This is a genomic window from Labrys okinawensis (assembly GCF_047345005.1).
GTDB lineage: Bacteria > Pseudomonadota > Alphaproteobacteria > Rhizobiales > Labraceae > Labrys > Labrys okinawensis.
Map to the genome: position 1 here is coordinate 3,457,680 of NZ_CP178864.1, position 55,930 is coordinate 3,513,609.

Below are 55,930 nucleotides of genomic sequence, written 5' to 3' on the forward strand. Positions count from 1 at the left end.
CTTCGAAGTCTACGGGCACAGTCTCGCCATTCCCGGCTACATGGTCTGGGCGGCGGTCTTCTACGCCATCACGGCGTCGCTGCTGTCATGGCATGTCGGCGGCCCGCTGATCAGCCTCAATGCCGATCGCTATGCCCGCGAGGCGGAGTTCCGTTTCTCCCTCGTGCGCGTGAGCGAGCATGTCGACGCGATCTCGCTGAACAATGGCGAGAAGGACGAGGAGCGCCAGCTCAACCTTGATCTCAAGGCCGTGCTGATGGCGATGCGGCGGCTGGTGACCGCCACGACCAAACTCGCCTGGGTGACATCGGGCTATGGCTGGTTCACCAATCTCGCCCCCTTTCTGGTTGCCGCGCCGATCTACTTCGCCGGCAATCTGACCTTTGGCGGCCTGATGCTCGCGGTGGGGGCCTTCAACCAGGTCCAGTCGCAGTTGCGCTGGTTCGTCGACAATTTCAGCCTGATTGCCGATTGGCGCGCCACGCTGCTGCGCGTCGCCAATTTCCGTCACGCCGTGACTGATGTCGACAAGCTGCAATCCAATGCCAGCCGCATCGAGTTCTCCGATTCCGAGGACGGCCAGATCAAGCTCGATGGGCTCGTGATCGAATCGCCCACCGGCCGGACAAGGCTGCAGGAGGAGAAGGTCGACATCAAGGGTGGCGACCGAGTATTGGTGGTCAGTGAGGCCGGCGCCAACAAGACATTGCTGTTTCGCACCATTGCCGGTCTCTGGCCCTTTGGCGAGGGCAACATCAGCATGCCCAAGGATGAGCAGATCACCTGCATGCCGCGCCGGCCCTATCTGCCACAGGGCACGCTGCGGCAGGTGCTGTCCTATCCCCAGCCCGTGGCGAAGTTCGAGCAGGAGGACTTCAAGAAGGCGCTCACGTCGATCGGCCTCGGTCATCTGACGGACGATCTCGACCGCAATGTTCGCTGGGACAAGGATCTGGGCGATGAGGAACAGCAGGCCCTCGCCTTCGCCCGGCTCGCTTTGCAGAAGCCGGCGTGGATCGTCATCGACGAGGCGCTGGAAGGGTTGGACGAGGAAACGCGCGAAAAAGCCTACGGCATCATCCAGCACGATCTGGCCAAGTCCGCGATCGTGCATATCGGCCGGGTTGGCGCCAAGGCGGAGGTGTTTCCGCGCACGGTGCATCTGATCAACGATCGTGGCGATCTCGAGCATGAAGATCCCGAACTCCCCGAAAAAAGTCGGCAATCCTTTTGGGGATTTGGGGATGACATTTGATTTCAATGTGAAACCGTGAAAACTTGAACTTAAATATCAGAAACTAAGGCGGCCGGGTTTTGACCCGCCAGGGCGGAAAGACGGGCGATGGCAAAAGACAAGAGCACCGGGAAAAAGACTCCCAAAGCCGAGAAGGCGAGCAAGAAGGCCGTCGCCGCGAGCGACAAGGCTGCTACCAAGGCAGGCGCGGCATCCGGGCCCTATACGGCCGCCGAACTCCTGGAGCTGTCGGACGAGGATCTGTTGGAGGCGGTGCAGCGCCAGACCTTTCGTTTCTTCTGGGAGGGGGCGGAGCCCGTAAGTGGCATGGCGCGCGACCGCACCACCCGCAACGCCGATACGCCCAATGACCTGGTGACGACGGGCGGCACGGGCTTCGGCGTCATGGCGATGATCGTGGCGATGGAGCGCGGCTGGATCACCCGCGCCGAGGGACTGGCGCGGCTCACCCAGATCATCGACATCATCGAGCCGACCACCTGCTTCCATGGCGCCTATTCGCATTTCATGCATGGCGAAACGGGCAGGGTCTGGCCCTTCAGCCGCAAGGATGATGGCGGCGATCTCGTTGAAACCGCTTTCCTGTTCCAGGGCCTGCTCTGCGCCCGTCAATATTTCGACGCCGACACGCCGGCCGAAAAGCGCCTGCGCGACCGCATCACCGGCCTGTGGGGCGAGATCGAATGGAACTGGTACACGCAGGGCCGCCATACGCTCTATTGGCACTGGAGCCCGAACAACGGCTTCGTGCTCGACCATGACATTCACGGCTGGAACGAGTGCCTCGTCGTCTATCTCATGGCGGTTTCAGCGCCACGCTATCCTATCGAGCCGGCTGCCTATCATCGCGGCTTCGTGCAGGCCCGCGACTATGGCCCACCGAGCACCTACTATGGCATCGAGCTGCCGATCGGCCCCGACCGCGGCGGCCCGCTGTTCTGGGCGCATTATTCCTTCCTGGGACTCGATCCGCGCGGGTTGAAGGACGCCTATGCCGACTATTGGCAGCACAATGTCGCGCACACCCTGATCAACCACCAGCATTGCGTCATCAACCCGCATGGCCACAAGGGCTACGGCCCGGATTGCTGGGGTCTGACGGCTAGCGACGATCCGGCCGGATACGACGCGCATATGCCGAGCAACGACAATGGCACGATCAGCCCAACGGCCGCCTTGTCGAGCTTCCCCTATGCGCCCAGGGAGGCGATGGCGGCGCTCAGGCATTTCCTGAAGAAGCATGGCGACAAGGTCTGGGGTCGCTTCGGTTTCGTCGATGCATTCAACGAGGAGAAGAATTGGTTTGCCGAGACCTTTCTCTCGATCGACCAGGGCCCGATCGTGGTGATGATCGAGAATCACCGCACTGGGCTGATCTGGGACCTGTTCATGAAAATCCCGGAGATTCAGGCAGGCCTGAGAAGGCTCGGCTTCGAAAGTCCGCATTTGGCTGGGAGCGCGGACGTTCTCGTCCGCTCTTGAAGCGCGAGCATTCAACAAGGCACTCCACAGTCGTCATTGCATCTCATTCTGTCCGGTGGTGGTTCAAGAGCGGACGAGGACGTCCGCGCTTGCAGGTCACCTCAGCCCGCCATCCACGATGATGCATTGCTTGGTAAGCATGAAGCTGTCATCGGCGGCGAGGAACAGGGCTGTGCGGGCGATGTCGTCCGGCACTAGCGAGCGCTTCATGCATTGCCGGTCGATGAACATCTCCATATCGGCCTCGCTTATCCATAGCCGCCGCTGGCGTTCCGTGATCACGGCGCCGGGGGAGATGGCGTTGACGCGGATGTTGGAGGGGCCGAATTCGCGGGCCAGCGAATGAGTGAGGCCGACCACGGCCGCCTTGGCGGTGGCGTAGGTCGTCATCGGCCCGGCGCCTCCCATCCAGGCGATCGAGGAGAAGTTGATGATCGAGCCTGCGCCCAGCGCGCGCATCTGCCGGCCGACCGCCTGGGCGGCGAAGAACTGATGCTTGATGTTGAGGTCCATGGTGCGGTCCCAATCGGCCTCGGTGACGGCATCGACTTCCTGGCGCGTGTCGTTGGCGGCGTTGTTGACCAACACCTGGATGGGCCCGAGCGTGTCGCGCACCTCGGTGATGGCGGCGTCCAGCGCCTTGATATCGAGGAGGTCGCAGGCGATGAAGAGAGGCATTTTGCCTTTAACTGCAAGGCGCTCGGCAAGAGCCTTCGACTCCTCTTCGAGGATGTCGACAAAGGCTACGCGCGCCCCCTGTTCGACAAAGGCTTCGACCATGCCGGCGCCGATACCCGAGCCGCCGCCGGTGATGAAAGTGACGCGGTCGTGCAGGCTGGGATATCGGGCGAAAGTCACGGCAATGATCCTTGCTGAAAATAGGATTGGGGGATGATGGGGGATCGCAAGCGTCTCGCCTGCATCTTCCTGGGAGCGCGGACGTCTCGTCCGCTCTTGGAAACGAGTCGCGTGTAATTGAGGAAGAGTGGGCGAGACGTCCGCGATCCCAGGTATCTAATTGATCAATCGCTCCGTCTGTGCGTCGAACACGCAGACCTTCGACATGTCGACGGACAGCGGAACGGTCTGGCCGACCTCCGGCGCATCGTCGGGTTCGAAGCGGGCGATGATCTCATTGCCGGCGAGGCGAAGGCTCACCATGGTCTCCGCCCCCATCGGCTCGACAATCTCCACCGGTGCCGACACCACGGCGCAGGCCCGCTTGCCCGGACCCCGCTCGGGGTGGTGCAGGGTGATGTGTTCGGGGCGCACACCCAGCAGAACGCTGCGTGTCGTCGCCTTGCGGTCGAGAGGTGCGGCGAGGTTCATGGTTACCGGCATGCCGCTGGTGCCGGCCAGGGTCAGGGACGAACCCTGCTCTCCGGTGACCTCGGCGCTCAGGAAATTCATCGGCGCGGCGCCCATGAAGCTGGCCACGAATTTGTTGTCGGGCCGGTCATAGATCGTCTGAGGCTCGGCGAATTGCTGCAGTTCGCCCTTATGCATCACCGCGATGCGCGAGGCTAGCGTCATCGCCTCGACCTGATCGTGCGTGACATAAATGGTTGTCTTACCAACACGCTGGTGCAGTTTCTTGATCTCGGAACGCATCTCGACCCGCAGCTTGGCGTCGAGGTTGGAGAGCGGTTCGTCGAACAGGAACAAGGCGGGATCGCGCACCAGCGCTCGTCCCATGGCGACGCGCTGGCGCTGGCCGCCGGAGAGCTGTGCGGGGCGGCGCTTCAACAAGGGCTCGATCTGCAGGAGTTGGGCTACCCGCGCCAAGGCCTGCATCTGCTCGGCCTTCGGCACCTTGCGGCTTTCCATGCCGAAGGTGATGTTCTCCTGAACGGTCATGGTGGGATAGAGCGCATAGGACTGGAACACCATGGCGATGTCCCTGTCCTTGGGTGGCACCTGGTTCACCACCCGGTCGCCGATGAGGATATCGCCGGAGGTGATGCTTTCGAGCCCGGCGATCATCGAGAGCAAGGTGGACTTGCCGCAGCCGGAGGGGCCGACCAGGGCGACAAACTCGCCGGGACGCGCCTCGATATTGATGCCACGGAGCACTTCCAGGGCGCCATAACTCTTGCGCAGATTTCGAATTGTGAGTGAAGTCATTCCGCCAACTCATTGCTCAAGGATAGTTATTTGATCGCACCCTGTGTGAGGCCGCGTACGAAATAACGCCCGCCGAAGAAATAGATCAGCAGGGGTGGCAGCGCGCCGATCAGCACTGCCGCGCTCATCACGTCATATTCACGCACATTGGTGCCGTTCATGGTCAGAGCCACCAGGGCCGAAGTGATCGGCTGCTCACGCCCGGAGGTGAAGACGACGCCATAAAGGAATTCGTTCCAGATGCCGGTGAACTGCCAGATCACCGTGACGATCAGGATGGGCGGGGAGAGCGGCAGGATGATCTTGCGGAAAATGCGCCAGAAGCCGGCGCCGTCGATGCGGGCAGCCTTGATCAGTTCGTCCGGCACGTTCACGTAATAATTCCGGCAGAACAGGGTGGTGAAGGAGAGACCCTGCACCGTGTGGACAAGGATGAGGCCGTAGGTCGAGTTGGTGAGGCCGATGGTGCCCAGGATATAGGCCCATGGCAGCAGGGCGATCTGGCCGGGCATGAACACGCCGAGCGTCATGCCGGCGAAGATCCATTCCGAACCGGGAAAGCGCCATTTCGACAGGATATAGCCGTTGATGGCACCTATCGCAGTGGAGATGATGGTGGCCGGAATGGCCATGCGCAGGGAATTGAAGAAATTACCCTTCACGCCTTCGCAAGTGCCGCCGACGCAATAGGTATTCCAGGCGTCGTACCACCCCTTGAGATTGAAGCTGCGGGGGAGGGCGATCAGGCCGTTCTGCGCGATCTCCGGCAGATCGCGGAAGGAATTGAGAATGATCACCACCAGCGGCAGCAGGTAATAGGCGGCGAACAGGACCAGGATGGCGTAGACGCCGATCTTGGCACGCGAACGCTTCCAACTGCCGGAGGTCGCAAGGGGGTCGTAGCTGAAGTCAGCCATGGCTTTCCTCCCGGCGTTTGCGCCAGGCCTGCCAGAGCGCATAGGGGATGAGGATCAACGCGATGGCCGCTACTATCATCATCGCGGCGGCGGCGCCCTCGGCGATCTGCCCGCGCTGGAACATCAGGTCGTAGACATAGATGGCCGGGAAAGTAGTGGAAACGCCCGGGCCGCCGCCCGTAAGGGCCAGCACGAGATCGAAGGTCTTGGTGGCAAATTGCAGAAGTACCACGATCACCGCGATGAAGATCGGCCGGATCGTGGGAATGACGATCTTGCGATAGATGCGGGCAACGCTGGCGCCGTCGATCTGTGCGGCCTTGATGAGGTCGTGGTCGACGGAGCGCAAACCGGCGAGGAACAGCGCCATGGCAAAGCCGGAGGACTGCCAGATGCCGGTGATGACGACGCCATAGATCGCCCAGTTGCGATTGGTCATCCAGCGGAACTGGAAGCTCGACCAGCCGAGATTGTGCATGAAGAATTCGAAGCCGGCGGTAGGATTGAAGAGCCAGCTCCATACCGTGCCGGTGACCACGAAGGAGACGGCGAGGGGGTAGAGGTAGATGGTGCGCCAGACGGATTCGAAGCGCACGCGCTGGTCGATCATGATCGCCAGGAGCAAACCGATCGCCATGGCGCCCGCCACGAACAGCACCCCGAAGACGAATAGATTGGTATAGGCGATGTTCCAGCGCGCATTCTTCCACAGCGAGACGTAGAGGCCGAAGCCTTCATATTGATACGTCGGCAGCTGTGTGGAGTTGGAAAGCGAGATATAGAAGGTCCAGGCTGTGAAGCCGAAGACATAGACGAAGCTGGTGAACACCCAAGGGGCCAGCACGATTTGCGGCACGTATTCACCGAGGCGGTCGCGCCAGGACCGGCGATACTCGCTTGTCGAGGCTGGTGACGCTGAAGGTGCAACTGCAGACATCGTTCGGCATGCCCTTTCTTCAAGTGGGCTGCATCTTTTGCCCTGCGACCCGACCCTTGCACTCCCTCCTCACAGGGGGAGGGAGTGCCGCCGCGTTGCCGTCCTTACATCTGCGCCTGCACGGCATCGGCCATGGCGTTGGCGGCGTCCGAGGAGGACATGTCCGGGGTGTTCACGAATTCGGTGATGGTCTCCATCATGGCGCCGCGGAATTTCTGCAGCACGGTCATGTTATGAGCCATGGAGCGCACCAGCGTGCCGGCCTCGATCGAGGCTTTCAGATCTTCCTGAGACTTCTGCTGGCAGGGATTGAAGCCATCGAGGGTGATGTCGAGCCGGGCGGGGATAGAGCCCTTGGCTTTGTTGAAGATGGTCTGGAAGTCCTTGGACATGATGAGATGGGCGAGGAGCTTCTGGCCGTCGATATAGTCCTGGTCCTTCTGAGTGAAGAACACCACGGAGTCCGAATTCAGGATGAAGCCGGGCTTGCCCCAGTCGGTCGGGGCCTGGGCGCAGACATAGTCCTGGCCCTGCTTGAAGCCGGCGGCGGTGAGGGTGCCAACCTCCCAGTCCCCCATGATGAAGAAGGCTGCCTGGCCATTGGCCATCATGTTGGAGGCGGCGTCGTAATCACGTCCGGAAATGCCCTTGTCCATATATTTGGACACCATCAGGCGGAACTGATCGAACGCCTTGATCATGCCAGGGCTACGCAGGGCGTCCACATTGCCTTCGACGAAGGCCTTGCGGAAAAGGTCGATGTCCTGGCCGTAAACCACATTCTCGAAGACGGTAGCGTCGCTCCAGTCCTGCGACAGGTGCGCGATGCAGATCAGACCGGCGGCCACCACCTTATCGCAATCAGCGTTGAACTCGGACCAGTTCTTGGGAAGGTCGGTGATGCCTGCCTTGGTCATCGCCTTGGTCGAGCCCCAGATCCAGTTGATGCGGTGGATGTTCATGGGCGCGGCGACCCAGGAGCCCTTCGGCTTCATCACCGGCAGCAATTCAGGCGCCACCACCTTGTCCCAACCCTCCTCCCCGGCGAGGGCGTCGAGATTGGCGGTCTTGCCGGTGTCGTTCCACTCGGCGATTTCAGGTCCCTTGAGCTGGACGGCGGGCGGCGCATTGCCTGCGACCACGTCGGCGCGCAACTTAGCGAGGGTATTGGCGGTATGGCCGGCGATAGAGGTCTGCTCCCAGGTGCCGCCGGCGGCCTTGAACAATTCCCCGAGCTTGGCGACCGCATCCGCGTCGGAGCCGGTCGACCATTGGTGCAACAGATTGGTTTTCGGTTCGGCGGAGGCCGCGCTGGCCATCAGGGCAGCGCACAGCAGACTTCCGACCGCGGCAACGAGGCTACGGCGACGCATTAGTTCCTCCCTGTTGATTTCCTCGCTCTTTGCGAGCATGTGTACACTCGACTACCATACAAGATACCAGTTTGCAATGTGACGGTTCCCACGTTGAGAAGTCATCCCGCACGCGCTGCAACACGCAGTGGTGCGGCGCAGATGCGGGACCGCAAGATGAGAGAGGCGTCCCACGGCGGGCGGTCCCGTGTCTGCATCGCACCACTGCGTGCTGCGATGCGCACGGGATGACCAGGCTCAGGCGATTGCCTGACGGTTGGCCTCGAGCGACTGGCGCGAGCCCGCGGCCAGCAGTTCGAGATCCGAGGTCGTAGTCAGGATGAGCACGCCGCGCTCGATCAGGGCGCGCTGGTCGGCAGGCTTGGTATTGATGCCGAGACTGACGGGCACGCCGGCTTTTTTGGCCTTGGCGATGATGATGTCGAGTGCACCCTTGTTGGTAGGGTGCTGGTGCTGTCGGAACAGGCCCGTGGTGCCGGAAAGGTCATTCGGCCCTATGGCCACCGCATCGATGCCCGGCACCGCGAGGAATTCGTCCAGCACGTCGAGCGTGGCGATGTCCTCTATCTGCGGCATTACGAACAGCGCCTCGTTTGCCGCCGCCACATAATCCTCGACGTTCCGATAGTAGTTGGAGGCGCGGCGAGGTCCGAAGCCGCGGGCGCCGACAGGCGGATAGCGGCAGGCCCGCACCAGATCGCGGCATTCCTCCACAGTGCGCACCATCGGCGCCATGATGCCCTCGACGCCCATATCGAGCACCTGCTTGATGCGGACATGGTCGTTCCAGGGCACACGCACCACGGGTACAGTGTCGGTTCCATTGAAGCCCATCAGTGTGTGCTGCAGGGTCACGAGGTCCCAGGGACCATGCTCCATGTCGATGAGCAGGAAGTCGAAGCCGGTGCGGGCGAGGATCTCGGCAGCCGCCGGATCGTTCAGGCTCAGCCAGGCGCCAAAGACGGGCTTGCCGTCCCTGAGCTTTGCCTTCATCGCCTTGGCGCGGGCGAGCGCTCCCCATCCGCCGTTGGTGGCTGCGCTGGTACTCTGCAAACCTTCTGCTTCAGACACTGACTTCTTCCTCGCGTTCGATCTTGGCCGGGTCGAGATCCATGTCGACGCCCGGCGCATGGGGCAGGTGGATGTCGCCCTTCACCGGCCAGAGCGGGTTCTTCAGGAAATGCATGTTGATGGCGTTCCACTTCACCAGGAATTCCTGATAGGGCGTGTGGATTGGCAATTGCGTCACGCTGAAATGGATGCCGATGGGCGTCGAATGGCCATGGGGGATCGTTATGAGGTCATGCACCGTGGCATAGGCCGCGATCTTCAGCGTCTCGCTGAGGCCGCCGCACCAGTAGATGTCCGGCTGGTAGATATCGAGCGCATCCTTCTCGATGAAGCGCTTGAAGCCCCAGCGGGTATATTCGTGCTCGGCGCCGGAGAGGGGGATGCTGGTCTTGGCCTTCAGCTTGACATGGCTGTCGATGCGATCGGGCATGAAGCATTCCTCCACCCAGCGCGGGCGGAATTCCTCGATGCGTATGCAGAAGTCGACGGCATAATCGAGGTTCAGGCTCTGCCAGCAGTCGATCATGATGTCGTAGTCTTCACCCAGCGCCTCGCGCAGCGTGCGCACCAGGGCGACGTTCTGCTTGAGACCCTCATGACCGGCCATCGGCCCATGGCGGATGAACCATTTCTGAGCCTTGTAGCCCTTCTCCTTATATTCCAGCGCTCTCTCCCTGACCTTGCCGAGGTCAAGCACGGCATAGCCGAGCATGGAGGCGTAGGCGGGAATGCTCTCGCGCGTCGGCCCACCCAGGATGCGCCAGAGCGGCTGGTTGAACGCCTTGCCCTTGAGGTCCCAGAGGGCGCAGTCGATCGCCGAGATCGCCACCATCGGAATGCCCTGGCGGCCATGGACCTGCAGGCGATGCATCTGGTCCCACAGGAGTTCGATCGCCAAGGGGTCCTTGCCCATGATGATCGATTTGAGCTGGGTAAGGATGAGATGCGAGCAATCCTGCCAGATCGGCCCGGCGGTACCGGTTACGCCTTCATGGGTGTGGATCTCCACAAAATCTTGCACCAGCTTCAGATGGTTATCGTCGACCTGCTCGCCGCCCTCGAAGGGGCCCTGGTCTCGATATTCGGGATAGATGTCGATGGGGCGGACAAGGCGTTCTTCCCAGAACCTGCCTTTGGTGGTCATGGTGCCGTAGACACGGCGAATCTTCACGGCGGTAATCTTCATTCTTGCCGAACTCCCTGCAAATTTATCGTTTGAAAACAAACGCGGGCCGGCAACACTCAGGGCCTGCGCCTATGCCTGCCCCTCCCTGGTGTCGTGCTTCAGCTCGCTCTCGCGGCGGAACATTTCGTAGGGGTTGTAGACATGCAGGCCGAGCCGCGAGACGGCATCGCTGTCGCGGCCGGCCTTGAGGGTTTCCACGATCTCGCGATGTCCGCGGCGCGAGTCCGCGATCTGCTGCGGCGTACGGGTGAGGCGGTAGCGGATGGTGCGCACGCGTCCTGAAATGCGGGCATAGGCCTCGATCAATTCCTTGTTCTCGCTGGCCTTGACCAGGCCCTCATGAAACGAATTGTCCAGCGCCTGATATTCGGCAAGGTCAGGAACCGGCGTCGCCTCGCTGCGGCTGACGACCTTATCCAGCTGCTCGACAAGCACCTCGCGGTTGCGCGAGATGGCGATGCGCATGGCTCCGGTTTCCAGCACTTCCCGCAGTTCACAGATGTCGCGCAGTTCCGCCTCGTTGTACTGGAACACGAAGGTGCCCCGCTGCGGACGAACCTCCACCAGATGCTCGGTTTCGAGGCGCAGGAAAGCCTCGCGCACCGGCGTGCGGCTGACGCCGAGTTGTTCGGCCAGCACGCTTTCGGAGAGCTGTTCGCCAGGGCCGAGGCGGCCGGAAACAATCAGTTCGCGGATTTCGTGGATCACCAGTTCCGCCAGGGAGCGTGGGCGGGCCAGGCGCTCGAGCGGAGCGGGAACGGCCGGGTTGGGTGTCATCATGGCGCGGGAGCCTCCTAGGTCACCGACGTGAGGGCACCCCGGCCGGAGAACCAGCTCACGAGGTTGTCGATGACGCAGGCGCCCATAGCCCGCATCGTTTCTTCTGTCGAGGAGGCGATATGCGGCGTGAGCACCACGTTATCGAGTGCCCGCAAGGCAGGCGGCACCATCGGTTCGTCATAGAAGACATCGAGACCGGCCGCACCCAAGCGCTTCTCCTGCAGGGCCTTGATCAGCTCCGGTTCGTCCACCAGCCAGCCACGGGCGATATTGATGAAGATGCCGCGCGGGCCGAGGGCGTCGAAGATCGTGCGGCCAATCATGGGCGGAGCGCCCTTGGGATTGCCGGCGGCGCACAGGAAGAAGATGTCGACGGTCGACGCGAGCGTCCCGGCATCGGTGACATGGGTATAGGGGACATCCTCGCGCTTGATGGGGTCAGCATAGAAAATCTGCGTCTTGAAGGCTTCCAGGCGCCGGGCGACTTCGATGCCGATGCGGCCAAGGCCGAGAATGCCCACCCGTGTGCCGGTGAGCTTGCGGCCGAGTGGCAGGCGCTCGTTCTCCCATTGCTGGCTGCGCACGAAGCGGTCGGCTAGGGGGATCTGGCGGCAGCAGGAGAGGGCGAGGCTAACGGCAAGATCGGCAACATCGTCGAATAGAACAGGCGTGGTGGTGAGCTTGATGCCTCGCTCGCGAATGGCCGGCAGGTCGCTGGTTTCAAGGCCGACCCCGTTGAGGGCACAGATCTCGAGTTTTGGCATCAGTTCGATATGGCGCCGAGTCAGCCCCGCCATGCCATGACCCACGGCGCCCCGGATCGAGCCGCCGATGCGCTCGAGGGCGGCGAAGGGGTTGGCCTCGGCATAGACGGAATGGATCTTGAAGCGGCTCTGCAGCTCCTCCAGCACGAAAGGCTGCTGCCCGCCGATCAAGGCCAGTTCGACATCGGGAAACGACGCTGCCGAAGTCATGGCGCCCTACCTCATTCCACCCTGGAGCCAGCCGATCATGCGGCTGTGTATCTCGTGTGTAACATATCAGTCGTAAGGGCAGCAAGATGGGAAATGTCGGATGAATGCTGGGAGCGCGGACGTCCTCATCCATAGGCGCCAACTTCGCGTGGGAGGGCACTGGCCTGGAGTGGCGGTCCCTGATCGCCATTTCTTGGAAACGGTGTGCTTGCCGGTGAAGAAGATGGCGATCAGAGATCGCCACTCCGCGTTCCCCGCTACTTTTTCCGCAAAGTCAGCGACTATGGACGAGGACGTCCGCGCTCCCGGTCATTCAGCCCGGAAGAACGCCACGCAGGTGGGTGTGCCCGTTTCCACCTCGATGCCAATCGGCGTCAACTCGCCGTTGTCGTGATTGATCGCGAACACCACGAGTTTGTCGTTGTTCTGGCCGGCGACAACCAGGAAATTGCCGGAGGGGTCGATAGCGAAATGCCGGGGGAATTTCCCAACCGAGGGCACGTTGTGCTCGAGAGTCAGGCCGCCTTCGCTGTCGATCGAGAAGATGGCGATGCTGTCATGGCCGCGATTGGCGACATAGAGATAGGAGCCGTCTCCGGAGATGGCGATTTCCGAGCAGAAGCTTTCCGTGCCCGCCGAGTCGGGCAATGTGGAGATGGTGGCGAGAGCAGTCAGCTTGGCCTGCTCGGCCTCGAAGGCGAAGGAGGAGACGCTCGATCCCATCTCATTGGCGACGAAGACGAAATGGCCGCGCGGATGGAAGACGAAATGGCGCGGGCCGGCTGCGGGAGGCAGGGAAGCTGCACCGGCCCGGCTGAGAGCGCCCGTCTGGCTGTCGAAGCGATAGATCACCAGGAGATCGAGCCCGAGGTCGGAAACGAGGACATAGCGATTGTCTGGCGTGGTCTTGACGCAATGGGGATGCGGGCGCTCCTGGCGCTCCGGATCCGGCCCAGTGCCGGAATGAGTGGCGTCACTGACGGTGGGCTTCAGGCCGCCATCCTCGCGAATCGGCAGGATGGCGATCGCCTTGTTGGGTAGTTCGGTCTCCGGCATCAGGCTGTAATTGGCCACCAGCAGGAAATTGCCGGTGCGGTCCCGGCTATTATGCGCGGTGATGCTACCGAGCGTGGCCTGCTTGTTGATATAGTGGAGGTTGCCGGTGGCCGGATCGATCGCATAGGCCGAGGCTGTGCCCTCGTTCCAGCCGACGACCTCGCTGGTGACGTGCAGCGCCTTGTGCTTGGCGTCGACACTCAGCCAGGTGGGGTTGTCGATACCCTCGATCAGACCGATTGGCGCGATGGCACCGCTAGTCTCGTCGAATGTGAAGACGGAAATGCCCTTGGCATTGTTGGTGGGGTAATAGGGTGTGGGACGCGTAGCGCCGCCGACATAGAGGTAAGTGCGCTGTCCGGACATCAATCCCCGCCTTTAGACTCGATCGCTTCATAGTGGGGCGACCATATTGGAGCGGGGAAGGCCGGGCAACAGCGACGCGGCGACAGCTTTGCAGAGGCATGACGTCGCGCCATATCTAAGCGTTTGAATTATTCATACAAATGCCGTTATCAATCGCTGGACGACAATCCAGAAAATCGAGACGGAGTGAGGAATGTCCCTATCCCTGCAAGGCAAGACGGCGCTGGTGACAGCAGCCGCCCAAGGTATCGGCCGGGCTTCGGCCCAGGCGCTGGCGGCTGCCGGCGCGCGCGTGATCGCCACCGACATCGCCGAGGACAAGCTCAAGGATCTCGCCTCGGACACCATCAGCGTCGAGCGCCTCGACGTGCTGTCGCCGGATGCGATCGCGGCCCTTGCCGAACGTCATGGCGCCAAGGTGGATATCCTGTTCAACTGCGCTGGCGTGGTGCACGCCGGCACTATCCTCGACTGTACGGAGAAGGACTGGAACTTCGCGTTCGACCTCAACGTGACGGCAATGTTCCGCATGATCCGGGCCTTCCTGCCGCATATGCTGGAGCGGGGCGACGGGACCATCATCAACATGTCCTCGGTCGCTTCCAGCGTGAAGGGTATTACCAACCGGTTCGCCTACCAGGCCTCCAAGGCAGCGGTGGTGGGCATTACCAAATCGGTGGCGGCCGACTATGTCGGCAAGGGTATCCGCTGCAACGCCATTGCACCCGCGACTGTGGAAAGCCCTTCACTGCGCGAGCGCCTCGAAGCCACCGGGGATTATGAAGCGGCCCGTGCCGCCTTTATCGCTCGTCAGCCGATCGGACGCATAGCCCGCCCCGAGGAAATCGCCGATCTCGTCGTCTATCTTGCAGGTGCGACCTACACGACCGGCCAGGTTCACGTAATTGACGGTGGGTGGACTGGCTGAGGCCAAATTCCCAGCCAAAATAGACGAAAAGACCCTCTTCGCTGCCGCGCGGAGGGCTTTTTTCCATGTTGCATTACCTGGCAATCCTGAGGGACGTACATTTTTGCAAGCGCCAACTTGGCTATTTCGCCTCTGTGTCCGGTAGAATATGACAATTTGATCTGCCATAGCTCCAAAATGTCATTAAAGTGTCATCCAAGAGATTCTCTCGCCCTAGGATGACGTCGCCTGGAGTAATGCCGTGGAAACAGGCAGTAAAACTGATTCGATTGTGCCAATTGTGGGAACAATACTGCCTCCGCCAGCGGCCAATCGAGAAATAGAGCTGAAGCTTCTGGTGCCCGAAGGAGGCCTGGATTCGCTATCCAACGTACCGATTATCTCACAGCATGCGCGAAATCGTGGTATTTTCCGTAAGTTCGAGAGTGCGTATTTCGATACGCCCGACCGCCAGCTCTATCGCAACAAGATCGCGCTCAGGGTGCGCCGGAGCGGTAAGACCTATATCCAGACCCTCAAGCGGCCTGTGGATGGCGGCAATCCGCTTGCGCGCCATGAGTGGGAGGTAAGCGTCCCCAGCCTGGTGCCCGATCTGGAAAGCCTGCCGCCCGAGGCGCGCGAGATTGGCCTCGAGGGCGTCACCAATGCCGTGCTCGAAACAGTCTTCGTCACCAAGTTCCGCCGCCGCATCCAGGCTCTCGACCTGCCAGCCGCTAATCTGGAGCTGGCATATGACAGTGGTGGCATCACCGCCGGCGAGCATCGCGAGCTCATCAACGAGATCGAGCTTGAGTTGAAGGCCGGCGACGCCGCGACGCTCTACGACGTTGCCCTCGCCTTGCTCGATTCAGCGCCACTGCGGGTCGGCACGCTTGCCAAGGCGGATCGCGGCTATCATCTGGCCTATGAGCCGCCGAGCGAGGGCGTGCGCGCTGCCAAGGCCGGTGTCGACGCGCAGGACAATGTCGACGAGATCGTGGCCAAGCTGCTTGGCGACTGCAGCCAGCACATGGTCGCCAACCAGGCGGTGGTGGAGGCTGGGCGGACTCCTGAGGGTGTGCACCAGATGCGCGTGGCTCTCAGGCGCATGCGCACGGCCATCTCGATCCTGCAGCGCCAGATCGGCTCGCCCGCGCTCGCCTTGGTGGCCAGCGAAGCCAAGTGGCTCGCCTCGACACTCGGCCCGGTGCGCAATTGGGATGTGCTCGACGTCGACACGATTACTGGCATCGAGACGCAATGCCCCGATAGCAAGGCGTTCGCTGCCCTGCGTGAGAGCATCAAGCCGCGGCGCAGCAGCAATTACGATCATCTGCGCGAAGTCTTTGCCAGTCCGCGCTATAACCGCTTCCTGCTCACCCTGGGCCGCACCGTCGAGCGTCGGGTCTGGCGCAACGATATCGCCAGCGGATCCCTCGGTATCCTCGCGGAGACGGCAGACAGCTTCGCGCGGCAGGCGCTCGACCGCCTGCATCGACGGGCCCTCAAAGGCGGCTCCCATTTCCGGCGTTTGCAGCCGGAAGCCCAGCACGAATTGCGGCTGAAGCTGAAGAAGCTGCGGTATGGCGTGGAATTCTTCCGCAGCGTCTTCAGCGCGAGGGAAGAGGCCCAGCGTTATCTCGTCCGCCTGGCGGACCTGCAGGAAAGTCTCGGCCTTGCCAATGACGCCGCGACCACGGGCGGGCTGCTGTTCGAACTGACGGAGAATTCCCAGAGCGCGGCGCTGCACAGGGGAGTGGGGCTGATCACCGGCTGGCAGGCCCGCGACAAGCAGGTGGCCTCGGCCAAGCTGCACAAGGTGTGGAAGCGTTTCCGCGAGGGCGCGCCATTCTGGCAGATGTAGGGCGCTGAGGCGATCCTGCGGGTTGTCAGGGCCGGAAATCTGCGGCACATCGGTCAACGAAACCCACCGCTAGCATTACCTGTTGGAACCGCCATGAGCCGCATCGCCTATGTCAATGGACTCTATACGCCGCTTCGCGATGCGAGCGTCCATGTCGAGGATCGCGGCTTCCAGTTCGCCGACGGCGTCTACGAGGTCTGCGAGATCTTTGGCGGCAAGATCATCGATGAGACGCGCCATCTCGCCCGGCTGAAACGCTCGCTTGCCGAACTCAGCATCCGCATGCCGGTGAAGGAGGGCGCGCTCAAGGTCATCCTGCGTGAGACGGTGCGGCGCAACCGTGTGCGTAACGGCCTAGTCTATTTCCAGGTCACACGTGGCTCGGCAAGGCGCGATTTCGTCTTTCCGGCCGCCGATACGCCACCCACGCTGGTGGTCATCGCCCGCCCGGTCGACCGCACCAAAGTTGAAGCGGGCGCGGCCGCCGGTATTTCGGTGATCACCGTGCCGGACAATCGCTGGGAGCGGGTCGACATCAAGACGACAGGCCTGCTGCCAAATTCACTGGCGCGCCAGAAAGCCAAGCTGCAGGGTGCCCGGGAGGCCTGGTTCTTCGACGAGGATGGCTACGTTACGGAAGGCGCGGCGAGCAATGCCTGGATCGTCACCAAGGAAAATACGCTGGTGACGCGGCCGGCCGAATCCGGGATCCTTCGCGGGATCACCCGCACCACGCTGATCGATCTCGCAAAGCGCGACAACTTCATCGTATCGGAGCGCCCCTTCACCGTGGCGGAGGCCAAGGCTGCAAGGGAGGCTTTCATCACGGCGGCGACGGCCGTGATCACGCCGGTGGTCAAGATCGACGACACCGTGCTTGGCGACGGCAAGCCCGGCACCCTCGCCATCAAGTTGCGCGCCCACTTCCACAGTGTGGCGGAACATTCAACCTAAGTTTTCCGGACCTACGTTTTTTGCCGTATTCACGCCGTTGTTATGTCGCTTAAACCGTAGATATGGCGGAATGCAGCGTGGGAACTGCAAACTTTTGCTTGCGCGACGCAGCATCCCCGTCGACTATGTAGGTTGATTGAATGAAGGCAAGCGCGTTGGCTTTTGCCGGCATTGCTTGTGAATATCCGCGGGCTAACCGCGGTCAAGGAGTTTCGGGGGTATTATGGCGGCGGAGCGAACCCAAAATCTACAGGACACCTTTCTCAACAATGTCCGCAAGAACAAGATCCCGCTCACGATCTTCCTGGTGAATGGCGTTAAGTTGCAAGGCGTTGTGACCTGGTTTGACAATTTTTGCGTGCTGTTGCGGCGCGATGGTCATTCACAGCTTGTCTACAAGCACGCGATTTCGACGATCATGCCGGGCCACCCCGTCCAGCTCTTCGAAGGCGGTGAGATCGAGGGAGCGGACAAGCTCTGATTCTTGTCGTAACAAGAGTGGCGGGAGCCATCCCGCCCGAAAGTAGACGTTTGACAGCAGAATTGTTCAAGGATCCGGCGCAACGCATCGATGCGCATGAGCTGGAAGTTGCCTCGGGCACGCGCAGTTATGTCGTCGCGCCGGTGCTGTCGCGCCGCGCGGAGAGCGATCTCGTGCGCTCGCCGGCAGCCAAGCTCGAAGAGGCCGTTGGCCTTGCTGCAGCCATCGACCTCAACGTGGTCGGTTCGGCCGTGGTTACGCTCGCGGAGATCAGGCCTTCGACCTATATCGGCAAAGGCAAGGTCGATGAGATCAAGGCGATCGTCGAGGACGAGCAGGTCACGCTCGTGCTGATGGACTGCGCGCTCTCGCCTGTCCAGCAGCGCAATCTCGAAAGAGCCTGGGGTGCGAAGGTTATCGACCGCACCGGTCTGATTCTCGAGATCTTCGGCCGCCGGGCGCGTACCAGGGAAGGCACGCTGCAGGTTGAACTGGCCCATCTCAATTACCAGAAGGGCCGGCTGGTCCGCTCCTGGACCCATCTAGAACGCCAGCGCGGTGGCGGTGGCTTCCTCGGCGGCCCCGGCGAAACGCAGATCGAGTCGGACAGGCGCCTCCTGCAGGACCGCATCGTCAAGCTCGAACGCGAGTTGGAGCAGGTGAAGCGCACGCGTGCCCTGCATCGCGTCAGCCGCCGCAAGGTGCCTTATCCGATCGTCGCTTTGGTCGGCTACACCAATGCCGGCAAGTCGACCCTCTTCAACCGTCTGACCCGGGCCGAGGTGCTGGCTGAGGATATGCTTTTCGCCACGCTCGATCCGACCCTGCGCGCCCTCAAGCTCCCGCATGGCACCAAGGCGATCCTCTCCGACACGGTGGGTTTCATCTCCGAACTGCCCACCATGCTGGTCGCCGCCTTCCGCGCCACGCTGGAAGAGGTGCTGGAGGCCGACGTCATCCTGCATGTGCGGGACATCTCGCATGACGATACCGAAGCGCAGGCTTCCGACGTACGCAGCATCCTCGAAAGCCTCGGCGTCGAGGCGAGTGCCGAGCGGGCGATCATCGAGGTCTGGAACAAGGTCGACCTGCTCGACCCTCCGGCGCGCGAGGCCCTCCTCAATGCAACGCGACGCAATGGGGATAACCGGCCGGTCGTCGTCTCCGCCGTGAGCGGGGAGGGCATCGACACGCTGTTGAAGCGTGTCGAGGCAGCGGTGGCGGCTGGGCGCCTGACCCTCACCATCGACGTGCCTCCCTCGGATGGCGCCGGGCTCGCCTGGCTCTACAGCAATGCCGACGTGATGGCGCGCGAGACCGACGAGGAGGGCGTGACGCGGGTCACGGTGCGCGTTGCCCCGGAACGAGCCGACCAGGTGCGTCGCCGCTTCGGACTGACGGTGGTCGACATGGTCGAGCCTGACGACATCCGCAGGCTGGGCTGAGTACCCGCAGGCGGTTAGAACCAACCGGGCGAGGGGGAACTCGGCGTCGTCACTACGCCGATGACGGCGCCCGTTGCCGCGCCGATTGCACCGCCTACGACGGCACCGGCTGCCGGCTGGCGGGAGACGAGGCTCCCGACGATGGCGCCGCTGGTGCCGCCGATGATAGCCCCGTTCAGCGCCCGGCCTCCCGGACTGCTGCTGCAGGAAGCGGTACCGAGGCCCAGGCTACCGGCCATGACCAAAGCAAGTGTTCTATTCATTTCTGAGCATCCTACGCTACGCAACTTGAATGGCTCATTTACTTAAAATTAACTTTCGGTATTGAATGAGTCTTAAGAAAGGCTGCCTCTTTCATGCTTTTGCCGCAGAGGTTAATGGTCGCGTAAAGACTGGAAAATTACGCCTTTCTGGCGCGCAAATACGTTTCAAAGATCTAGGCTGTCCGGTAATTTAGCTTTGAATCTCCATGGCGGCGGCTTTTTTGTGCCATTTCATTTATGGTTAATTTGATGACGGGGCCTCTATTCATGCCAAAGAAACTTCAGTCAGGGCCGAAAGGCCGTTCCAGCAACACTCTCGGGCCGGCCATATGGCCCGCAGGTGGGTTCAGCCGGTAGATCAACTCCCAGGGGCCCCGATAGTCCTCCTTGAAAGGCGTTGGATCGGGAGGCGCACCGAGGACGACCACAAGCGCCAGGCGATCCTTTTCCTTCGGCTTCAACGCGTTGAGAATGTTGTAGATGGTGTAGCCACCTGCCGAGAAGCCGTAGAGCGCGAAAACGTCATCATCGGCCCGGATTTCCTTCATCGCCATTCGCATCTGCTGGCTGTTGACAGCCGACCAGCCGGCAACGTCGATGACTTTCGGCTCGTAGCCTCTCAAACGTGCGAAATCCAGGGCCGCGGCCTCGTCCAGTGCGCCTCGCGGCCATTCCCGGGGTTTTTCGCCAGGCAGCGCGTATGTGCCGGCCTTTCCACGCAAGATCACCATTTTCACGGTGTCTGCCTCCGCTGAGCAATTGGGTGTGGTCTTTCACCTCGCATTATAGCGGAAACAGCTTTGATCACGGATCATCTGTGATGGGGATGGCGGTCCGTTCCATCCACCCAATTCATGTCTTTGCTTCAGGACCCGGCTGGCGCTGCGAGGTCAGGTTCCTCGGACCACGCCCGGGCAGCAACGATGTCAAAGACCTTCTCGCTTTGCTTCGTTCCACAGCGCATCCATCGCCTCAAGCGTCGAACCGGCGGGCGTCGTGCCCTGTTCGGCAAGGCGCTCCTCGATGAAATGGAAGCGACGCTCGAACTTGGCATTCGCTCCCCGCAGGGCTCCTTCGGCATCGGCATGGGCATGGCGGGCGACATTGGCTACTGCGAAGAGCAGGTCGCCGATCTCGGCGTTGATCGCGTCTGCACCGGCGCCGGCATCAAGGGCCGCTTCGATCTCGTCCGCCTCCTCTCGCACCTTGGCGAGCACGGTGCGGATATCGTTCCAGTCGAAACCGACCTTGCCGGCCTTTTCCTGCAGCTTGATGGCACGGGTGAGGGCGGGCATGGCGGTCGGAACGCCGTCGAGGGCGCTCGCCTGCCGCGGCTCTGGCCGGCGCCTGGCGCGCTCGGCCTTCTCCTGCGCCTTGATCTCGGCCCAGAGCTTCTTCACCTCAGCAGGCGGCAGGTCGCGCGCCTCGCCGAACACATGCGGGTGGCGGCGGATCAGCTTGGTCGTGATCGCCTGCACCACATCGCCAAAATCGAACAGGCCCTGCTCGCTCGCCATCTGGGCGTGAAACACCACCTGCAGGAGAAGATCGCCCAGTTCGTCGTTGAGATCGGCCATGTCGCCCCGCTGGATGGCGTCGGCGACTTCGTAAGCCTCCTCGATGGTGTAGGGGGCGATACTCACGAAATCCTGCTCCAGATCCCAGGGGCAGCCCGTGACAGGGGTGCGCAGCGCCGCCATGATATCGATGAGGCGCTGCAGGTCGCGGCTAGACGTGACGGAGGCGAGGGGATTGGCTGAGTTGTCCATGACGGTCTCCTTGCCGCCTCATAGCGCAAAAGCACGGCGATTCCTCTCTTCCTTAGCGCCGGCTCTGGCCTCTCGTGGAGGCCTTAATCGTCCAGGCTTGGGGGCAGTTGCGAATTTGCCTTGATTGCGCGGGCGGGATTGTCTATCCGAAGCGCAACGGAGACGTGGCCGAGAGGCTGAAGGCACTCGTTTGCTAAATGAGCATACCCCACAAGGGTATCCAGGGTTCGAATCCCTGCGTCTCCGCCATTCGGCTCTCTCAAATGATTGAGTTGATAAGGCAATTTGCCTTTGGCCTTTGAGGCGTCCTGACATTTGGCTCAATAGTTGGAACGATTTGCCACGAACGCCGGCGAAGGCTGGCGAACTAAACGGCTGCTTCGTCGCGCCAGTCGCAAGTCAGTACTCCGTCACGCCGAGGATTCGGTGATGTCCAAAACCGGGGAGGAGCCAGACTGGTAAGTATGGCGACTGGCCCTATCAGTCGAGCGACGCAATGTTCGATGGGGTCCACGAGCCAAACACAGTTGCCATAAAGTCGGGAGCTTATCGATGCGTCGGTTGCGGCGAACCTGAATCTTTCTCAGAGGCAAGAATATCCCGCCTCGCACGAGTGAGGGATGAGGTCTGCGCGCGAGGCCAAATCCGGGTGAGAACCTGTACGACATAAGTGACAGTTGGTGGCATCGCAGCTGCAAGGTATCGCTAACGTTGGGCGTGTCACAGTGCCAGGCTGCAACCTATTTGGCGTGCACAGGAAAGTCATCCCTGTCGAATACGGCCTGGATGGCCGTCAGATTTATTAGCGAAGTCCCCCGAGCGGCTATAATCTGTACTTGCAGTTGCCGGTGCGAGCCTGCCCAATCAACGATGACAGTACGTACAGCCTGCCACAATGGCATTTCTTCGATTGTTTTTCCCCACCGCATGTTACCCCAGCGCTCGGGACCGCGCTCATCCCCGCCGGGAGCGATAAGCTGCGCCATCTCATCATAGTCTATAGTCATTTGAGACTGCCAAGCGTGGAGTTGCGCTGCCACTGAGTCTCTCTTGTTGAACAAACTCCAGCAGTACCGGCTTGAGGAAGGCGTAATACCAGCACCACATCTCGCGCGTTTGGCTGCATGGTTTCCAGCCCAGTACGACGGAGGCCTACATGGGCTTGCGGTCTGAAAGCTGGTTTGAAGTCGCTCCCAGACCGCGCGCAAATTCACTCCTTCTCAACCGCGTAGAAGTCCGTCGGATCCCTTTCCAGCCACTTACACAATGCCAAAAAGGCTTCTTCCGGGCACTTGCCTCCCGCGAAAAGATGGTGCAGCGCGGTTGGGGAAATATCCGTGGCCTGTTGAAGGTCACGCATGGTCAGGTCCTCGTCGTTGAGCTTGCGATGAACGCTTACGACAAACGACAGCCAGTTTATGAGAGGCTGATCTTTTAGCATGGTTGCGCCGATCGAGCTTCTGCGAAGTAATTGTTCGCAGAGTCGGTAACTGACAGACCTTCCTAAGGTTTCAACAAAGATGAGCAATTTATTTGGCCATGCGTTTGGCATGGGCATGAAAAGGCCTCGCGACCGGAAGTAGCGAGTCGCTGCCGATTCTAATCCGGCCATTTGCCTTTACACCTTGATTGGGCGCTTCGTGAGGTTCAAACCGATGGAGGCAGACTATCGTGCCACAAGGGTGACTATTTCGAGGTAGTCGATGGGCATGCCACCGCCAAACTAGGAATATCGACGTATGCGGACCTAACTACCATCGCAACGCAGACAACCTTTTTTGAGGGTGGTGAGGTATGATTAACTATCCGCCGCGATATGCTTATGAAGAACTGTTTTGTTAAGCATGCTGAAAATAAAAGTACCGACACTCAGGGTGGTAGGAGTGCTCGGATCACATGTCAGTCGAAAGCTCAGAAGGCTTCGGTTCTTCAAAAGCTGTCTCCGTCCAGGAACAGGCGGGGAGGTGGACTGTCGTCGTCGCCGAGAAATGGGGCACTTCCTGCGTCCACACTTTCGACAGCATGGACTTTGCCGTCGGCTACGCGCGCGCTCAACTCGTGAGATTATGGCTCGAAGAATTGGATGGGCGTGAGCCATCGATGGCACCGTTGGACCTCAACCATTAGCTCGCGGAACCGCGATTTCAATTGTGCCCAGGATTTTGGCGAACATCATCTTCGTTGCTGACAACGGCGAGGGGCCTCGGGCGAGGTTGAGGAAAAGGATCTGATTGGAAAGCTCCAGAGGTTCGAAACCTTGGAGCATGCAGGTCTGCTCGAAGAACTACCGTTGGGACATATACTGGAGTATATAAACGCGATACGTGTTCACGCTTGAGCGAGGCCAAAAGGGCTCCTACCGTCGCACTGCTTCATCGCCATTGAAGCAAGGAGGCCTGGCACCTCAAGCCCCCCAGCCCAGCCGGGCCTCCCCCATCATCTCCGGATCGTTTCGATCCGGACCTGAGCCCGCCAACGCATATCGGTCGCGTGGCCTGGCGTATTCAGATCGGTTCACCAAGAATCGAAAAATGCTTTTGATACCAGCAAGTTAATTTAGATATTCGCTCACGCCAAGCGCATCTTGTTTTAGCAGAATCCGTAGTTTGCGGTGATCACCCCTGGATTCCTCGGCAGCCGAGAAGTCAATCGCCGGTCTCCTCCGATCGGTTGCCGCCGGCTAGCGCTATCACGTCGTCCACCCTGTCAGGACCGGTCATTCCCAAAGGCGCGCAAGAAAAGTTGAGTCGATTTCCCTCTGGAATGAACTTACTTGTTGGCTTCAGTGGAGCATCGAGTTTTCCATGGCGCCCCTCGTCCGGGCCTCCAGGAGTGCGGTCAATGCATCCAGAATTTGCTGAAACGACGGATGGCAGGAAAATATTCTACTGGAACCTTGACGGAGCCGTTGGTCTCAACGGAAAGAATAACTTCGACGACGTGCTCTTTGTTCAGTGGTGCATGTACAAAGCATCGAAATGGCCTGGGATAGATCATCTGACGCAGATCGAAAATTTCGATACAAAAGGCGTGAGTTTCAGAGATGCTTTCGCAAAAGTAAACATCAACGGTCGTTGCAGTGGTTTAAAGGACGATCCTCTATTGGATCAGATAAACCTCTTGCAAGCTCTTACACAGGGACCGATGGATGGACGTGTAACTCCGATCCACGGCTCAGCAAGATATACCGGACTTTTTGGAATACGATATGTCTACTTGGTCATATGGCTCAATAATATTTTAAAGCAAGTCCATCCCAAAGAGTACCCGCGGCTTGATCTGATGCCTGAATTTGCCTTTCAGCTTGGTCCTCAAGTCAAGCCGGTATTTTGGGAGGACTAAAAAACGCGCTTCCCGCCTTGTCGCCGGGATCACGCAGCCCGGGCGGGTCATCCGGGCCCAATGAAGGCTCATGAACGCTAGTTTGACAGACTGCATCTCCGCCAGGAAGGATGCCAGCGCCTGTCACGCGTTCGACAGCACGAACTCGATGACGGCGGAGCGCAGGCCGCGCCTTGGGCGGGCCTCTTCAAGTTCGCAAAGCAGGCATTCCACGCTGCGACGCTGCTTCCTGGCGATCTGTGCCAGCGCCGCCCAGAAGCCAGCCTCCAGCTTGAGGTCAGTCTCGCGCCCATTGAGCCAAACTCGATGATTCTGGAGCCTGCTCGGCATATCGAATGTCTCCACGATTTGTCCCGACACGCGGGAGTTGTGGGCCCCTTTGGCGCATGTCGGCAACGAACGGATGACAACGTCTGTCCCGGGCCCCGCTGTTGGCTGGGAAAATTCGAAGCAAGGAAGATGCCAATTTGGGAGGAACGAAATTTCAACCTGAACCGGGCAGGGGGCATGCGCGTTGTGCGGGCAGGTCCGGGGAGAGAGGCTGATGCATGGGCATCAACCACAGCGAAGGTCGTTCACCATGAAACTGGTCGAGATATTCGGGAAGGCCGCAGACAGGGTCTCGAAGGCAGCGGGACATCCGGCAACGTTCATGGCCTGCTGTGCGGTCGTCATCATCTGGGCGGCGTCCGGGCCGTTCTTCGGCTTCTCAGACACCTGGCAGCTCATCATCAATACCAGCACCACCATCGTAACCTTCCTGATGGTGTTCCTGATTCAGAATACCCAGAACCGCGATACGGCAGCCCTGCAGGCCAAGCTTGACGAGCTGCTGCTCACCAGCGCGGCACAGGACAGCTTCATCGGCATCGAGCATCTCAGCGAGGAAGAGGTCCAGAGATTCAGGGATCAGTGTGCAGCAGCGGCCGCCGAGAAGGTTATAAAGGCCAGCCAGAGCCTCGCGGAGAACCCTGATAATGGAGGGGGAAGCGGCAATCGGCGCGCCAAGGCTGCTTCGCACCGGCCTTCTGCCAAGATCGCCGGCTCACGCAAAAAGAGCCCCGTCGTTGCCGACAAGGCTCCCGTATAGTCTGGCTGCCACCCGCAAACCGGCCTGCCGCTGTGGCAAAGCGGTCTCGGCGGACCACTTTAAAAAATCCGTCCAATCCTTCCCAGCTCAGCGCGGGAACGGATTATCCGGCTGCACGACATAGGCAGGAGTGTGGTCCGCCTGGCCGTAGTAGCTGGCGCAGGCAGCGAGGCCCGACAGGATGAAGACGGCGGTGAGGATCTTGAGGATTGTCATTGTCGCTTCCAATTCTTCGGACGGCAGGGATGCAGATCTAACACCGAACCACCATCGAGGGCACGTGTTTCCATCGCATAATGCTGCCAAAGCGTAAATGCTTGTTGCAGCAATTCTCCCTTGTGAGGCGGCTTCGTCGCAAGCCTGTTGCCAGAAAGCGTCATCGTGGTGGCAATTAACGCCTCTGTCACGGATGGAACTGCCAATGCGCACGGCCGAAGTATAGAAACGTAAAGGTAGGTCGGATGTATTGGCATGCATCGCCAGCAGGGAGTGTTTGCAGTGTGTCTTGTGCGTTTGAGCACCTCCTTCCCCCTTTTATCCAGGCCTAGTGTTGTTGTTCCGGCTCCCGGCTGGTTCTGATCGTTTTGCAGTTTTTCATGAAGTCGCGCGTGCGCGCCCCATTGTTTTGCGATAACAATGCGGCCGCGCGAAACGGCTCTCACCCACCGAAGGAAAATCCATGCACGCTTTTCGCATGAAACGTCGCAATCTTGCCTCTCTGGCTGCTCTGAAAGGCACGTTGCTGGCAGCGACGCTGTTCGCCGTTCCCGCCTTCGCCCAGAGCGTCTCGGCGGATGGAGCCAAGCAGCTCCAGGCTTCCCTGACCAAGACCTTCGGCCCGGCCCTGTTCGACAAGGGCATCGTGAGTATCACGCCTCAGGGTTCGGCCTATGCCGTGAAGCTCGATCTCACGCCGACCTTTGCCCATATGAAGAAGAGCGGCGTCACGATCAGCATGGATCCGGTCACCTATTTGGCGACACCCAATGCCGATGGCACCTATGCCGTGACCAGCGAGTCCCCGTTCAACTACAGCTTCGCCAAGACGGAGGGCGAAGATCAGTCCAGTGTGAAGTTCTCTGCTGCCTGCAAGAGTTCCGGCACCTTCGATCCCAAGCTCTCCGTCTTCTCGAGCTACGAGACGGCCTGCCCCTCGGCTTCGGCGACCGTCAGCTCGCCACAGAGCGACGCCACAGTTTCCGTCGGTGCCATCACCTCCAAGATAACGGGCGTGGCCGGCAATGCGGGTAGCGTGACCATCTCCACCGCCGGCACGATGTCCGATTTCGTCGAAACCATCGTGGGCAAGGACAAGCCGCTCACCATCAAGGTCACGGCCAAGGCAGCGACCAGCGAGAGCACCGCCGAGAATTTCCAGGTCGGCACCGTGCTCGACATCATCGGCATTGCCGCCAAGGCCGGCGACAAGTCTGACATCGCCGCCCAGCAGGGCGACATCAAGCAGAAGCTGACGGCGGCGCTGCCTTTGTGGAACAATCTGTCCGGCAAGGTTACGCTGAACGGGGTCAATATCGACACCCCGATCGGTCCCATCGCTCTCGATTCGATCGAGGAGAATGTTGGCCTGACCGGTGCCGTGAAGCAGGCCTCCTACGGCCTTGGCATCAAATATGACGGGCTGAAGCTGCCTGATACGCCGGTCATCCCTGCCTGGGCCGGGCCTCTCGTTCCCGCTCAGGGTAATATCGACCTCAAGTTCGAGGGCGTCGACCTCGATGCCTTGGCGCGCCTTGCCATCCAGAACTTCGACGTTACCAAGGATCCGCCGATCCCGGACGAGGCGTCGGCCCAGGCTCTTCAGATCGTGATGGGCGGCCAGCCGCATGTGACGCTGTCGCCCTCGACCTTCTCGGCGCCGGCCGGTGCGCTGAGCGCCGAAGGTTCGATGAACGTGTTCCCGGACAAGAAGGGCAGCGTAACCATCTCGACCGCCGACCTCGACAAGCTTTCGGACGCGCTGGGCAAGGCCCAGGTGCCGAACATGCCGATGCTGGTTGCCTTCGCCAAGGGGCTTGCCAAGACCGCCGACGGCAAGGCCGTCTGGGCCATCGACTTCGATGGCGACACCAAGGCGGTCAGCGTCAATGGCCAGGTTCTCAATCCAGGCACGGCCCCCGGTGGTGACGACAACGGCAACGGGGACAATGGCGCCGGAGACGACAACAATAACAACAACGCCCAGTAAACATTGCTGGCGTCGCGCGAGAGGCGGGAGCGATCCCGCCTTTCCTATGTGCGGACCCAAGCGTTGATGAACGAAAAAGCCCCGGCGGATCCGCGATCCGCCGGGGCTTTTAATCGATTGGCGGTGGCGCCGGAGTTATTCGGCGTCGTTTTTCGTCTCGGCGGTCGGCGCTTCAGTCGTGGCGGGCTGCTGCTCGGCCGCACGCGCATTGTGGAGGGGGCGGATCGTCTGGAATGAAGCGCGCTCCTGCGCTGCCGGGCGTGCGGTGAGGCTGACGACGTCCCGGCGGATCGAGGCGATCAGCTCACGGATCGAGCCACTGTCGCCATCGGGGCGATATTCCTCACCAAGCACGTCAAGCTTGGCGCAGAGCTCCACGGCATTCTTGGCCGGCGCGCGGGAGATCGAATTGGCGATCGAACGCAGTTCGCTGATCAGTTCGTCGCGAAGGCTCTTCTGGTCATCGGCATCGATGATCGGGGAAGCGAGCATGCCGCGCAAAGCTGCGCGCCGCAAACCCAAAGCCGCCACCGTGTTGGCGCCATCGGTCGCTTCGCGCTGTTGTCCAAGTCCTGCCATATTGCTGCCCTCGTAAAAAGCTCTTCGTTTTGAGCGGTGCGCTCCCCTGCACGTCCAATGTGGCGAAAGCGCGATGGAGAGCCATATTCCTTCGCGGTGGAGCCCGCCTTGTTGGGCGGCTCAACCCCCAAAGGCAAGGCCTTATTGCCCCAAAATAGCACCTTCCCACATGATTCGTGCGTTCTCCACGATCTAAGGGCGTCCCTTGTGGATGGTTAGGCAGATGTTAAGGCCGGCGCTTGCTTTGTGCGAACAAATGTGGAACAAATGCCAGGGCTCTTGACGCTTTCTCCCCGCCATTTCTCTGGGGATAGCCGAGGGAGGAGGCGAACATGCCAGCGTTTCCTCTGCCGGGTCGTGATAGAGCAGAGCGAAGGATGCGTCCCTGTGGGGGACCGGTTGGCCTGCGCGCGGAAATGCGTTGCATGCTGTTGAGCGAAGGAAGGAAGCCTCGATGTCAGGCTCGGTGAACAAGGTTATTCTGGTTGGCAATCTCGGGCGCGACCCGGAAATCCGGCGGCTCAATTCCGGTGAGCCGGTGGTCAATCTGCGCATCGCCACGGCGGAGACTTGGCGCGACAAGGCCACGGGCGAGCGCAAGGAGCGCACCGAGTGGCATAATGTGGTGATCTTCAACGAAGGCCTTGCCCGTATTGCCGAGCAATATCTGAAGAAGGGCTCGAAGGTCTATATCGAGGGCCAGTTGCAGACCCGCAAATACAACGACGCTTCGGGCGCCGAGAAATATTCCACCGAGATCGTGCTGCAGCGCTATCGCGGCGAGATGACGCTTCTGGATGGACGAGGCGGCGGTGAAGGTGGCAGCGGCAGTTCCGGCGGCTACCAGGGCAATGATTTCGGCTCATCGAGCCCAATGGAGCGTCGCCCGGCGCCGGCCAGCGCGAGCAAATACACCTCCGCCGACATGGATGACGATATTCCGTTCTGACGTCCGTTTCCGCACATCGACCGGGTAGAACAAAGGGGCGGCCTCTTGGTCGCCCCTTTTGCTGTTCGCTCTGCGAGGGAGGGGGAGGCGGCCCCGGGGTTGACATAGATATGATCAGACCTATCCCACCACGACTGCCCGCACCCCGTCCACCATGAACTGCACCGCCAGCGCCGCCAGCACGATGCCGAGCAGGCGGGTGAGCACGACATTGCCGGTGACGCCGAGCAGCTTGTTGATGACGTCGGCAAGCTTGAAGGAAATGAAGCAGCACAGGGTCACGAAGCCGAGCACCAGGAAGAGCACGGCAAACTTCAACAGGTCGCCATGGGCCTGCGCCGACAGCAGCATCACGCCGGTGATGGCGCCGGGGCCGGCGATCAGCGGGATGGCGAGCGGGAACGCGGCGACGTTCGAGATGAAATCCTTGGTGATCGCGGTTTCGGCCGTCTCGCTCTTGCGGACTTGCGAGCGATCGAACACCATTTCGAAGGCGATCGCGAAGAGCAGGAGCCCGCCGGCGATGCGGAAGGCCGGCGTGGTGATGCCGAGCAGCCTGAGGAAGGGCTCACCCGCCACCGCGAAGAAGGCGAGCACGCCGAAGCCGATCACACTCGCGCGCAATCCCACCGAATGGCGCTGCGCCTTGGTCATGCCGCGCGTCACGCCCAGGAAGATCGGGCCTAGGCCCGGCGGGTCGACGACAACCAGCATGGTGGCGATGGCGGCAGAGAAGTAATCGAAAATCGTCATGGACCGTCTTTTGCCATTCCCTTTTGCCAGTGCCGCTCATTGACGCTTCGGGCCAGCCTGAATATGGCTGTGCCTTCCGCTTGTGGCCGGCGAAAGTCAATCGGTTCACGCATTGCCTCGAAGGCCTTGCCACAGGCAGCAGAAAATATCGGATCGAACATGTCAAATCTCTTCCCGGCCGAGCTCGTCGCGGCCGCCAATGTCTCCGCTGCCTGGCCGTTCGAGGAGGCGAGGAAGCTCGTCACTCGTCTGCAGAAGCGGGCGGGGGACAAAAAGGAGATCCTGTTCGAGACAGGCTATGGTCCCTCAGGCCTGCCGCATATCGGCACTTTCGGCGAGGTCGCCCGCACCTCTATGGTGCGTCATGCATTCGAGGTGCTGACCGAAGGCAAGGTGCCGACGCGCCTCGTCGCCTTTTCCGACGATATGGACGGGCTGCGCAAGGTGCCCGGCAATGTGCCGAACCAGGCGCTCCTGCAGGCCAATCTCGGCAAGCCCCTCACCAAGGTGCCAGATCCGTTCGGGGAGTATGAGAGCTTCGCGCATCACAACAATGCGATGCTGCGCCGCTTCCTCGACAGTTTCGGCTTCACGTACGAGTTTCTGTCCTCGACCACCTGCTACACCTCGGGCATGTTCGACGCGGCGCTGCTGCACATGCTGCGCAATATCGACAAGGTGATGGCGGTGATGCTGCCGAGCCTGCGTGAGGAGCGCGCCTCGACCTATTCGCCCTTCCTGCCTGTTCATCCGAAGACGGGCGTCGTGATGCAGGTGCCGGTCGAAGAGTCGCGGCCGGAGGCCGGAACCATCGTCTGGCGTGATCCCGATACGGGGGAGCGTTTCGAGACCCCCGTGACGGGCGGCCACTGCAAGCTGCAATGGAAGCCGGACTGGGCGATGCGCTGGTATGCGCTCGACGTCGATTACGAGATGGCCGGCAAGGATCTCATCGATTCCGTGAAGCTCTCCTCAGAGATTGTCCGCGCTCTCGGTGGCACGCCACCGGATGGCTTCAACTACGAGCTCTTCCTGGACGAACAGGGGCAGAAGATCTCGAAGACAAAGGGCAATGGACTGTCGATCGACGAGTGGCTGACCTATGCCTCTCCCGACAGCCTTGCTCTTTATATGTATCAGAAGCCCCGGGAGGCGAAGCGGCTCTACTTCGACGTCATTCCGCGTGCCGTGGACGAGTATCTGCAGTTCCTGGGCGGCTATGAACGGCAGGATTGGAAGAACCGCCTCGGCAACCCGGTCTGGCATATTCATGCGGGCCACCCGCCGGCACCGGAGACGGTGGGAGAGTCGAACCAGGGCACCTCGGTGACCTTCGCTCTCCTGCTCAATCTCGTGGCTGTGGCGAATGCCGAGTCGAAGGATGTGCTCTGGGCGTTCCTGCAGCGATATGCTCCGGGTGTCAGTCCGGCGACCCATCCCCGGCTCGACGCTCTGGTCGGGTATGCCATCCGCTATTTCCAGGACTTCGTGAAGCCTGCCAAGGCCTATGCCGAGCCGACGGCCGATGAGAAGGTCGCTTTGGGACGCTTGTCCGAAGCGCTCGGAAATTTGCCTGATGATGCCGATGCCGCAACCATACAGGAAACGGTCTACGACGTCGGCCGGGCCCTGCCGCCCTATCAGGACCTCAAGGCGAAGGGTGCGACGCCTGAACGGCCGGGAGTCTCGCTGGAGTGGTTCAATACGCTCTATCGCATCCTTCTCGGCGAGCAGCGCGGCCCGCGGTTCGGATCCTTTGCTGCCATCTACGGCATCCCCGAGACCCGGCAGCTCATCGCCAAGGCCCTTTCGGGCGAGTTGGTACGTGAGCATCAGGCTTTCCTTGAAAGCCGCAAGAAGTCGTCATAAGAGGGGGACTGGCGTATTTGCCAGTCCCCAACCATATGCGCGGGGTAGCCAGCGGCTTCTGCTTCGTGTAGGAACGCGCGCGAATTATATCCGGATCAGACAATGCAAACCGTTCTCATCACGATCCACCTGTTGGTGGTTATCGCCCTTGTCATCGTAGTGCTGTTGCAGCGCTCGGAGGGCGGCGGCCTCGGCATTGGCGGTGGAACGGGCGGCTTCATGACCGGACGCGGCCAGGCGAATCTGCTCACCCGCGCCACAGCCGGCCTGGCGACTGCCTTCTTCGTCACCAGCCTCCTGCTGACGATCCTCGCCAACCACCAGGGCAATACGGGCTCGCTGCTCGATCGCTTCAGCCCGACGGCTCCGGCAACGCAGTCCCAGCCGGGCGCTCCGGCCGCGCCGCAGCAGCCGGCGGCTCCGCCGGCCACCAATGGCGGCGGCTCGGTGTTCGACCAGCTCCAGGGCGGTTCTTCGCCTTCCCAGCCGGCACCGTCCAACCCGTAAAGCCTCAGACCGGGCGCATCCGCGCCGCGTTTCGAGTTGATAGCAAAATAATCCCGCGGGCAGCGATTGCCCGCTCGTCGAATCGTTTTGTTTTTGTCTAAGTGGGGGTCCATGACGCGGTACATTTTCATCACCGGCGGCGTGGTCTCCTCGCTTGGCAAAGGTTTGGCTTCAGCCGCCCTCGGCGCGCTCCTGCAGGCGCGCGGCTACAAGGTTCGTTTGCGCAAGCTCGATCCTTATCTCAATGTCGATCCTGGCACGATGAGCCCGTATGAGCATGGCGAGGTCTTCGTCACCGACGACGGTGCGGAGACCGATCTCGATCTCGGCCATTACGAGCGTTTCACGGGCCGTCCGGCATCGAGGGACGACAATATCACCACCGGCCGGATCTATCTCGACATCATCACCAAGGAGCGGCGGGGCGACTATCTCGGCGCGACGATCCAGGTCATCCCTCATGTCACCAATGCCATCAAGGACTTCGTCCTGAAGGGCAATGACGGCATCGATTTCGTGCTGGTCGAGATCGGCGGCACGGTGGGCGACATCGAAGGCCTGCCGTTCTTCGAGGCGATCCGCCAGATCAAGAACGACCTGCCGCGTGGCGCGTGCATCTATACACATTTGACCCTGTTGCCCTTTATCCCCTCGGCAGGCGAGCTCAAGACGAAACCGACGCAACATTCGGTGGCAGAACTGCGTTCCATCGGTATCCAACCCGACATCCTGCTCTGCCGCTCCGACCGCGCCATTCCCAAGGAGGAGCGGCGCAAGCTCGCCTTGTTCTGCAATGTGCGCGAGACGGCGGTGATCGAAGCGCGCGATGTCGGCTCGATTTACGATGTGCCTATTGCCTATCACGAGCAGGGCTTCGACGCGGAAGTCCTCGCGGCCTTCGGCATTATCGATGCGCCGGAGCCCGATCTGTCGCGCTGGAAGAAGATCTCGCAGACCATCCACAATCCCGAAGGCGAGGTCACCATTGCCATCGTCGGCAAATATACCGGCCTCAAGGATGCCTACAAGTCGCTCACGGAGGCGCTGACGCACGGCGGCATCGCCAATGGCGTCAAAGTCAAGCTCGACTGGATCGAGAGCGAGATCTTCGAGCAGGACGATCCGACGCCGCATCTGGAGCATGTGCATGGCATCCTCGTGCCGGGCGGCTTCGGCCAGCGCGGCGCAGAGGGCAAGATCAAGGCGGTGACCTTCGCCCGCGAGCGCAAGGTGCCCTATTTTGGCATATGCTTCGGCATGCAGATGGCGGTGATCGAAGGCGCCCGCTCGCTCGCCGGCATCAAGGACGCCAATTCCAGCGAATTTGGCCCGGCCAAGGAGCCCGTCGTCGGCCTGATGACCGAGTGGATGAAGGGCAACGAACTCGAACAGCGCGCCCAGGGCGGCGATCTCGGCGGTACCATGCGCCTCGGTGCCTACCAGGCCACGTTGAAGCGGGGATCGAAGATCTCGCAGATCTATGACACGACCTCGATCTCCGAGCGCCATCGCCATCGCTATGAAGTGAACATGAGCTATCGCGAACGGCTGGAGGACAAGGGCATGGTGTTCTGCGGCACCTCGCCTGATGGCCTGTTGCCCGAGACGATCGAATATCAGGATCATCCCTGGTTCATCGGTGTGCAGTATCATCCAGAGCTGAAGTCGCGTCCCTTCGAGCCACATCCGCTGTTCTCGAGCTTCATCGCGGCGGCTGTCGAGCAGAGTAGGCTGTTTTAATCCCGGGTGCGCGGACGTCTCGTCCGCCTCTCCCTTCCCGGCAAGCGAAGCGTTTCCAAGATGCGGACGAGACGTCCGCGCGCCCGGGAGGTCCCGATGTCTCGCGGTCTCGATCATCTCGTCCTCGCCACGCGCGATCTGGATGCGGCAGCTACCCATTACCAGGCAATGGGTTTCGTCGTCGGCGCGCGCAACCGCCATTCTTGGGGCACGGAAAACCGCATCGTGCAGTTTCCCGGCAGTTTCCTGGAACTGATCACGGTGGGCGAGGGGGCTGAGATCAGCGCGCCCGAGGCTGGCCAGTACAGTTTCGCCTGGACTATTGCCCGCTACCTCGAAACGTTTGGCGATGGCTTTGCCATGCTGGTGGTGGAATCGCAGGATGCGTCGGCCGACAGGCAGGCCTTCGATGCGGCCGGCATTGGTGGGTTCGAGCCCTTCTTCTTCGAGCGTTTCGCGGTGAAGCCGGATGGCACGAAGGTGCGCGTCGCCTTCACGCTCACCTTTGCCGCCGATCCGGCCATGCCCGACATCGGCGTTTTTTCCTGCCAGCATCACGAGCCGCAGAATTTCTGGAGCCCGACCTTCCAAGCCCATCCCAATGGCGCCAGCAGGCTTGGCGGCATCGTCATGCTTGCCGAAGCGCCGGCCGCCACCGTGCCTTTCTTCGAGGCCTTCACGGGTTCGCGTGCTCTCTGCGCGGGGCCCCGAAACATGGCGATCGTTACGCCAAGGGGCTCCGTGGAAGCCATGTCGCCGGATTGCTACCGTGACGTGCTTGGACTGGAGCCCGCTCTGTCGCTGGACCACGGGCCGCGCCTCGCCGCCTTCAAGGTAACGGCGCCGCTGGAACCTCTGGTGGCACACCTGGAAGAGAAAGGCATTCCTTTTATCCGTCATCGCAAGCACCTGGCCATTGCAGGAGCTGATAATTTCGGCACGGCCTTGGTCTTCGAAGAACCGAAGGCAGCATGAAGGATTATTGGAGTAACGGTCGGAGACCACCACTCCGCGCTCGGCGTGCCCTTATCACCCCTGTCAGCTCCGGAAAGCCCGGGTTGTGTTTGGCCCCCATGCGCTCTATCTGCAGTCCAGCACCTTCGACCATCTCTAAATTCCGGATCGCTCATGACTGCAGCCAACCCCGTCGTCTCTGTCGGCAATCTCCGTATCGGCAATGATCTGCCGTTCACGCTTATCGCTGGCCCCTGCCAAATGGAGAGTCGCGACCATGCCATGGAAATGGCGGCTGGGATCAAGGAGATCACCGACAGGCTTGGCATCGGCCTGATCTATAAGACCTCCTTCGACAAGGCGAACCGAACTTCTGCAAAGGGCGCTCGTGGCGTTGGACTTGAAAATTCCCTGCCGGTCTTCGCGGAAGTGCGGGAGAAATTCGGTCTGCCTGTTCTGACGGACATTCACGAAATCGACCAATGCGCCAAGGTTGCAGAGGTCGTCGACGTGCTGCAGATCCCGGCCTTCCTGTCACGGCAGACCGACCTGCTGATCGCGGCGGCACATACCGGCCGGGTCGTCAATGTCAAGAAGGGTCAGTTCCTGGCGCCGTGGGACATGAAGAATGTCGTGGCCAAGATCACCGAGGCCGGCAATCCCAATGTTCTGGTCACCGAGCGCGGGGCCTCCTTCGGCTACAACACGCTGGTGACGGATTTCCGCGGGTTGCCGATCATGGCGCAGCAGACGGGCGCGCCCGTGGTATTCGACGCCACCCATTCGGTGCAGCAGCCGGGCGGGCAGGGGACGTCCTCTGGAGGCCAGCGCGAATTCGTGCCGGTGCTGGCGCGGGCGGCCGTAGCCGTCGGCGTCGCCGCCGTCTTCATCGAGACCCATCAGGATCCTGACAAAGCACCCTCCGACGGCCCGAACATGGTGCCGCTCAACCAGCTCGAGGCCCTGCTCAAGCGCCTGAAGCAGTTCGACGATATCGCCAAGAGCTGACTGGGAGCGCGGACATCTTGTCCGCCTCTTGGAAGCGATAAGCAAGCGTAGATAGGCGGAGTCGAAGGTCGGCGCCCTCTTCTTTTAGGGTGACAGCTCAAGAAACGGACAAGATGTCCGCGCTCCCCGTTCATCCCCGCCCTCGATAGGTGGGCACGCCTTGGTCGGGCAGCCATAGGCTTTCGGGCGGCTTGCCTGTCTGCCAGAACACGTCGATTGGGATGCCGCCGCGCGGATACCAATAGCCGCCGATGCGCAGCCAATGCGGCTCCAGGAGTTCCACCAGCTTGCGTCCGACAGCCACCGTGCAGTCCTCATGGAAGGCGCCGTGGTTGCGGAAGCTGGTCAGGTAGAGCTTCAGCGACTTGGATTCCACCAGCCAGTCCTTCGGCGCATAGTCGATGACGAGATGGGCAAAATCGGGCTGGCCGGTCACTGGGCAGAGCGAAGTGAATTCGGGGCAGGTGAAGCGGGTGAGATAGAGCGTGTCCGCCTGCGGGTTGGGCACACGGTCGAGCCGCGCCTCTTCCGGCGAAGCGGGTATCTTGCTGTCGCTGCCGAGCTGCAGCGTCGATGCGTCGAAGGATGTCATTTCCTCAATTCCGGGCAGATCTGATTGGCGGAAGGCAATCGGCTATTTCGCTGCGGGATGCAAGTTGCACCGGGTGGTGAATAGAACGGGGGTCAATACCCTTGGGCTGGCACGGGCGTGATTCCCCCTGGGATCGCAGGCTTCCCGCCTGCTTCTTGAACACCGTGCACGGAAAAGAGGAAGGGCAGGCAAGGATGCCTGCGATTGTCTATTTCAATCCCATCGTGCAAGCCTAGCTTTTGGATGCCTCCAGCTCGGTGGCCGCCGAGCTGGAGGCGGGAGGGGACGGGTCGTGCCTGCGATAATCGAAGGACTGACTTAGGAGTCTGACCACCCCTCTCTTTTCCATGAGGCCTGAACGGATACCGGCATTGCTCCGGAGACAAGCAGAGGACTTGGAAAAGATGACGAGCAGCCTAGCACACAATGTCGGCACCGACATCGGCAAGGATCATTTGGATGTGGCTGTCCACCCGGCAGGCCTCATCAAGCGCTTTGCCAACACCCAGGCGGGCCATCGCGCCCTGCTTGCCTGGCTTTCTTCCTGGACTGTCGAGCGTGTGGTGTTCGAAGCAACGGGGGCCTATCATCGCGCCTTCGAACGCGCGCTCAACCAGGCCGGCCTGCCGGCCGTCAAGCTCAACCCGCGCCAGGCCCGACGCTTTGCCGAAGGTATTGGCAGGCTGGCCAAGACCGATCGCATCGATGCCATGACCCTGGCCCGCTATGGCCAGGCCGTCCAGCCCGAGCCGACCCTCATCGTCAGCCAGGCCCTTGAGGAGATGAAGCAATTGGCCGCGGCGCGGGACGCCCTGATGAAGATCAAAGTGGCAACCCAGACCCGCCAGCAAACCGCCGAACTCCCCCTGATCAAGCGCCAACTCGCCAAGACACTGGCTCTGACCCAAGCGCAGATAAACGCCATCGACGAGGAGATCGCCAGGCGGGCCGACAAGGATCCCGCCTTCAAGCGCAGAGCCGAAATCCTCGATTCCATCCCCGCCGTGGCACCCATCACAGCTCACGCCATGCTCATCCACATGCCTGAACTGGGCACCCTGTCTCCCCCTCAAGCCGCAAGCCTGGCCGGCCTCGCCCCTGTCCCACGCGACAGCGGCAGCAAAAATGGCAAGCGCTTCATTCGCGGGGGAAGAGCCCTTCTGCGACGAGCCCTCTATATGCCCATGGTCGCCGCTATCCGATGGAACCCCGACCTCGCCGCTAAATACCAGGCCATGGTCGCCGCCGGAAAACCCAAAAAAATCGCCATCGTCGCCATCATGCGCAAGCTCATCATCCTCGCTAACGCCCTCTTGCGAGATAATCGGATTTGGACGCCTAAAGCTGCTTGACCGAACACGGATACTCCCAGGGACATTGCGTTCCATGGCGTTTCGATGACGTTCTTTTGGTCTTCCGCCCGGGCGCTGCATCCGCTATGAGCGCGACGGATACCATTGGGCCCGAAACAGGAGCAGCCTCATGACCGCAATCAGCGACATCATCGCGCGCGAAATTCTCGACAGCCGCGGCAATCCCACGGTTGAGGTTGATGTCTTGCTGGAAGACGGCTCCACGGGCCGGGCTGCGGTTCCCTCGGGTGCCTCGACGGGTGCGCATGAGGCGGTCGAATTGCGCGATGGCGGCAAGCGCTATGGCGGCAAAGGCGTCGAGAAGGCGGTGGAAGCCGTCAACGGCGAGATCTACGAGGCGCTCGGCGGTCTCGACGCTGAAGACCAGATCCAGATCGACCAGACCATGATCGATCTCGACGGCACCAAGAATAAGTCGCGTCTGGGCGCCAACGCCATCCTCGGCGTCTCCCTCGCCGTAGCCAAGGCCGCCGCTCAGTCGGCTGGGTTGCCCCTGTGGCGCTATGTCGGCGGCCCTTCTGCCCGCACCCTGCCCGTGCCGATGATGAACATCGTTAATGGCGGCGTGCATGCCGACAATCCGATAGACTTCCAGGAATTCATGGTGATGCCGGTTGGCGCACCGACTTTCGCCGAAGGCCTGCGCATGGGGGCCGAAATCTTCCACACGCTGAAAGGCGCGTTGAAGAGTGCCGGCCACAACACCAATGTCGGCGACGAAGGTGGCTTTGCCCCGAACCTGCCCTCGGCCAAGGCTGCGCTGGACTTCGTGATGACCGCCATCGAGAAGGCCGGCTACAGGCCCGGCGATGACGTGATGCTTGCTCTCGACTGCGCCGCCACCGAGTTCTTCAAGGACGGAGTCTATGACTATTCGGGTGAGGGCGTGAAGCGCTCGATTGCCGAACAGGCCGACTATCTGGCCTCCCTCGCCAAGGATTACCCGATCGTCTCCATCGAGGACGGCCTGTCCGAGGATGATTTCGAAGGATGGAAGCTCCTCACCGACAAGATCGGCAACAAGGTGCAGCTGGTGGGCGACGACCTCTTCGTCACCAACACCGAGCGTTTGTCGATGGGCATCAAGAAGGGCATGGCGAATGCCATCCTCGTCAAGGTCAACCAAATCGGCACGCTTACCGAGACGCTTGCCGCCGTCGAGATGGCTCACAAGGCCGGCTACCGCGCAGTAATGTCGCACCGCTCGGGTGAGACCGAGGATTCGACTATTGCGGATCTCGCCGTCGCCACCAATTGCGGGCAGATCAAGACCGGCTCGCTTGCCCGTTCCGACCGTACGGCCAAGTACAACCAGCTCCTGCGCATCGAGGAAGCCCTCGGTACTCAATCGCTGTATGGCGGCCGCGCGGCCCTCAAGGCGCTCGCCTGATCGCTCGAATAGTCTATTGAGCTATGCAAATGCCGGGATGCACTTCGCCTCCCGGCATTTTTGTGCTCCGATTTTGCATGGCGGGCCTGACGCGGCAGCATAGTAGAGGGAAAAAGTGGTCGGTTTTTGCGATGCAGCATGACCCATAAACACAAAATCAACCATCGCAGGCTAGCGTGCGGACATGGTCATTCGCACACGTATCCGGGCAATCCTCAACCAGCTGGCGCTCTTCCTGGGAACCGCTGCTGCCATCGCCTATTTCTCCTACCAGGCGTTCAATGGCGACCACGGCATCCAGGCACAGCACCAATTTGACAAGCAGAGGCAGGATTTGACCAACGAGCTCGCCCAATTGCAGGACGAGCATCAGGCGCTGGAGCGCCGCGTGAACCTGCTCAAGGCACGGACGATCGACCCGGACATGCTCGAGGAAAAATCGCGCGAACTCCTTGGTCTCGTCGACCCCAATGACGTCGTAGTGTTGCTGGGCAAGTAGGCTTGGCTTTTCGCTTATTGCGTCTCCCTCTGCAGTAAATCGATTTTCGTTTCCCGTTGCCTTCTTTAGCCGGAAACACTGCAACGATTTTGTGTCGTGTGATAACCGGATTTCGGTTCATTATGAAATAAACCGAAATTTAGTTGATTGCCAATTTCGCTGTACGTTCAATATGTTGCACTGCAGCATTCGGGCCTGCCTCTCGCTTTTTGACTAGGGATGCGCTAGCTGTTCCCCAAGCTAAGCCATCAATATTCGGAGGGTCCATGGCCGCTACAGCCGCGAAGGCCGTTGCTACTGCTAGCAAAGCTTCCAAACCTGCCGCCCGATCGGGCAAGACAGGGGGAGCGAGCAAGGTGACATCGTCATTCTCCCATGCGCAGGAATTGCAGGCCTACCGGGAGATGCTGCTGATCCGCCGCTTCGAGGAAAAAGCGGGCCAGATGTATGGCATGGGCCTGATCGGTGGTTTCTGCCACCTCTATATCGGCCAGGAAGCGGTGGTCGTCGGTATGCAGGCGGCCACCCGCGAGGGCGACCAGGTCATCACCGGTTATCGCGACCATGGCCATATGATCGCAGCCGGCATGGCCGCGCGCGGCGTGATGGCCGAGCTGACGGGACGCCGTGGCGGCTATTCGCACGGCAAGGGCGGCTCGATGCACATGTTCTCGGTCGAGAAGGCCTTCTATGGCGGCCACGGCATCGTCGGCGCCCAGGTCTCGCTCGGCACGGGCCTCGCCTTCGCCAATGCCTATCGCAGCGACGGCAAGGTGAGCCTCACCTATTTCGGCGACGGCGCGGCCAACCAAGGCCAGGTCTATGAGAGCTTCAACATGGCAGCCCTGTGGAAGCTGCCGGTGGTCTATGTCATCGAGAACAACAAATATGCCATGGGCACTTCGGTGAACCGCGCCTCCGCGCAGACCGACTTCTCGCGCCGTGGCGTCTCCTTCAACATTCCCGGCGAACAGGTCGACGGCATGGATGTGCGCGCCGTCTACGCCGCCGCCCAGAAGGCGATCGAGCATGCCCGTTCCGGCAAGGGGCCTTACATCCTGGAAATGCTGACATACCGCTATCGCGGCCATTCGATGTCCGACCCGGCGAAGTACCGCTCGAAGGACGAGGTACAGAAGATGCGTACCGAGCACGATCCGATCGAGCAGAGCCGCGCACGTCTGCTCGGCGAGCACGGCGTATCGGAAGATGAGCTGAAGAAAATCGATTCCGATATCCGCGATATCGTCAACGAGGCCGCCGATTTCGCCACCAATGATGCCGAGCCCGATCCCGCGGAACTGTGGACCGACATCCTGAAATGACGATCAGGACGTATCCTTCATGTTCCTTTCGCTCGCAAAAGTTACTCTCCAGAATTCGAGGCACCCATGCCTGATATCCTGATGCCCGCTCTCTCGCCGACCATGGAGCAGGGCAAGCTTTCCAAATGGCTGAAAAAAGAAGGCGACACCATCAAGTCCGGTGACGTGATCGCCGAGATCGAAACCGACAAGGCGACGATGGAAGTCGAAGCCATTGACGAGGGCGTGCTCAGCCAGATCCTGGTGCCCGAGGGAACCGATAACGTCGCCGTCAACACGAAGATCGCCTTCATCCAGGGCGAAGGTGAATCGGCTCCCGCGCCTGCCGCCGCCGCTCCGGCTCATGCGGCCGCGCCAGCGCCTGCCACGGCGGCGCCAGCCCCTGCCGCCCCGGCGGTGACACAGTCGGCCCCCGCGCCCGTTGAGGCGCATGATGCTTCAGGCGAGATTCCGGCTGGCACCGAATTCGTCACCCAGACGGTTCGCGAAGCCCTGCGCGATGCCATGGCTGAGGAAATGCGCCTCGACGGCAACGTTTTCGTCATCGGCGAGGAAGTCGCCGAGTACCAGGGCGCCTACAAGATCACCCAGGGCCTCCTGCAGGAGTTCGGTCCGCGCCGGGTGGTGGATACCCCGATCACCGAGCACGGCTTCGCCGGCGTCGCGGTGGGTGCGGCGATGACGGGCCTGCGCCCGGTGGTCGAGTTCATGACCTTCAACTTCGCCATGCAGGCGATCGACCATATCATCAACTCCGCAGCAAAGACGCTCTACATGTCCGGCGGCCAGATGGGCTGCCCGATCGTATTCCGTGGCCCCAATGGTGCCGCCGCCCGCGTGGCTGCCCAGCATAGCCAGGACTACGGTTCCTGGTATTCGCATGTGCCTGGCCTCAAGGTTGTCGCTCCGCATTCGGCGGCCGACTACAAGGGCCTGCTCAAGGCGGCCATTCGCGATCCCAATCCGGTGGTGTTCCTCGAGAACGAGATTCTCTACGGCCATAGCGGGCCGGTGCCCAAGCTCGACGATTTCATCGTGCCGATCGGCAAGGCCAAGGTGGTCAAGCCGGGCAAGGACGTTACGCTGGTCGCCTGGTCGATCGGCATGACCTATGTGCTCAAGGCCGCCGAGGCCCTGGCGAGCGAGGGCATCGACGCCGAGGTCATCGATATGCGCTCCTTGCGCCCGCTCGACACCGCCACCGTGATTGCTTCGGTACAGAAGACGGCGCGCTGCGTGGTGGTGGAGGAAGGCTGGCAGCAGTCTGGTGTCGGCTCCGAGATCGCCGCTCGTGTCAACGAACAGGCCTTCGACTATCTCGATGCGCCGGTCGCCCGCGTGTCGGGCAAGGATGTGCCGATGCCTTACGCGGCCAACCTCGAAAAGCTGGCCCTGCCGAACGTGGCTGATGTCGTCGGGGCGGCCAAGGCCGTCCTCTATCGCTGAGGAGCACCCCGATGCCCGTAAATGTTCTGATGCCTGCCCTGTCTCCCACCATGGAGAAGGGCAATCTTGCCAAATGGCTCAAGAAGGAAGGCGACTCCATCAAGTCCGGTGACGTTCTGGCCGAGATCGAGACCGACAAGGCAACGATGGAAGTCGAAGCGATCGACGAGGGCGTGCTGGCCAAGATCGTCGTGCCTGAGGGCACAGCCGATGTGCCGGTGAACGACCTCATCGCCATCATCGCCAGCGAGGGCGAGGATGCCAAGGCGGTGGCTTCCGGCGGCGGCGCACCTGCGCCCAAGGCTGCGCCTCCTGCTTTGGCTGCGCCCGCGCCTGCTGCTCCTGCTGCTCCTACTGCTACAGCGGTTCCGGCGACGGCGCCAGCGGCAGCTCAGGCTGGTTCGCGGATATTCGCTTCGCCGCTTGCCAAGCGCATCGCCAAGGATGCCGGTCTCGATCTTGCCGCCATCGCAGGCTCCGGCCCGCATGGCCGCATCATCGAGAAGGATGTGCAGGCGGCCATAGCCGGTGGCGGCACCAGGTCAGCGGCTCCTGCCGCGGCGCCGCCGGCTGCCGAGGCACCGAAACCCGCCGCCGCCCCAGCCTCGGCTCCCGCCGGCGCTTCGGACGAGGCGACCAAGAAGCTCTTTGCGGCCGGCTCCTATGAGGAGATTCCCCATGACGGCATGCGCAAGACCATTGCGCGTCGTCTCACGGAGGCCAAGTCCACCATCCCGCATTTCTATCTCACGGCGGAAGTGGAGATCGATGCGCTGCTGGCCCTGCGCGAGCAGATCAACCACGGTGCGCCGCTGACCAAGGAGGGCAAGCCCTCCTTCAAGATCTCGGTCAACGACATGGTGATCAAGGCTTACGCGCTCGCCCTCAAGGCCGTGCCGGAGGCCAACGTCTCCTGGACCGACGGCGCCATGCTCAAGCACAAGAATGCTGACGTCGGCGTGGCGGTCTCGATCCCCGGCGGCCTGATCACGCCGATCATCCGCAACGCGGAAAGCAAGACGCTCTCGGCCATCTCCGGCGAGATGAAGGACCTTGCTGCCCGTGCAAAGAACCGCAAGCTGAAGCCGGAAGAATATCAGGGCGGCACCGGTTCGGTATCCAATCTCGGCATGTTCGGCGTGAAGTCGTTCTCGGCCATCGTCAACCCGCCGCACGCCTCGATCCTGGCCGTCGGCGCCGGCATCAAGCAGCCGGTGGTGCATGGCGGTGAGATCAAGGTTGCCACGGTGATGTCGCTGACGCTCTCCACCGACCACCGCGCGGTGGATGGCGCGCTCGGCGCCGAGCTGATGCAGGCGATCAGGGGCTACATCGAGAAGCCAATGAGCATGCTGGTGTGACGGGCGCGGCGGTCCTATCTATAGGTCAATAGCTTTCCCCTCATTTTGTGCCCCTTCCGCCATGCGGAGGGGCGTGCCCCATGCAGCTCCCGTCAGGAGACGTTTCATGAGTTCCTACGACGTCATCATCATCGGCTCCGGTCCCGGCGGTTACGTCACCGCCATCCGCTCGGCGCAGCTCGGCCTGAAGACGGCCGTGGTCGAGCGCGAGCATCTGGGCGGCATCTGCCTCAACTGGGGCTGCATTCCCACCAAGGCTCTGCTGCGCTCAGCCGAGGTGTTGCACAATTCCCAGCACGCAAAGGACTACGGCCTGACGCTAAACGGCACGATCACGCCCGATGTCGGCGCGGTGGTGAAGCGTTCGCGCGGCGTTTCCACCCAGCTCGCCACCGGTGTCGGCTTCCTTCTGAAGAAGAACAAGGTCGACGTGATCTGGGGCGAGGCCGAGATCACCAAGCCGGGCGAGATCGCGGTGAAGGCTTCCACCAAATCGGTTCAAGGCCCCGCCATTCCCGCTCCCAAAGGCGCGCTCGGCCCCGGCACCTACCAGGCCAGGAACATCATCGTGGCCACCGGTGCCCGCCCGCGAGTGTTGCCCGGCCTTGAGCCGGACAAGAAGCTGATCTGGACTTATTTCGACGCCATGGTCCCCCAGGATATGCCGAAATCGCTGATCGTGGTCGGCTCCGGCGCCATCGGCATCGAGTTCGCCTCCTTCTACCGCACGCTCGGCGCGGAGGTTACCGTGGTCGAGGTGCTGCCGCAGATCCTGCCGGTGGAGGACGAGGAGATCGCCGCCCACGCCCGCAAGCGTTTCGAGAAGGCCGGCATCAAGATCCTTTCGGGTGCCAAGGTGACCAAGGTCGAGAAATCAGCCAACTCGGTCAAAGTCACGGTCGAGACCGGCGATGGCAAGGGCCAGGTGATCGAGGCCGATCGCATGATCTCGGCTGTCGGTGTGGTCGGCAACATCGAGAATCTCGGCCTCGAGAAGCTCGGCGTGAAGACTGATCGCGGCTGCGTCGTCATTGACGGCTTCGGCAAGACCAATGTGCCCGGCATCTTTGCCATTGGCGACGTCGCGGGACCGCCAATGCTCGCTCACAAGGCCGAGCATGAGGGCGTGGTCTGCGTAGAGGCGATCGCCGGCAAGCATCCACATGCCTTTGAGAAGGACAAGATCCCCGGCTGCACCTATTGCACGCCGCAGATCGCCAGTGTCGGCCTTACCGAGAAGAAGGCCAAGGATGCCGGCTACACCGTCAAGGTCGGCCGGTTCCCCTTCATCGGCAACGGCAAGGCCATCGCGCTAGGCGAGCCGGAAGGCCTGGTCAAGACGGTGTTCGACGCCAAGACGGGCAAGCTGCTCGGCGCGCATATGGTGGGCGCCGAGGTCACCGAGCTCATCCAGGGCTTCGTCATCGCCATGAATTTGGAGACGACCGAGGAAGATCTCATGCATGCGGTATTCCCACATCCGACCCTGTCGGAGATGATGCATGAGAGCGTACTGGACGCCTACGGTCGCGTTATCCATATGTAATCTGTTTTCGTCCTGCCCGGGCCGTGTGGCCGGGGCGAGCGACCTGAAAGGCATGCCATGGCCGTCGTGCTTGACCTCCTGAACAATGACAGCCGCCCGCGGCATCCCGAAAAGGCGCACCGCCCGGACCAGCCGATGCTGCGTAAGCCGGACTGGATCCGCGTCAAGGCGCCGGGTTCGCCCGGCTGGCGGGATACGCAGGCTATCGTCAAGGAGAACAATCTCGTCACCGTCTGCGAGGAGGCGGGCTGCCCCAATATCGGCGAATGCTGGGACAAGAAGCACGCCACATTCATGATCATGGGCGACACCTGCACGCGGGCCTGCGCCTTCTGCAATGTGAAGACCGGTATGCCCGGGTCGCTTGACCCCAACGAGCCCGAGCATACCGGCATCGCGGTGGCCAAGCTCGGCCTCAGCCATGTGGTGATCACCTCCGTCGACCGCGACGATCTGGCGGATGGCGGGGCCGAGCATTTCGCGCAGGTGATCAGGGCTATCCGCCGCCACTCGCCCGGCACTACCATCGAAGTGCTGACTCCCGACTTCCTGCGCAAGGAAGGGGCGCTGGAGGTCGTAGTTGCCGCCAAGCCTGACGTGTTCAACCACAATATGGAAACGGTGGCCTCGAACTACCTCACGGTGCGCCCCGGCGCCCGTTATTTCCATTCGATGCGCCTGCTGCAGCGCGTGAAGGAGCTCGACCCGTCGATCTTCACCAAGTCAGGCATCATGGTCGGCCTCGGCGAGAAGCGGAACGAGGTGCTGCAGCTCATGGACGATCTGCGCTCGGCCCATGTCGACTTCATCACCATCGGCCAATATCTCGCGCCCTCGCGCAAGCATCATCCCGTGGTGGCGTATGTCACGCCCGACGAGTTCAAGAGCTACGAGACGGTAGCCTATACCAAGGGCTTCCTGATGGTGTCCTCCTCGCCGCTGACGCGCTCCTCGCACCACGCCGGCGATGACTTCGCCAAGCTGAAGGCAAACCGGGCGGCCAAGCTCGGCCGAGCATGAAATTCGCCGTGGTTTATCGGATCTGGACGCCAACCTAGACAGGACTCGGCAAATACTGAATAATTGCCACGCGAGCATTAAGTGCGAGAGGTGGCAATGACGGCCTTGTCCAGGGTTCCCGAACTGATCGACAGCAAGGCCATCAAGCCTCTGGTCGAGGCGCAGGCCTTGCGCGGCGCCATTATTCTCGGCCAACCCGGCGGCTGGGCCGTCGTCATCCGATACGGCAGTGCCGAACGGGCGATTGCCGCCCAGAAGTCGCGCCGGATGCGGCTGTGGCGGCATGTCGACACCGCGGTGAGCTTCATCCGTGAGGAACTGCGTATGGATCGCTTCGAGGTCGATGCCGCCGAGTACGACGCCCACGCGAACGAGATCAAGCGCCCGGACCAGGCCGAGCGCCTGCGCAAGCAGCGCGAGGCGGCCGATTATCATGCCTGGTTTCGTGCCAAAGTGCAGGAGGGCCTCGATGCGATCGAGCGAGGCGAGATTGTCAGCCACGAGGAAGCAGAGGCGGATTTCGCGCGCATGATGAATGAGACTTGATGCGCCTCATCTGGAGCCGTGAGGCGATTGCTATTCGCCGCGCAATTTTCGACCGAATTTCACCAGATGATTTAGGGGCAGCCAAGCGCGTAGTGAAGCGCCTGCGTGACCGCGCAAATAGTCTGCAAGCTTTGCCCAGACAAGGTCGCCGAGGAAGGGTTCCAGAGACGTTTGAACTCGTAGTGAGCCAGACGCCCTATATCATTGTTTATGCGATCGAGCGGCAGGAGGTGCGCATCCTGACGATCCTGCATCACGCGCAGCAATGGCCCCCCCAAGGAAGCGTGAGGCCCAGCGGCGTTAGTCCCTCAGATCCAGCGTCCAGGTCTGACCGACCAGGTCCTTGCCGAAGGAATGATGCGCCTCCTCATTTTCCAGCCGGAAGCCCTCTGCCTGGTAGATCCGGCGCGCCGCCGTTAGGATATCGTTGGTCCAGAGCGTGAGCGAGGCGTAACCCAACTCCTTCGCGCGTGCGATGCAGGCGTGGACCAGTGTCCGGCCGAGGCCGTGGCCGCGTGCAAAGGGTTCGACATAAAGCAGGCGAAGTTTCGCTGTTGCGGGATTCTCGCTCTTCATCAGGAAGATCGAGCCAGCGATGCGGCCATCGAGTTCGGCAACCCAGGCGTCCTCGCGGCTGGCGTCGAACTCGGCGACAAACTTGCCAAGGATGCTGGCTGCCAGCCCCTCATAGGTCCAGTCCCAATCGTATTCCTGATGGTAGAGCTCGGCCTGGCGATGGACGATCCAGCCGATATCGCCTGGCCGTGGCGTGCGCAGGACAGGCTCGCTGTGCGGCCGGACATCGGCGTCGAGCAGCTGCTTGATCTGCCGCATGGCCTCGACCAGCCTGCCTCGGTCCTGTTCGTCGACCTCGGTCAGCAGTCCGTCGAGTTGGGCGATCGTGCCGGCTTCCATCCTGGCGAAGACGGCATGTCCCTCCGGCGTGAGCGAAAGCAGGCTCCGGCGTGCATGGTCGGGATCGGTGCGGGTGACGACAAGATTGGCAGCGCGCAAGCGGGCCACGATCCGGCTCAGATGGGCCTTGTCCATGTCGAGCCGCCGTCCGATATCGGCCGCGGTCTGCTCGCCAGCCTTGGCGACTTCATAGACGATGCGTGCCTCCGGCAGCGGGAGAGGGCTGGCCGGCAGGTTGCGATCCAGCAGCCGGATCTTCTGCGTGTAGAAGCGGTTGAAATCCCGCACATCATCGATGGTGGACATGGGCTCGACACCCGAGTGTTGACTGAGTCAACACTAGATGAAACTGCGCCGTGCTTCAAGCGGATTGCCCGGTTGGCCGGACGATCTTGTCGCAGGGCGCGGAAATGCGCCAAGACACCATTTCCTGTATGGTCCAATGCCTATATGAGGGCGTCGGAGTTCCAAAAATGCCTTCGTTCCGCACCACACGCCGCGTCAAGCATTCGCCGGCCGACATGTTCGACCTCGTCGCCGATGTCGAGAAATACCCGCTCTTTGTGCCGCTGTGTTCGGCCCTGCGGGTGCGCAGCCGCCAGCCCCAGGCCGATGGCCGGCTGGTGATGATTGCCGACATGACGGTAGCCTACAAGCTGATCCGCGAGACCTTCGCCAGCCGCGTGACCATGGACAGGGAGAAGCTGCAGATCCTGGTCGAATATCTCGACGGCCCCTTCAGCCATCTCGAGAACCGCTGGAACTTCAAGGATGGTGGGGCAGGGGGCTGCGTCGTCGAGTTCTTCATCGACTATTCCTTCCGTTCCCGGACCCTTGGCATGCTGATGGGCGCGATGTTCGAAGCCGCCTTCCGACGTTTTGCCGAAGCTTTCGAGAAACGCGCCGATGTCGTCTACGGGCGCAAGGCGATCGGCGCGGCCTAGAGCAAAATGCGTTCGGGTAGCAGCGAATTTTGAAATTAACCTACTAGTATCAAAAGCATTTTGCGATGCTTGGTGATTCGATCTGAAAGTACAACGCTCTAGCCGACGATCTTTATTTCCCCCACTAGGTTCATCAGCAGTTCCAGCGCCTGCTCCACCGAACGCTTGCGGATCTCCGAGCGCGAGAGGTCGCCGAAGCGCCGTTCCACATGAAGGCGCGGGCCCTGCCTGCTCCAGGCCGCGAAGTGTACTAAGCCGACGGGCTTCGTCACGGTTCCGCCGCCGGGGCCGGCGATTCCTGTGGTGGAAACGGCGACATCTGCCCGTGAATGGTTCACCGCGCCTTCCGCCATGGCGAAGGAAACGCTTTCGCTTACCGCGCCATCGCGGGCGATGAGGGCGGGGGAGACGCCCAGCATCTGCGCCTTTGCCTCATTGGAGTAGGTCACGAAGCCACGGTCGACGACATCGGACGAGCCGGGGATCGCGGTGAGAGCGCCGGCGACCAGGCCGCCCGTGCAGGACTCGGCCGTTGCGACGAGCAAGCCCTTGGCCCGGCAGGCGGCCAGAACGTCCCTGGCCTGATCGAAAAAGACATCGTCGTTCATCACTCGCTCCGCTCGCGCCGACCCTTTGGTCTCCGCAGGCTGGCGGGAACAAAGTGCGGCGTCAATGCCAGGGCAGGCGCACAGTGGCTGAAGCCATGGCGGCAATGCCTTCGCGGCGGCCGGTGAAACCCAGTTGTTCCGTCGTCGTCGCCTTCACGCCGACGCGATCGACGGGAATGCCGGCGATCTCGGCAATGCGGGCCCGCATGGCCTCGCGATGCGGCCCGATCTTCGGAGCCTCGCATAACAGTGTGACGTCGAGATGGGCGATGGCGCCGCCGCGCGCCGTTACCAGCGCGACTGCATGGGCGAGGAAGCGGTCGGAGGCGGCGCCCTTCCATTGCGGATCGGAAGGCGGGAAATGAGAGCCGATATCGCCGTCGCCTATCGCCCCGAGAATGGCATCCGTCAGCGCATGCAGGCCGACATCTGCGTCGGAATGGCCTTTCAATGCCCGCTCATGCGGGATCTTCAGGCCGTTGAGCCAGACATGGTCTCCATCGGTGAAGGCGTGCACGTCGAAGCCGGTTCCGGTGCGGACATCGCCGAGGGCTGCCAGCTCGGAGACGAATTGCTCGGCGCGCTGGAAATCGCTTTCGGTCGTCAGTTTCATATTGGTGGTTTCGCCTTCGAAGATGAAAAGAGGATGGCCGGCCCATTCGGCGACAGCGCCATCATCGGTTAGCGTGCCGATCCCGGCAGCTGCGGCGCTGAGATGAGAGACCAGAATCAGGTCGAAGGCAAAGGCCTGCGGCGTCTGCACCGAGCGCAGGCGGGCGCGGTCCGGTGTCGCTGTCACGAAGCCTTCGGCATCGATCTGCTTGATCGTGTCGGTGACGGCCAGCCCCGGAACGGCTGCCTCGTGACGTTGCGCCGCCTCGATCGCGCGGGTGATCAGGTCCGGCGTTGCGAAGGGACGGGCAGCGTCATGCAGCAGTACGATATCGGGCTTCTCGGCCCGCAGCGCCTTCAGGCCGGCAAGGCATGAGGCCTGCCGGGTGCTGCCTCCGGTAACGGAACTGGTAAGCTTGCTGATTCCCTTGGCGCTAGCCTGGAAGAGAGGCTCGTCGCCAAGTCCGATCACCGTGGTGATGCTGTCGATATCGGGATGATGCTCGAACAGGGACAGCGTCCGGGCCAGCACGCTCTGTCCGCCTAGCAGGCGATATTGCTTCGGCAGGGATCCTCCGACACGAGACCCCCGACCGGCTGCGACGATCAAGGCTGCGACACGCAACTTCCCTGTACCATCGATCATCTGAATAACACGGTCATGCTTAGAATTCCCTATCGCCACGCGCGCGGAACTTGTTACACTCATGAACGAAGTGGCGAAATGCCTGCGGCGCGTGAAAAACTGCGACCGGGCAGTGTCAAGGTTAGATTTTGGTGGATCGCAGTTTGGAGGCTCAGGCGCCTTGGTCGAATAGTGGTGGAAACGGGCTCGTGCCGCAGTTGCGGCACGGCGAACAATTGCGCCGCCACCATACCTATGCAGCGCTTGATCTTGGGACGAATAATTGCCGTCTGCTGGTTGCTCGCCCTGCTGGCGATGGCTTCCGTGTCATCGACGCCTTTTCGCGCATCGTGCGCCTGGGCGAAGGGCTGGGAGCCAGCGGCAGCCTGCATATAAACGCCATGGGTCGTGCTGTCGACGCGCTTGCCGTCTGTGCACAGAAGATGCGCGATCGTCGCGTCGACCGGGCTCGCCTGATCGCGACCGAGGCCTGTCGCGCCGCCGAAAACGGCCTCGCCTTTGTCGAGCGCGTGCTGCGAGAGACAGGGCTCGACCTCGAAATCGTCGACCGTGAGACGGAGGCGCGTCTGGCGGCGGCTGGCTGCATTCCCCTCATTGATCGGTATCTCGACGGCGTCGTGCTCTTCGATATCGGCGGCGGGTCCTCCGAGGTGGTCTGGCTCGATATCGATGGCAATGATCGCCTGCGCCAGCCCAAGGTACGCGGCTGGACCTCGCTCCCGGTCGGCGTGGTGACCCTGTCGGAACGCCATGGCGGCGTACGGGTGACGCGCGAAAGCTTCGAGAAGATGGTCGACGACGTCTCGACCATGCTGGCGCCCTTCGAGCATCGCCAGGCCATCAGTGCCGGGGTTGGGAGGCTGCATCTTCTCGGCACCTCCGGCACCGTGACCACAATGGCGGGCATCCATCTCGAATTGCCGCGTTATGATCGCCGACGCGTCGATGGACTCTGGATGTCGCGCGGTGAGGTCGACACCGTGCTCGAAAACCTCTTGGACATGACCTATGAGCAGCGCGTCGCCAATGCCTGTATCGGGCCCGAAAGGGCCGACCTGGTGATGGCCGGATGCGCGATATTCGAGGCTATCCGTCGTGCCTTCCCGTGCGAGCGCCTGCGCGTGGCCGATCGGGGCCTGCGCGAGGGCCTGCTGGTGCAGATGATGCAGGAAGATCACGTCTGGCGGCATAATGGCTCGGGTCGTCATCCGTGAGCGGCGGTACAGGCAAGGGCGGCGGGAAGGGCGGCCCGGGTAACGGCAAGAACAGCTCGGGGCGGGGCAGCGGCGCTCGCGAGCTAGGCGTGCGCCTGAAGACGGCGCGCGGGCGCACCCACTCCTCGCAGCTTTGGCTCGAGCGCCAGCTCAACGATCCGTATGTAGCCCGCGCGAAGCGCGAGGGGCGCCGGTCGCGTGCTATCTATAAGCTGATCGAGATCGACGAGAAGGCCAGGCTCCTCAAGCCGGGCCAGCGCGTGCTCGACCTCGGCGCCGCGCCGGGCGGTTGGTCGCAGCTCGCGGCGGAGATCACCGATTCCATCAATGGCCGGGGCAAGGTGGTGGCCATCGACCTCCTGCCGATCGATCCGCTGCCGGGCGTCGATTTCGTACAGATGGACTTCATGGATGATGCCGCGCCCGAGCGCCTGAAGGAGATGCTGGGCGGCCCGGCCGATCTCGTTCTCTCCGACATGGCGGCCAACACAGTCGGCCATCGTGCCACGGACCATCTGCGCATCGTCGCCTTGGTTGAAGCCGCCGCCTACTTCGCCGTCGAGGTGCTCTCGCCAGGCGGCGCCTTCCTGGCCAAGGTGTTCCAGGGCGGCACCGAGGGCGACATTCTCACGCTTCTGAAGCGCGATTTCGCCGTGGTGAAGCATATCAAACCGGCGGCCAGCCGAGCGGGGTCGAGCGAGATCTACGTGCTGGCCACCGGCTTTCGCGGGCGCAAAGACGCGGCATCATCCTGATGTCGATCTTTTGTGGGGTGTCGGAGGATCAGCTCTTTTGTCAGCGATCATGCAGAAATTGCCATCTTTGCAGGTATGAATGGCACCGCATTGTCGAGACATCCGCATGGCTTCCCAATCGATATTGAACCGCCGCTCCCTCCTGGCCGGCGCCGCTGCCTCGTTCCTGCCTTTGGAGGCGCAGGCCGCTCCTTCCGTGCCGCCGCTGATCGCGCGGGATTACGCGAGCGATCGCCAGAGCTTCCGTACGCATATCCTCAAAGCCGGCCCAGCGCCCGACGGCGGCGATCCTCTGACTGAGCCGCCCGACGGCGCGCAGGTGCTGCCCTATCGCTCAGGTTCGCTCGACCTCAAGGCCTGGCGATCGATGCCCGACGCAAAGGGAGGCAAGCGGCCGGCCCTGCTGTTCCTGCATGGCGGCAATGGGCTCGGCACCGGCCATTGGGATCTGACCGGGCCCTATCTCAAAGCGGGCTACATCGTGATGGTGCCGGCCTTCCGGGCTGAGAATGGCCAGAAGGGCGCTTTCTCCGGCTTCTACGACGAGACAAGCGACGTGCTCGCCGCCGGCAGGGTGCTGGCGGCACAGCCCGATGTCGATCCCTCGCGCGTCTTCGTCAGTGGCCACAGCGTCGGCGGTACGCTTACATTGCTGGCCTCCCTGAGCACGAAGCTGTTTCGCGGAGCCTCGTCCTTCTCCGGCAATCCCAGCGCCTATGCCTTCTTCAAGCGCTTTCCGGAGGATATCCGCTTCGATACCTCCGATCCGCGCGAATTCGAGATGCGCTCGGCCGTCTGCTATGCCACCAGTTTCAAATGCCCGCTGTTGATCCAGCACGGCTCGGAGGAAACGCGCTCGACGGACATGTCCGAGCTTACCCTGAGCCGCGCCAGGGCCGCCGGCCTGCCCGTCGAGTATGCGCCTGTGCGCGGCGACCATTTCTCCGCCTTGCCGGAAGAAACCATGCGCAGCCTGGCATTCTTCGCCAAGCTCGGAAGCGGCGTCAGCGGATAAACGGCCTCATGGGACACTACCGCGACTTGGCGCGTGACACGCCTCTTCCCATGCGCCTCTGCTCGCGGGTTGCTGCAAGCTCAGCGACGAGGCTTTCGCGGCCAGGCGCGAATTCTCTCTGGTGAATGATCGCTACTCCGGGATACGGACGAGAAAGCATTCAATGCCCCAGCGTGAATTGGCGGCCCGCAAAGTTCTTTTCCTGCCGTGCTGGAAAGTTCATCGCGAGAAATCAGCGCGTTGATGACTTGATCCCGGCGTCGCGGCATTGCACAAGAGCGCACCTTCATATTCGGACTGACTATGGCTGATCCTCTCAAAATCGGTATCGCGGGCCTCGGCACTGTCGGCGCCTCGACCATTCGCTTGCTCGATCGCCGGGCTAATGCGCTGGCCGCCAATTGCGGCCGTGGCATCGTCGTCACGGCGGTATCGGCCCGCAACCGCGCTCGCGATCGCGGCCTGCCGCTCGAGCGCTACCGCTGGTTCGACAATCCGGTCGAGCTCGCCCGCGATCCCGATGTCGATGTGTTCGTCGAACTGATGGGCGGCGAGGAGGGGGCTGCGCATGAGGCGGTGAAGGCGGCACTCGACGCCGGCAAGCCCGTGGTCACCGCCAACAAGGCGCTGCTCGCCCGCCATGGTGTCGATCTCGCCCGCCGTGCCGAGAAGGCCGGCGTCGCCCTCAATTTCGAGGCGGCGGTCGCCGGCGGCGTACCGATCATCAAGACACTGCGCGAGGCGCTGATCGGCAACAACATCGACCGCGTCTATGGCATCCTGAACGGCACCTGCAACTACATCCTGACCAAGATGGAGGCTGAAGGCCTGTCCTTCGACGACTGCCTGAAGGAGGCGCAGCGCCTGGGCTATGCCGAGGCCGATCCCACCTTCGATATCGGCGGCTTCGACACCGCCCACAAGCTCGCCATCCTGACCAGCCTCGCCTTTGGTACGCAGGTCAATGCCGACGCCATCCATGTCGAGGGCATCGAGCGCATCACCACCGAAGATCTCGTCGCTGCGGACGAACTTGGCTACCGCATCAAGCTGCTCGGCGTCGCCACTCGCACCGAGTCCGGAGTGGAGCAGCGCGTGCATCCGACCATGGTGCCGAAGTCGACGCCGATCGCCCAGGTCAACGGCGTCACCAACGCGGTTGCGATCGATGCCGATGCCGTGCCCGAGTTGACGCTGGTCGGCCCGGGCGCCGGCGGCGAGGCTACGGCTTCCGCGGTGGTCAGTGACATCGCCGACATTGCGCGTGGCCGCGTGCTGGCCGCCTTTGGCAGGAAGAGCGGCGATCTCGAATCCCTGGCCCCGGCCGCCATGCAGGCCCACAAGGGCGGCTATTATGTCCGGCTGTCTGTGGCTGACCGGCCCGGCGCAGCCGCCGGCATCGCCACCCGCATGGCCGAGCGCGGCATTTCGCTGGAATCGATTGTCCAGAAGCATCGCGGCAGCAGGGTCTTCGGGGGCGATGATCCCAGCAAGGTGGCCGGCGCCGTTCCCGTCGTGCTGATCACCTACGCGACGACCGAAGCGGATATTCGCGGCGCCCTCGATGCGATGGTGTCCGACGGCTACATTGTAGAAACCCCACAATTGATCAGGATCGAGCGCGAATAGAGCTCGTCCATCTCAGTAAATCGGAGGAAGCGATGTCGGAGATTATTCACGTCAAGCCAAAGGATGTCATCGAGCGCATCCTCTCCCTCGAACTGGTGCGTGTGACCGAGCGCGCCGCGGTGGCCTCGGCCCTGCTGCGCGGCCGGGGCGACGAGAAGGCGGCCGACAAGGCGGCCGTCGATGCCATGCGGCGCGAACTGAACAAGATGCCGATCGACGGCACCATCGTCATCGGCGAAGGCGAACGCGACGAGGCGCCGATGCTGTTCATCGGCGAGCGTGTCGGCAACGGC

General features: G+C 61.7%; 55 protein-coding genes, 1 tRNA gene and 1 pseudogene (2 of these 57 only partly in view). 34 read left to right on the forward strand and 23 right to left on the reverse strand.

Annotated elements, in window-relative coordinates:
• Together ACMDCR_RS16165 and ACMDCR_RS16170 are read left to right on the forward strand one after the other, a co-directional pair.
• Positions 1-1,255, forward strand: the 3' portion of a protein-coding gene (locus ACMDCR_RS16165) for an ABC transporter ATP-binding protein/permease (protein ID WP_413993482.1). It extends 590 nt beyond the left edge of the window; only the last 1,255 of its 1,845 coding nucleotides appear in the window; the start codon falls outside the window, past its left edge; its stop codon occupies positions 1,253-1,255.
• An 87-nt stretch (positions 1,256-1,342) separates the two neighbouring features.
• Positions 1,343-2,737, forward strand: a complete 1,395-nt coding sequence (locus ACMDCR_RS16170) for a glucoamylase family protein (protein ID WP_413993483.1) — start codon at positions 1,343-1,345, stop codon at positions 2,735-2,737.
• Between the two features lie 96 nt (positions 2,738-2,833).
• Here ACMDCR_RS16170 and ACMDCR_RS16175 read toward each other — a convergent pair whose 3' ends face one another.
• From ACMDCR_RS16175 to ACMDCR_RS16220, 10 genes are all read right to left on the reverse strand, one after another.
• Positions 2,834-3,595 carry an SDR family NAD(P)-dependent oxidoreductase gene (locus ACMDCR_RS16175; protein ID WP_413993484.1) on the reverse strand — a complete coding sequence of 254 codons (762 nt, stop codon included), beginning with the start codon at positions 3,593-3,595 and terminating at the stop codon, positions 2,834-2,836.
• Between the two features lie 156 nt (positions 3,596-3,751).
• On the reverse strand, positions 3,752-4,861 hold the full coding sequence (locus ACMDCR_RS16180) for an ABC transporter ATP-binding protein (RefSeq protein WP_413993485.1): 1,110 nt from the start codon (positions 4,859-4,861) through the stop codon (positions 3,752-3,754).
• A 26-nt stretch (positions 4,862-4,887) separates the two neighbouring features.
• Positions 4,888-5,778: a carbohydrate ABC transporter permease gene (locus tag ACMDCR_RS16185; protein WP_413993486.1), complete on the reverse strand. Its 891-nt coding sequence runs from the start codon at positions 5,776-5,778 to the stop codon at positions 4,888-4,890.
• Positions 5,771-6,715 carry a carbohydrate ABC transporter permease gene (locus ACMDCR_RS16190; RefSeq protein ID WP_413993487.1) on the reverse strand — a complete coding sequence of 315 codons (945 nt, stop codon included), beginning with the start codon at positions 6,713-6,715 and terminating at the stop codon, positions 5,771-5,773. Before ACMDCR_RS16190 ends, ACMDCR_RS16185 begins: the two co-directional genes overlap by 8 nt.
• A 104-nt stretch (positions 6,716-6,819) precedes the next feature.
• The gene (locus tag ACMDCR_RS16195; RefSeq protein ID WP_413993488.1) at positions 6,820-8,088 is read right to left on the reverse strand and encodes an ABC transporter substrate-binding protein; all 1,269 of its coding nucleotides are present in this window, start codon (positions 8,086-8,088) and stop codon (positions 6,820-6,822) included.
• A gap of 237 nt (positions 8,089-8,325) precedes the next feature.
• On the reverse strand, positions 8,326-9,159 hold the full coding sequence (locus ACMDCR_RS16200) for an HpcH/HpaI aldolase family protein (RefSeq protein ID WP_413993489.1): 834 nt from the start codon (positions 9,157-9,159) through the stop codon (positions 8,326-8,328).
• A complete protein-coding gene (locus ACMDCR_RS16205; RefSeq protein ID WP_413993490.1) occupies positions 9,152-10,345 on the reverse strand; it encodes an enolase C-terminal domain-like protein in 1,194 nt (397 codons plus the stop codon). Before ACMDCR_RS16205 ends, ACMDCR_RS16200 begins: the two co-directional genes overlap by 8 nt.
• Before the next feature lie 69 nt (positions 10,346-10,414).
• Positions 10,415-11,125, reverse strand: a complete 711-nt coding sequence (locus ACMDCR_RS16210; protein WP_413993491.1) for a GntR family transcriptional regulator — start codon at positions 11,123-11,125, stop codon at positions 10,415-10,417.
• 14 nt (positions 11,126-11,139) lie between these two features.
• Positions 11,140-12,099, reverse strand: coding sequence for a 2-hydroxyacid dehydrogenase (locus ACMDCR_RS16215; protein ID WP_413993492.1), 960 nt, complete (start codon positions 12,097-12,099; stop codon positions 11,140-11,142).
• A 309-nt stretch (positions 12,100-12,408) separates the two neighbouring features.
• Positions 12,409-13,521 (reverse strand): lactonase family protein, encoded by a 1,113-nt coding sequence (locus ACMDCR_RS16220; protein ID WP_413993493.1) that lies wholly within the window; start codon positions 13,519-13,521, stop codon positions 12,409-12,411.
• Positions 13,522-13,714: 193 nt separating this feature from the next.
• Here ACMDCR_RS16220 and ACMDCR_RS16225 point away from each other — a divergent pair, with 193 nt between their 5' ends.
• From ACMDCR_RS16225 to hflX, 5 genes are all read left to right on the forward strand, one after another.
• Complete coding sequence (locus tag ACMDCR_RS16225) at positions 13,715-14,449, forward strand: SDR family oxidoreductase (protein ID WP_413993494.1); 735 nt, start codon at positions 13,715-13,717, stop codon at positions 14,447-14,449.
• Positions 14,450-14,786: 337 nt separating this feature from the next.
• Complete coding sequence (locus ACMDCR_RS16230; protein WP_413993495.1) at positions 14,787-16,292, forward strand: CHAD domain-containing protein; 1,506 nt, start codon at positions 14,787-14,789, stop codon at positions 16,290-16,292.
• Between the two features lie 93 nt (positions 16,293-16,385).
• Entirely contained in the window at positions 16,386-17,246 is an 861-nt protein-coding gene (locus tag ACMDCR_RS16235; RefSeq protein ID WP_413993496.1) for a D-amino-acid transaminase, read from the forward strand.
• A 223-nt stretch (positions 17,247-17,469) separates the two neighbouring features.
• Complete coding sequence (gene hfq, locus ACMDCR_RS16240; RefSeq protein WP_068290859.1) at positions 17,470-17,727, forward strand: RNA chaperone Hfq; 258 nt, start codon at positions 17,470-17,472, stop codon at positions 17,725-17,727.
• A 50-nt stretch (positions 17,728-17,777) separates the two neighbouring features.
• The gene (hflX, locus tag ACMDCR_RS16245; protein WP_413993497.1) at positions 17,778-19,172 is read left to right on the forward strand and encodes a GTPase HflX; all 1,395 of its coding nucleotides are present in this window, start codon (positions 17,778-17,780) and stop codon (positions 19,170-19,172) included.
• Positions 19,173-19,186: 14 nt separating this feature from the next.
• Here hflX and ACMDCR_RS16250 read toward each other — a convergent pair whose 3' ends face one another.
• The 3 genes from ACMDCR_RS16250 to mazG form a co-directional block, all read right to left on the reverse strand.
• Positions 19,187-19,435, reverse strand: a complete 249-nt coding sequence (locus ACMDCR_RS16250; RefSeq protein WP_413993498.1) for a cell envelope biogenesis protein OmpA — start codon at positions 19,433-19,435, stop codon at positions 19,187-19,189.
• 281 nt (positions 19,436-19,716) lie between these two features.
• Positions 19,717-20,172 carry a hypothetical protein gene (locus tag ACMDCR_RS16255; RefSeq protein WP_413993499.1) on the reverse strand — a complete coding sequence of 152 codons (456 nt, stop codon included), beginning with the start codon at positions 20,170-20,172 and terminating at the stop codon, positions 19,717-19,719.
• A 189-nt stretch (positions 20,173-20,361) separates the two neighbouring features.
• Positions 20,362-21,204, reverse strand: a complete 843-nt coding sequence (gene mazG, locus ACMDCR_RS16260; protein WP_413993500.1) for a nucleoside triphosphate pyrophosphohydrolase — start codon at positions 21,202-21,204, stop codon at positions 20,362-20,364.
• A 158-nt stretch (positions 21,205-21,362) separates the two neighbouring features.
• Between mazG and ACMDCR_RS16265 the strand changes: the two genes are divergently transcribed.
• Positions 21,363-21,453 (forward strand) — tRNA-Ser (locus tag ACMDCR_RS16265).
• A gap of 961 nt (positions 21,454-22,414) precedes the next feature.
• Here ACMDCR_RS16265 and ACMDCR_RS16270 read toward each other — a convergent pair.
• On the reverse strand, positions 22,415-22,762 hold the full coding sequence (locus ACMDCR_RS16270) for a hypothetical protein (RefSeq protein ID WP_413993501.1): 348 nt from the start codon (positions 22,760-22,762) through the stop codon (positions 22,415-22,417).
• A gap of 338 nt (positions 22,763-23,100) precedes the next feature.
• Here ACMDCR_RS16270 and ACMDCR_RS16275 point away from each other — a divergent pair, with 338 nt between their 5' ends.
• Both ACMDCR_RS16275 and ACMDCR_RS16280 read left to right on the forward strand, forming a co-directional pair.
• A complete protein-coding gene (locus ACMDCR_RS16275; RefSeq protein ID WP_413993502.1) occupies positions 23,101-23,331 on the forward strand; it encodes a hypothetical protein in 231 nt (76 codons plus the stop codon).
• Between the two features lie 714 nt (positions 23,332-24,045).
• Entirely contained in the window at positions 24,046-24,546 is a 501-nt protein-coding gene (locus ACMDCR_RS16280) for a hypothetical protein (RefSeq protein ID WP_413993503.1), read from the forward strand.
• A 123-nt stretch (positions 24,547-24,669) separates the two neighbouring features.
• On the opposite strand, the gene ACMDCR_RS16285 is transcribed toward ACMDCR_RS16280, so the two are convergent.
• Complete coding sequence (locus ACMDCR_RS16285; protein ID WP_413993504.1) at positions 24,670-24,876, reverse strand: ribbon-helix-helix domain-containing protein; 207 nt, start codon at positions 24,874-24,876, stop codon at positions 24,670-24,672.
• Positions 24,877-25,126: 250 nt separating this feature from the next.
• Between ACMDCR_RS16285 and ACMDCR_RS16290 the strand changes: the two genes are divergently transcribed.
• A complete protein-coding gene (locus ACMDCR_RS16290) occupies positions 25,127-25,636 on the forward strand; it encodes a low affinity iron permease family protein (RefSeq protein WP_413993505.1) in 510 nt (169 codons plus the stop codon).
• Between the two features lie 87 nt (positions 25,637-25,723).
• Here the strand turns inward: ACMDCR_RS16290 and ACMDCR_RS16295 are convergent, their stop codons facing one another.
• Positions 25,724-25,852: a hypothetical protein gene (locus ACMDCR_RS16295; protein ID WP_413993506.1), complete on the reverse strand. Its 129-nt coding sequence runs from the start codon at positions 25,850-25,852 to the stop codon at positions 25,724-25,726.
• Between the two features lie 463 nt (positions 25,853-26,315).
• Here ACMDCR_RS16295 and ACMDCR_RS16300 point away from each other — a divergent pair, with 463 nt between their 5' ends.
• Positions 26,316-27,842: a hypothetical protein gene (locus ACMDCR_RS16300; RefSeq protein ID WP_413993507.1), complete on the forward strand. Its 1,527-nt coding sequence runs from the start codon at positions 26,316-26,318 to the stop codon at positions 27,840-27,842.
• Between the two features lie 135 nt (positions 27,843-27,977).
• On the opposite strand, the gene ACMDCR_RS16305 is transcribed toward ACMDCR_RS16300, so the two are convergent.
• Positions 27,978-28,421, reverse strand: coding sequence for a hypothetical protein (locus ACMDCR_RS16305; protein WP_413993508.1), 444 nt, complete (start codon positions 28,419-28,421; stop codon positions 27,978-27,980).
• A gap of 454 nt (positions 28,422-28,875) precedes the next feature.
• On the opposite strand from ACMDCR_RS16305, the gene ssb reads away from it, so the two are divergent.
• Positions 28,876-29,370 (forward strand): single-stranded DNA-binding protein, encoded by a 495-nt coding sequence (gene ssb / locus ACMDCR_RS16310; RefSeq protein WP_413993509.1) that lies wholly within the window; start codon positions 28,876-28,878, stop codon positions 29,368-29,370.
• A 120-nt stretch (positions 29,371-29,490) separates the two neighbouring features.
• Here ssb and ACMDCR_RS16315 read toward each other — a convergent pair whose 3' ends face one another.
• A complete protein-coding gene (locus ACMDCR_RS16315) occupies positions 29,491-30,123 on the reverse strand; it encodes a MarC family protein (protein WP_413993510.1) in 633 nt (210 codons plus the stop codon).
• Positions 30,120-30,284, reverse strand: a complete 165-nt coding sequence (locus ACMDCR_RS16320; RefSeq protein ID WP_413993511.1) for a hypothetical protein — start codon at positions 30,282-30,284, stop codon at positions 30,120-30,122. Before ACMDCR_RS16320 ends, ACMDCR_RS16315 begins: the two co-directional genes overlap by 4 nt.
• On the opposite strand from ACMDCR_RS16320, the gene ACMDCR_RS16325 reads away from it, so the two are divergent.
• The 5 genes from ACMDCR_RS16325 (at position 30,283) to kdsA (ending at position 36,201) form a co-directional block, all read left to right on the forward strand.
• Positions 30,283-31,992: a lysine--tRNA ligase gene (locus ACMDCR_RS16325; RefSeq protein WP_413993512.1), complete on the forward strand. Its 1,710-nt coding sequence runs from the start codon at positions 30,283-30,285 to the stop codon at positions 31,990-31,992. The genes ACMDCR_RS16320 and ACMDCR_RS16325 overlap by 2 nt on opposite strands.
• A 102-nt stretch (positions 31,993-32,094) precedes the next feature.
• Positions 32,095-32,499, forward strand: a complete 405-nt coding sequence (gene secG, locus ACMDCR_RS16330; RefSeq protein WP_413993513.1) for a preprotein translocase subunit SecG — start codon at positions 32,095-32,097, stop codon at positions 32,497-32,499.
• Positions 32,500-32,610: 111 nt separating this feature from the next.
• Positions 32,611-34,239, forward strand: a complete 1,629-nt coding sequence (locus ACMDCR_RS16335) for a CTP synthase (protein ID WP_413993514.1) — start codon at positions 32,611-32,613, stop codon at positions 34,237-34,239.
• Between the two features lie 96 nt (positions 34,240-34,335).
• Entirely contained in the window at positions 34,336-35,214 is an 879-nt protein-coding gene (locus ACMDCR_RS16340) for a VOC family protein (RefSeq protein ID WP_413993515.1), read from the forward strand.
• Positions 35,215-35,367: 153 nt separating this feature from the next.
• Positions 35,368-36,201: a 3-deoxy-8-phosphooctulonate synthase gene (gene kdsA, locus ACMDCR_RS16345; protein WP_413993516.1), complete on the forward strand. Its 834-nt coding sequence runs from the start codon at positions 35,368-35,370 to the stop codon at positions 36,199-36,201.
• Positions 36,202-36,331: 130 nt separating this feature from the next.
• On the opposite strand, the gene queF is transcribed toward kdsA, so the two are convergent.
• Positions 36,332-36,793 (reverse strand): preQ(1) synthase, encoded by a 462-nt coding sequence (queF, locus tag ACMDCR_RS16350; protein WP_284311651.1) that lies wholly within the window; start codon positions 36,791-36,793, stop codon positions 36,332-36,334.
• Between the two features lie 404 nt (positions 36,794-37,197).
• Between queF and ACMDCR_RS16355 the strand changes: the two genes are divergently transcribed.
• The 10 genes and pseudogenes from ACMDCR_RS16355 to ACMDCR_RS16400 form a co-directional block, all read left to right on the forward strand.
• The gene (locus ACMDCR_RS16355) at positions 37,198-38,145 is read left to right on the forward strand and encodes an IS110 family transposase (protein WP_413987661.1); all 948 of its coding nucleotides are present in this window, start codon (positions 37,198-37,200) and stop codon (positions 38,143-38,145) included.
• A 130-nt stretch (positions 38,146-38,275) separates the two neighbouring features.
• A complete protein-coding gene (gene eno, locus ACMDCR_RS16360; protein ID WP_413993517.1) occupies positions 38,276-39,556 on the forward strand; it encodes a phosphopyruvate hydratase in 1,281 nt (426 codons plus the stop codon).
• Positions 39,557-39,740: 184 nt separating this feature from the next.
• On the forward strand, positions 39,741-40,055 hold the full coding sequence (locus ACMDCR_RS16365; RefSeq protein WP_413993518.1) for an FtsB family cell division protein: 315 nt from the start codon (positions 39,741-39,743) through the stop codon (positions 40,053-40,055).
• Positions 40,056-40,459: 404 nt separating this feature from the next.
• Positions 40,460-41,380 (forward strand): pyruvate dehydrogenase (acetyl-transferring) E1 component subunit alpha, encoded by a 921-nt coding sequence (gene pdhA / locus ACMDCR_RS16370; protein WP_413993643.1) that lies wholly within the window; start codon positions 40,460-40,462, stop codon positions 41,378-41,380.
• A 66-nt stretch (positions 41,381-41,446) separates the two neighbouring features.
• Positions 41,447-42,826: a pyruvate dehydrogenase complex E1 component subunit beta gene (locus ACMDCR_RS16375; RefSeq protein WP_413993519.1), complete on the forward strand. Its 1,380-nt coding sequence runs from the start codon at positions 41,447-41,449 to the stop codon at positions 42,824-42,826.
• An 11-nt stretch (positions 42,827-42,837) separates the two neighbouring features.
• Entirely contained in the window at positions 42,838-44,187 is a 1,350-nt protein-coding gene (locus tag ACMDCR_RS16380) for a pyruvate dehydrogenase complex dihydrolipoamide acetyltransferase (RefSeq protein ID WP_413993520.1), read from the forward strand.
• Between the two features lie 106 nt (positions 44,188-44,293).
• Complete coding sequence (lpdA, locus tag ACMDCR_RS16385) at positions 44,294-45,733, forward strand: dihydrolipoyl dehydrogenase (protein ID WP_413993521.1); 1,440 nt, start codon at positions 44,294-44,296, stop codon at positions 45,731-45,733.
• A 57-nt stretch (positions 45,734-45,790) separates the two neighbouring features.
• Positions 45,791-46,753, forward strand: coding sequence for a lipoyl synthase (gene lipA / locus ACMDCR_RS16390; RefSeq protein ID WP_413993522.1), 963 nt, complete (start codon positions 45,791-45,793; stop codon positions 46,751-46,753).
• A gap of 96 nt (positions 46,754-46,849) precedes the next feature.
• Positions 46,850-47,299, forward strand: coding sequence for a hypothetical protein (locus tag ACMDCR_RS16395; RefSeq protein WP_413993523.1), 450 nt, complete (start codon positions 46,850-46,852; stop codon positions 47,297-47,299).
• A pseudogene (locus tag ACMDCR_RS16400) lies at positions 47,299-47,508 on the forward strand (type II toxin-antitoxin system RelE/ParE family toxin); the annotation flags it as partial. The gene ACMDCR_RS16395 and the pseudogene ACMDCR_RS16400, both read left to right, overlap by 1 nt.
• Positions 47,509-47,599: 91 nt before the next feature.
• Here ACMDCR_RS16400 and ACMDCR_RS16405 read toward each other — a convergent pair.
• Positions 47,600-48,520: a GNAT family N-acetyltransferase gene (locus ACMDCR_RS16405; protein ID WP_413993524.1), complete on the reverse strand. Its 921-nt coding sequence runs from the start codon at positions 48,518-48,520 to the stop codon at positions 47,600-47,602.
• Positions 48,521-48,687: 167 nt separating this feature from the next.
• On the opposite strand from ACMDCR_RS16405, the gene ACMDCR_RS16410 reads away from it, so the two are divergent.
• Positions 48,688-49,158, forward strand: a complete 471-nt coding sequence (locus ACMDCR_RS16410; protein WP_413993525.1) for a type II toxin-antitoxin system RatA family toxin — start codon at positions 48,688-48,690, stop codon at positions 49,156-49,158.
• Between the two features lie 98 nt (positions 49,159-49,256).
• On the opposite strand, the gene ACMDCR_RS16415 is transcribed toward ACMDCR_RS16410, so the two are convergent.
• Both ACMDCR_RS16415 and ACMDCR_RS16420 read right to left on the reverse strand, forming a co-directional pair.
• The gene (locus ACMDCR_RS16415; protein WP_413993526.1) at positions 49,257-49,766 is read right to left on the reverse strand and encodes a CinA family protein; all 510 of its coding nucleotides are present in this window, start codon (positions 49,764-49,766) and stop codon (positions 49,257-49,259) included.
• Positions 49,767-49,827: 61 nt separating this feature from the next.
• Positions 49,828-51,024, reverse strand: coding sequence for a bifunctional 2-C-methyl-D-erythritol 4-phosphate cytidylyltransferase/2-C-methyl-D-erythritol 2,4-cyclodiphosphate synthase (locus ACMDCR_RS16420; protein WP_413993527.1), 1,197 nt, complete (start codon positions 51,022-51,024; stop codon positions 49,828-49,830).
• Between the two features lie 188 nt (positions 51,025-51,212).
• Between ACMDCR_RS16420 and ACMDCR_RS16425 the strand changes: the two genes are divergently transcribed.
• The 5 genes from ACMDCR_RS16425 to glpX form a co-directional block, all read left to right on the forward strand.
• Entirely contained in the window at positions 51,213-52,238 is a 1,026-nt protein-coding gene (locus ACMDCR_RS16425) for a Ppx/GppA phosphatase family protein (protein WP_413993528.1), read from the forward strand.
• Positions 52,239-52,327: 89 nt separating this feature from the next.
• Positions 52,328-52,993 (forward strand): RlmE family RNA methyltransferase, encoded by a 666-nt coding sequence (locus ACMDCR_RS16430; RefSeq protein WP_413993644.1) that lies wholly within the window; start codon positions 52,328-52,330, stop codon positions 52,991-52,993.
• A 106-nt stretch (positions 52,994-53,099) separates the two neighbouring features.
• Positions 53,100-54,008 carry an alpha/beta hydrolase family protein gene (locus ACMDCR_RS16435; protein WP_413993529.1) on the forward strand — a complete coding sequence of 303 codons (909 nt, stop codon included), beginning with the start codon at positions 53,100-53,102 and terminating at the stop codon, positions 54,006-54,008.
• A 303-nt stretch (positions 54,009-54,311) separates the two neighbouring features.
• On the forward strand, positions 54,312-55,637 hold the full coding sequence (locus ACMDCR_RS16440) for a homoserine dehydrogenase (protein ID WP_413987639.1): 1,326 nt from the start codon (positions 54,312-54,314) through the stop codon (positions 55,635-55,637).
• A 32-nt stretch (positions 55,638-55,669) separates the two neighbouring features.
• Positions 55,670-55,930, forward strand: partial view of a class II fructose-bisphosphatase gene (gene glpX / locus ACMDCR_RS16445; RefSeq protein ID WP_413987640.1) — the beginning only. The gene runs 738 nt beyond the window's last position; the window shows 261 of its 999 coding nt (coding positions 1-261); its start codon is at positions 55,670-55,672; the stop codon falls past the right edge of the window.

Excerpts from the sequence above, each read along its gene's own strand:
- ACMDCR_RS16185 (WP_413993486.1), bottom strand. The coding sequence starts at position 5,778 with ATGGCTGACTTCAGCTACGACCCCCTTGCGACCTCCGGCAGTTGGAAG.
- ACMDCR_RS16225 (WP_413993494.1), top strand. The coding sequence starts at position 13,715 with ATGTCCCTATCCCTGCAAGGCAAGACGGCGCTGGTGACAGCAGCCGCC.
- hfq (WP_068290859.1), top strand. The coding sequence starts at position 17,470 with ATGGCGGCGGAGCGAACCCAAAATCTACAGGACACCTTTCTCAACAAT.
- ACMDCR_RS16290 (WP_413993505.1), top strand. The coding sequence starts at position 25,127 with ATGAAACTGGTCGAGATATTCGGGAAGGCCGCAGACAGGGTCTCGAAG.
- ACMDCR_RS16300 (WP_413993507.1), top strand. The coding sequence starts at position 26,316 with ATGCACGCTTTTCGCATGAAACGTCGCAATCTTGCCTCTCTGGCTGCT.
- ACMDCR_RS16325 (WP_413993512.1), top strand. The coding sequence starts at position 30,283 with ATGTCAAATCTCTTCCCGGCCGAGCTCGTCGCGGCCGCCAATGTCTCC.
- ACMDCR_RS16235 (WP_413993496.1), top strand. The coding sequence starts at position 16,386 with ATGAGCCGCATCGCCTATGTCAATGGACTCTATACGCCGCTTCGCGAT.
- ACMDCR_RS16195 (WP_413993488.1), bottom strand. The coding sequence starts at position 8,088 with ATGCGTCGCCGTAGCCTCGTTGCCGCGGTCGGAAGTCTGCTGTGCGCT.
- lipA (WP_413993522.1), top strand. The coding sequence starts at position 45,791 with ATGGCCGTCGTGCTTGACCTCCTGAACAATGACAGCCGCCCGCGGCAT.
- ACMDCR_RS16190 (WP_413993487.1), bottom strand. The coding sequence starts at position 6,715 with ATGTCTGCAGTTGCACCTTCAGCGTCACCAGCCTCGACAAGCGAGTAT.
- ACMDCR_RS16420 (WP_413993527.1), bottom strand. The coding sequence starts at position 51,024 with ATGATCGATGGTACAGGGAAGTTGCGTGTCGCAGCCTTGATCGTCGCA.
- ACMDCR_RS16410 (WP_413993525.1), top strand. The coding sequence starts at position 48,688 with ATGCCTTCGTTCCGCACCACACGCCGCGTCAAGCATTCGCCGGCCGAC.
- ACMDCR_RS16335 (WP_413993514.1), top strand. The coding sequence starts at position 32,611 with ATGACGCGGTACATTTTCATCACCGGCGGCGTGGTCTCCTCGCTTGGC.
- ACMDCR_RS16220 (WP_413993493.1), bottom strand. The coding sequence starts at position 13,521 with ATGTCCGGACAGCGCACTTACCTCTATGTCGGCGGCGCTACGCGTCCC.
- ACMDCR_RS16285 (WP_413993504.1), bottom strand. The coding sequence starts at position 24,876 with ATGCCGAGCAGGCTCCAGAATCATCGAGTTTGGCTCAATGGGCGCGAG.
- ACMDCR_RS16215 (WP_413993492.1), bottom strand. The coding sequence starts at position 12,099 with ATGACTTCGGCAGCGTCGTTTCCCGATGTCGAACTGGCCTTGATCGGC.
- ACMDCR_RS16180 (WP_413993485.1), bottom strand. The coding sequence starts at position 4,861 with ATGACTTCACTCACAATTCGAAATCTGCGCAAGAGTTATGGCGCCCTG.
- ACMDCR_RS16355 (WP_413987661.1), top strand. The coding sequence starts at position 37,198 with ATGACGAGCAGCCTAGCACACAATGTCGGCACCGACATCGGCAAGGAT.
- ACMDCR_RS16295 (WP_413993506.1), bottom strand. The coding sequence starts at position 25,852 with ATGACAATCCTCAAGATCCTCACCGCCGTCTTCATCCTGTCGGGCCTC.
- queF (WP_284311651.1), bottom strand. The coding sequence starts at position 36,793 with ATGACATCCTTCGACGCATCGACGCTGCAGCTCGGCAGCGACAGCAAG.
- ACMDCR_RS16320 (WP_413993511.1), bottom strand. The coding sequence starts at position 30,284 with ATGTTCGATCCGATATTTTCTGCTGCCTGTGGCAAGGCCTTCGAGGCA.
- ACMDCR_RS16380 (WP_413993520.1), top strand. The coding sequence starts at position 42,838 with ATGCCCGTAAATGTTCTGATGCCTGCCCTGTCTCCCACCATGGAGAAG.
- ACMDCR_RS16405 (WP_413993524.1), bottom strand. The coding sequence starts at position 48,520 with ATGTCCACCATCGATGATGTGCGGGATTTCAACCGCTTCTACACGCAG.
- ACMDCR_RS16375 (WP_413993519.1), top strand. The coding sequence starts at position 41,447 with ATGCCTGATATCCTGATGCCCGCTCTCTCGCCGACCATGGAGCAGGGC.
- ACMDCR_RS16210 (WP_413993491.1), bottom strand. The coding sequence starts at position 11,125 with ATGATGACACCCAACCCGGCCGTTCCCGCTCCGCTCGAGCGCCTGGCC.
- ACMDCR_RS16415 (WP_413993526.1), bottom strand. The coding sequence starts at position 49,766 with ATGAACGACGATGTCTTTTTCGATCAGGCCAGGGACGTTCTGGCCGCC.
- ACMDCR_RS16440 (WP_413987639.1), top strand. The coding sequence starts at position 54,312 with ATGGCTGATCCTCTCAAAATCGGTATCGCGGGCCTCGGCACTGTCGGC.
- ACMDCR_RS16205 (WP_413993490.1), bottom strand. The coding sequence starts at position 10,345 with ATGAAGATTACCGCCGTGAAGATTCGCCGTGTCTACGGCACCATGACC.
- ssb (WP_413993509.1), top strand. The coding sequence starts at position 28,876 with ATGTCAGGCTCGGTGAACAAGGTTATTCTGGTTGGCAATCTCGGGCGC.
- ACMDCR_RS16365 (WP_413993518.1), top strand. The coding sequence starts at position 39,741 with ATGGTCATTCGCACACGTATCCGGGCAATCCTCAACCAGCTGGCGCTC.
- ACMDCR_RS16275 (WP_413993502.1), top strand. The coding sequence starts at position 23,101 with ATGTCAGTCGAAAGCTCAGAAGGCTTCGGTTCTTCAAAAGCTGTCTCC.
- ACMDCR_RS16170 (WP_413993483.1), top strand. The coding sequence starts at position 1,343 with ATGGCAAAAGACAAGAGCACCGGGAAAAAGACTCCCAAAGCCGAGAAG.
- ACMDCR_RS16315 (WP_413993510.1), bottom strand. The coding sequence starts at position 30,123 with ATGACGATTTTCGATTACTTCTCTGCCGCCATCGCCACCATGCTGGTT.
- pdhA (WP_413993643.1), top strand. The coding sequence starts at position 40,460 with ATGCTGCTGATCCGCCGCTTCGAGGAAAAAGCGGGCCAGATGTATGGC.
- ACMDCR_RS16250 (WP_413993498.1), bottom strand. The coding sequence starts at position 19,435 with ATGAATAGAACACTTGCTTTGGTCATGGCCGGTAGCCTGGGCCTCGGT.
- ACMDCR_RS16435 (WP_413993529.1), top strand. The coding sequence starts at position 53,100 with ATGGCTTCCCAATCGATATTGAACCGCCGCTCCCTCCTGGCCGGCGCC.
- mazG (WP_413993500.1), bottom strand. The coding sequence starts at position 21,204 with ATGGACAACTCAGCCAATCCCCTCGCCTCCGTCACGTCTAGCCGCGAC.
- ACMDCR_RS16270 (WP_413993501.1), bottom strand. The coding sequence starts at position 22,762 with ATGCCCATGCCAAACGCATGGCCAAATAAATTGCTCATCTTTGTTGAA.
- lpdA (WP_413993521.1), top strand. The coding sequence starts at position 44,294 with ATGAGTTCCTACGACGTCATCATCATCGGCTCCGGTCCCGGCGGTTAC.
- kdsA (WP_413993516.1), top strand. The coding sequence starts at position 35,368 with ATGACTGCAGCCAACCCCGTCGTCTCTGTCGGCAATCTCCGTATCGGC.
- ACMDCR_RS16340 (WP_413993515.1), top strand. The coding sequence starts at position 34,336 with ATGTCTCGCGGTCTCGATCATCTCGTCCTCGCCACGCGCGATCTGGAT.
- ACMDCR_RS16395 (WP_413993523.1), top strand. The coding sequence starts at position 46,850 with ATGACGGCCTTGTCCAGGGTTCCCGAACTGATCGACAGCAAGGCCATC.
- secG (WP_413993513.1), top strand. The coding sequence starts at position 32,095 with ATGCAAACCGTTCTCATCACGATCCACCTGTTGGTGGTTATCGCCCTT.
- eno (WP_413993517.1), top strand. The coding sequence starts at position 38,276 with ATGACCGCAATCAGCGACATCATCGCGCGCGAAATTCTCGACAGCCGC.
- ACMDCR_RS16305 (WP_413993508.1), bottom strand. The coding sequence starts at position 28,421 with ATGGCAGGACTTGGACAACAGCGCGAAGCGACCGATGGCGCCAACACG.
- ACMDCR_RS16280 (WP_413993503.1), top strand. The coding sequence starts at position 24,046 with ATGCATCCAGAATTTGCTGAAACGACGGATGGCAGGAAAATATTCTAC.